Genomic DNA, 57053 nt, shown 5'->3' on the forward strand with positions numbered 1-57053 from the left:
CGATCCGACGAGCCTGGCACACCCACCGCTGGGACAACCGCCCGCGCAGCCCCCGCATCCGATAGCCCGGCTCAACGCCTACTGGCGGACGCTCTAAGTCGGTGTGTTGTGCTCACGCTGCCATCCGGGCGCCGTGACCGAACCGGCGTTGACGGGAATGCACCCGCCCGTGTTCCTCAGATCGGCCGCTCCAAGCCCTTGACCTGCGGTGATCAGTCTTCGATGACACACTCAGTCACAACAGGCACCTCGTCAACTAGCTCGCCGGGATGCGTCAAAAATCGAACACGTGATGCAATACCTGTATGCTTTGCTCTGCTATCCCTGAGGACTTGGTCGCCGCGCAGTGTGCATGGGAGCGGACCTATCGGAGCCTTGCCGATCCGGCCAATCGTCAGCGGACGACAACCCTCCGCCGCCGCCTGCTGGAGCTGTCGATCAAGGTGTGGTGGCATCCCTACTGGCAGCATGCCGGGACCGGGCAGCGTGCAGAGCTGCGCGCCTGGGCCCGAGAGCTGGAACCAAGGCCCCGGTAGGTGAGCACCCCGCACGGTGACCAGCGAGCGATCGGATCACCCCCGGCCGCCATAACGCTCACGCTGCCGGACGGACAGACCGTGCGGGTCCGGCTCCACGCACGCCGGGAGGTCCCCGGCCCCCATCCATGGCGTTACCTTGTAGGCGTCCCCTCCTGGATCGCGCGGCGAGACGGGGTGGAGGCGGCCGAGTACACCGTCTGGGTGACCGACCGGCAGCTGACACCCATCGAAGGAGTGGATCTTTCCGGCGTGCCGACCCGGCGTCTGCCCGGCCCTCCGCCACCGCCGGCCCCCGGCTGGGTGGTCCGCCCGGCGCCCGAGCGCCGGGGCCGGACGGTCGTGCACGACGCCGCATGCCGCCGTGCCTCGGGCGGCGGAACGGAACTGGGCACGCGGGAGGCCGTGGATGCCCTGATGCGGGACGGCGCTCGGGCCTGCACCGAGTGTGACGCGGCGGCGGTGCTGGTTCCGGCACTGGAACTCGGCCAAGGGCACGGGTAGCGCTGCGATGGCCGCTACCCTCTGCATGCTAGGGAGATCCCGGAGCCCGCCGGCCCGCCGTACCTCGTCCCGGCCTAGGCGATCCACAGCGCACGGCTACACCCTCGACGAAGCAGTTCCGGCCTGCGTGCACCCGGACAAGATCCACCTGGAGCCCGTCAGGATCGCGCCGCCTCCGACGCCACCGCCGGGCCGAGAGGCGGGACGGGTACGTCCCCAGGATTGGCGAGGAGTCCGGCGTGCCCGCGTCTCATGTCGGCAAGACCGGTCATGAAACGTCGGTCCGCCAGAACGCGCCGCAGTGGACGACAAAGCCCCCGGATTCCAGGCTGTGGAATCCGGGGGCTCGGAGTCGTGGAGAGGTATGGAGGGCGGGTCAGCTCTCGGTGGAGTCGCCGTCGGCGTGACCGTCCGTGCGGCTTCGGCGTGTCAGGAGGAGAGCGCCTCCGCCTGCTGCGATAAGCACGGCCGTGCCGCCGATCAGCCATGGTGTGGCGTCGGCTCCGGTGTGGGCGAGGGAGCCCGTCGGCGCCTTCGGCGTGGAGTTCCCTACCGGGGTCGCGGCCACGGACGAGGAGTCAACATCCGGCGTGTGAATGCCCGAGACATGCGGCGTGGCCCCTCCGGTACCGCTGCTCGGCTTGCCGGGACTGGACGGGGAGTGGGTGGGCTTGTGCGTCGGCTTGTCTGAGGGGTCGGGCTGCGGGTTGGTAGCGGTCTTGGCGTTGGTGACGGTCACGGTGACCGGTGCGCCGGGGCCCGCGGTGAACGTCTTCGTCGGCTTGTAGAGGTCGTAGCCGGCGGGGGCCTTGATCTCCTTGACCCAGAACTGCGTCCTGCGGCTCGACACGGGCAGTTCGCCGGAGGCCGTGCCCTTGGCTCCCGTGGTCAGGGTCAGCAGCGTGGAGGTGCCGGTGCCGATGTTCACGGTCGCGCCTGGCAGGAGCTTTCCGGTCTTGTCGTCTTTGGCCCGCAGGAGGACCTTGGCGGCCTTGAACGGGTCGGTGATCGCCAGCCGGGTGGCGTTGCCCGGGGTGACTATGACGTCCTGGTCGGCGACGACCTCGTGGAGCGGGCTGCCGGTAGCCGTCTGCTTGAGCCGGTAGACGCCCGGCGCGAGGTCGGGGAAAGTCAACTTCCCCTGGGCATCGCTCTGTCCGCGTCCGGCTTCCTGACCGGCAGAGTCGAGCAGCAGGAACACGGCGCCGGGGAGGACGTCTCCGGCCGTGTCCTTCGCGGTGATCTCGACGCTGCCCGCGTCCGGGGCCGGTGTTTCGGCAGGGGCGGCCGAGGCCAAGGGGGTCGGTTCGGAGGGCTCGGCGCTGGCGGTCGGCACCCAGGTCAGGGTGCCGGCCGCCGCGACGGCGACGGCAGCAGCGGATCGAACGAGTCGTGCGTGCACGAGGAAGAGGGCTCCTTGGGGCAGGGGACGGGACGGTCATCGGGTGTGGCCAGAGGCCGGGGCGGGAGGTGGCGGGGCGACGGGTGTGTTGCTGTTCGGTTGCTTGCCTGTCGGGGTGGCAACGTAGAGGGCGCGGCGGGTCTGGGTCGGGATGTCCTGGACGGTGCGCTGCAGCGGTTCGGTGGAGATGAGCGAGGCGGTGAACGCCGCGACGAGCGTGGTGGGCGTATCTACCGAGAAGCGTGCCGTCCAGTGCGGCTCGTCGGGGAATCCGCCCCAGGCCCGCCAGGCCACCCCCTTGGTGTCGGTGGCGTACTGGTGGCGCAGGCCACCGAGTCCTTCCGGGGTGAAGAAGGTCTGTGCCCCGTCGGTCTTGACCTCGTGGCGCCAGCCGCGGGCGAGCAGCGGCGCGTACACCTGGTACTCAGCAGTCCCCTTGTCGAACAGCCAGTCCCGGTCGGAGTGCCGGTGTTCGAGATAGAGGTCGAGCAGCTCGCTGTGGACGTCGTGCAGAATTTCGGCGGGGGTGGTGGCGTCGAAAGTGACCCACCAGGCCGGCGGGGTGAACGGCGCCCGATGGGCATTGATGGTCCACGTGCCCTTGCAGGGCTTGTCGGGCTGGGGGTCGAAGGTGGTCTGCAGGCGTAGGCACGGGCTGAATGCGGCGGCCGTGCCTGCTTCGGTCTGGGCGAACGACCAGCCCTCCTCGAAGGGGAAGTCCCACACCGGGCGGGGGTCAACGGCGCCGGGGCCGGCGAGGTGACGCGGCAGGACCTGCACGCTCTGAACCGGGTCGAGGTTCTCAAGGGGATGAGTGAGCACGGGCCGGGGCTCCTACAAGAAGGGTGGGGAGGTTGGAAGGGCGCAGTTCAGCGAGTGCGAGCGCCGCGAGCAGCTGGCGGGACGGGATTCGTGTGGGCACTCTTGCTCGCCACGCGCCTCGGCGCGGAAGCCGTCCAGGCTCCCGGGAACCAGACGGTGGCGTACCTCTCGATCGCGTCGCGCAGACCCGTGAAGTCGGCCCCCTCCCATGAGGGCTGCCCCGGCTCAGCGAGCGTGATATTGAAGGTGTGGGGCATGTTTCGACTGCGCAGGGGCCCCTGCGCGCTGCGAAACGTTCCGTGATCAGCGAAGCTGAGCGCCACCGCGTCGATCGTGCCCCGGTCGACGTGCATCACGGTCATGCGCAGGCCGCCGTATGCGTTCCTGTACTGCGTGTCGGTGAAGCCGATCTGCAGTCGCAGGGGTGAGTCGGCAATGGGCGTGGCGTAGTACGTAGTGCCTACCGTGATGCCGCTGGGGAAGGGGAGGCGGAGTTCGGCGAAGAACTCGGGGGCGTGCAAGGACAAGAGGATCCTCCGGTGAACGGGGCGGGTCTACCGGCGCGGGCCGGGCAGGGCCGGTCGGCTGGTGGTGGTCCAGCGCGGGACGCTGGCGGGGGGCAACGCGGCCGGACGGCGGGATGCGACGGCTCGCTGGACGTCGAGCGGTGTGGGGGCCGGCGGACCGGGCGGGAGGATCGGGGTGAGCTGGGCCATTCCCTTGATGTAGCTGAAGGTCGCCTTGCGCCATCGGGGCAGGGGAGCCGGGTCGGCAATGCACTCCGTGACAGCTGTGAGCAGGGCGACGGGGGTGTCGGTGCTGGCCGTGGCGTACCAGACGGGCTGGTCCAGGGACTTACCCGCCCACAACTGCCAGCGAGCATCGCGCGTGGTCAGTTCGGCTTCCGGATCGAGGTCGCCTGTGGTGAACTCCATGCCGGCGTGCTCGTCCGGGGCCTGGACCGTGAAGACGCCCCAGCGTGGCCGGTCGATCTCCCAGCCGTGCTTCAGGAGCGGGACGACCGCGAGGAAGGGGTCGTGCTCGTCGTTGTCGGAGACCGGCCGCGCGAGGTAGGCGTCCGGTCCCTGTTCGTACATTGTCGCGAGGACGGTGGTGAACGCGGTCACGAATTCGGTGGGGACGCGGTCGTTGAAGCAGACGCCCCACGCGGGCGGTCCGAAGGAGTCCTTGTAGGCGTTGATGCGCCAGAGGCCGTCGTCATCGCCTTCGGGCAGGTAGCCCAGGCGTACGCGCCGGTCGGGCGCGCTCACGAACACGTTGGAGTCCTCGTCGTACCGCAGTTCCCAGCCGAGGTCGAGCAGCGGGGCGAGCGCAGGGTCGCCGGTTCCGGTGGTGGAGGCGAGGTGGCGGGGCCAGACGTAGACGTCGCCGTCGATCTCGTGGTGCGGATCGGGCCGCGGCGTCATCGGTCCGCCCTCGTGGTCACGGTGATCTCGTCGGCGGCGGTGTCGAGGCGTTCGGTGACCTCGGCGGTGGTGCGGCCTGTGACGATGTAGAACCCTGCACGGGCGGTAAACAGGTCGCCGTCGGGGGGCAGGACGAGCTGGTCGCCGATCTCGCGGATCCACTGCACCTGCCGCAGCCAGGGGGTGTGGGCGGCGAAGGGCTGGTTGATGTGCCGTGCGGTGAGAGTGCCGGAGGCATCCGGGTAAAGCATGCGGATGCCCGCGGCTCCGCTGCGGGTCGGGACGAGGTCGGGCGCTCGGCCGCAGGCGAGGTCGGCGGCAGCCCTGGGCAGGTCGATGCCGGTGGCGAGGCGGACGAGGTGGCCGATCATGTCGCCGCCGATGCGCGCGTTGACCTCGATCAGCCGGGGCCGTCCGTCCACGAGGCGCAGTTCGACGTGCTGCACGCCGTCGGTGATGCCCAGGGCCGTGACCGCAGCAGCGGCGGCCGGGGCGACCTGGGCCAGGAGCGGGTCGTCGGCATCGACGGTGTGCCCGGTCTCGTCGAAGTACGGGGCGGGCCCCAGGTGCTTGCGGGTCACGGCGACCGCTGTGGTCACGCCGCGGTGGGTGACGCATTCGACCGAGACTTCCGGCCCGTCGAGGTACTCCTCGACCAGGACGCCGGTGTCGTCGGGGCTGCGGTTCGCGCCGGCCGAGGCGAACGCGAACGCGGCGGGCAGTTCTTCGGGCTGGTCGACGCGGATCACTCCGATGCTGCCCGCGGACGCGGCGGGCTTGATGACCGCGGGCAGGCCGAGGGTCATCGTCGCCAGGGCAGCCTCCAGCAGGTTCTGTGCCCTCATCGAGGCGGCCGAGGGCACGCCGTGGCGGGCGAACAGGGTGCGGGCGGTGGCCTTGTTGCGGCAGGCCCGTATCACCTCGACGGGCGTCGCGGACAGGCCGACTGTGCGGGCGAGACGGGCGGTGGGGACGAGGTGCCACTCGTCCCAGGTGACCACGCCGGCAAGGTCGTAGCGCTCGGCCAACGTCCGGCCGCCGGCGAGCAGCGCTGCGGGGTCGCTCAGATCGACGATGGCGTGGTCAACGATGAACGGCTTCTCCCACGACGGCTCGGTGCCGGTGAGCAGGACGACGTCGTACGCGGCGGCAACCTGCTCCAGGCAGTAGCCGCGATAGGTCTCGTCGCCGGGAGAAACGACGAGCACGAGGGGAGAATGCAAGGAATCGACTCCAGGAGCGGGCTAATGGTGAGGTGGCGGCAGGCCGCTGCGGTTCGGGGCCGACCGGGGTGGTGGGGGCTGTCGGTGTTCGCAGGCCGTTGCATTCGCCTTGGCGGATGGTCCGCTGGAATCGGTACGCGGCCGGGCTGAGGTTGGCAGTCGTGCGGCGACGCGGAGCGACTGCCTCTCCCCAGGGGTGCTTGTAACGTTGGCGGTCCCCCCCTCACGGCAGAGGGAGGAGGCGCAGTTCACGGGCGGCGCCGGAGGCGGGCTTCCAGCACGGAGGCCCATTCCGGGGGCGCGGCGAGCAACATGCGGGAGTAGAGGGCGGTGTAGTTGTTGTTGAGACCCTTCACTCCTTGCGGGTGGCGCCGGCGGAGGGTTTCGAAGAGGCTCTTCGTCCCGACCCGTTCCGCGCCGGCCGACGGTGGCTGGACTATGAGCTGCTCCAACGTGGCGTATATCCAGGAGTGTTGGGCGTAGAGAGTGCCGAACTGCTCGCTGATCGTCGGGGCGTTCCGGTGCGGTTGTGCGAGCATGGGCAGGGCGTCGCGTGTGATGGCAGACACGAGCGGTGAAGGCTCCTCTCGTACGAGGGTCAGGCGGGAGCTGGCAGGCTGCGCAGCCTGGTGAAGGCGGCGGTGAGGCCGAGGGCCTGCAGCAGGGCGGCGGCGGCGATGGCGTGCCCGAGCTGGGCCGGGGGTACGGCCGCGACAAGCAGCCCTGCGGCGGGGAACGGAGCCGTGAGCAACAAGATCGTCACCGACAGCGTGCTGCCGAACACGTTGGGGGGTATCAGGTGTGATCTCAAGGTGCGCAGGACGACCGTGAGTCCGCCCTCGCCGGCCATCAGGACGGCGATCAGAAGGAGATAGTGGCGGTAGGTGTCGGCGTGGGCGACGGCGAAGGTTGCGGCGACTGCGACAGCGGCGGCGGTGGCGCCGACAGGCCACAGGCCCCAGTGGTCGATCGCCCGGCGCGCTGCGATGACGGCGAGGAGGGAGGCGAGGGCCGAGGCGGACCAGATGAGTCCGGCGTCCGCGCTGGAGCGCCCCAGCTCGCTGACGACGATCACGGGCATGGCCGCCTGGAGGAGGCCGATGGCGGTGTTGGAGACGACCAGGCCGCCGACCATCCAGGCAAGGGATGGTATCGACCGCAGTGTCGTCCAGCCCGCCCGTAGCCCGCTCTTGCCTGCGGGCTGGCCCGGTCTGGTCCGCCAGCGGGGTCCGAGGCCAGCGGCGAGAAGGGATGCGCCTGCGAGCGTGCAGAGCATCATGGCCGGTCCGCCGTTTTCCAGCAGCAGGCCGGAGACCAGGGGCCCGGAGAGCATGGCGGTCTGGTCGATGCCCAGCAGCACGGACTGCACCCGGTGCGCACGAACTCCGGCCGCCCGGCTCGCCTCGCCGCCGACGGTCTCGGCCGCGACGTAGCTGAATTCGGTGAGGAAGCCGGTCAACGGGGCGAGCGTCATCACTGTCACAACCGCCGGGACCCCGGCGTCAGGAACCGCGAGCAGGAGCGCGGCTGTGAGGACAACCAGCGCCCGCAGACTGCATGCGGCGCGGAAGACGCGGGCGGTTCCGTGGCGGTCGACGACGGTGCCGGCCACTGTGAACGCGCCCAGCCGCGGAATCCATTCCAGCGCGAAGGCAATCCCGGTAAGGGCCGCCGATCCGGTGGTCGCCAGGACCAGGAGAGGGATGCCGTAGGTGGTCATCGCGAATGCGGCGCCGTCGGCCGTGCGGGGCAGATAGACACCGCGCAGTAGTGTCGGGGTGGTTCGGCGGGCGTGCCGGGCTGCACGCGCCGTCACGCGGCGGCGAGCTGGGCGGCCTGCGGGTTGGCGTTCAACCACTGCTCCAGCAGGTCGCGCGGCCGGGCAAGGTCCTTGAGGGACGTCGCACCTGACGGAGATTCGGCTGTTGGCACCTGAGCCAGCAGAGCGAGCGTCTGCTGGACACGGGTGGCGAAGTCACAGACGGGCGCAGGATAGGCATGGTGGCGGGCCCAGCGGGCATTCGCGTCGTAGATGTCGGCCACCTCGGAGCCCGAGGTGGTCAGGTCGAGGCCGGCACCGGGTCGCACACGGACCAGTCCAAGGTCATGCGCAAGGACCACGGTCTCGCGCAGAGAAGCCAGGGCGAGATCGGCAAGTGTGCGCGCCACGCCGCTTGTCGGGATGGGCCCGTTGTCGTCGATCTCCGTGATCAGACGGATCAGAGCCCGCGAGGACAACACTGTGCAGGCGTCCTGCACGTTCGCTGCTGACAGCGGGGCGCTCATCGGCGCGGCCCTCCCGCCGAAAGTGCCGCCGCGGTTCGGGCCGGTGCGACATGGGAGAACAAGTCGCGGTGCCGCCACGGCGCAGGCACTGTGGACGGGGCCGCCTGGCGGGGCTTGTTGCTGACCCACCCTTTCAAAGGGGACGCGGTATCACGTCGTCCCCAGACTGGATGCCCGACGGCGTGTGCGAGAGATTGTCCGGCAGACCACGCGGACAGGGCTGCGAAGACTGAGCCGAGATCGTCGCCGGCAACGGCCAGGCGGTAGGGCTGTCCGGTGCCATCGGTCTCGACCAGGCCATCGGCCACCAGTGTCCTCAGCGGCGGATAGATGTTGGTCCAGTCGTTGCCGGGCATGACGGCTCGGGCCAAAACCCGACCGCTGGCTTCCCCTCGGGACTTCAGCACCCACAGGATCGCTGCGGCGTGCCGCCGGGTGAGGAGCGTGAGGCTGTCCTCAACCTGCTCGATCGCGCGCAGCGGCCGGTCCGCCTTCTCCAGATGCTCCTCTGCCCAGGTGGCAATCACCGGCAGTATGGGCAGCAGCGCGGCACCGCGGTCGGTGTGTCCGTAGGTGACGTGCCGGGGGCTGTGCTGGGTGCGCTGGATGAGGCCGGCATCGCACAGCGACATCAGCTTGGGGGCGAGCTGGCCGTTCTGTAGCCAGGGCAACTTATCGGTGATCGCGGAGTATCGCAGCGGTCTGCCGGACACAGTAAGCAAGATCCGCACGTGCCATCGCGGGGTGATCATGGCGAGAGCCTCGGTGACCCGAGCAATGTCGGCGTCGGTGTTGGGAGGCAGACCAGTGATGGCCAAGGGAGGACTCCTGGGTCGGTGAGGGCGAAGGTCGCGGAGGTCATCGGCTTCGAGCAGCGCTCGCAACCGGGACGGGAGGGGCCGGCACGGCGGGCTCAGAGGGCACGTCCGGCGTGGAGTCCGTGGACAGTTGGGGCGCGGGGACGCGTGCGAGGCTCTGGAGAACGGCGGCGACCGCTTTGGCTTGGACGTCTCGGACGGCGACCGCTTCGGCGAGCCGGCGGGCGCAGTCGAGAACGTGCGAGGCTTCGTGTCGGCCGATCTGCCGCTCGGGATATGCGAACTGGACGAGGCGTTCGCGGTGGAAGGCGATGCTCCGCTCGGCGTGGGCGAGGTCCTCGTGCATGCCGAGCAGGGCGGAGAGCATGCCTGGGGGCTGGTCCTGGGCACGGGATTCAAGGTCGGCCAGGGGTGCGGCGTACAGGTCCTCGATCCGCCCGGCTATCTCCGTGGCGGTGAATTCGGGCAATCGGGGGCTTTCACGTTCGGCGGGCCGTCGCCGCCCCGCCACCGGAGCGTGCCGGGGCGGCGACGGCCGGGGGCAGAGTGGTGATGGCCGTATGCTGTGCCCGCTGGACGGCTCGGGGCTGCCGGCCGGGAGGCGGCATGGTGCGCACAAGATCGTCGAGCGCCGTGCGGTAGCCGTCGCGGGCAGCGAGCGCCGCGTCCAGCCACTGCGCGTCGAAGCGCAAGTTCTCCGCCGACAGCTCGCCCATATCGCGGTCGGGCGACATGGCATCGCGTACGCGGTCGCGGACACGAGCGACCTGTTCCTCGGCCAGGGCGAGGAACGAGCGCAGCTCCAGAGCGCGGGTCACCGCCCGAGAGGCTTCGGTGCCGGTCGCCGTCCGGTAGAGATCTGCGACGGGGGCGCCGAAAGCATCCTGCAACCGGCTGTCGGCGCTGCTGGGTTTGATCTCGGCGATCATCGCCGCGCCGCCTTCCCCGTTCGTGGTGGCGCCTGAGCGGTGGTTGCCATGTGCGGTGCAGTGGTGTGCACGGCCGGACGCTTGCGGGCGCCGCGTTTGAGACGGGCGGACCGTTCGGCGGCGGGATCCTTCTTGCCTTGAACGTCCGGGTCGAGAAGCCACCTCACGACGAGCGCCCGCCCATCCCGTGCGGCGACCGCCTGATTGACGCGGTGGGCGAGATCCATCGTTGGATCGTCGACCTCGCTGGGCTGTGTCTCCAGTGCGGCAAGGAGGGCGTCCTCCGCACGGTCGAGTCCCGCTTGAGACTCGGTCAGCAGGCCGTGCCACTTGACGACGTCGGTGGCATCGGCGTTGGCGGACGGGGCGGCGGAGACCGCGGCCTTCAGCTGATCCATGCCCATAGCGAAGCGTGCTTCGATCTGTTCGGTGAGCACGGCCACGACATCCTCGGTGCCGTCGACTATTTCGTCGGACAAAAGAACTCCTTTGCAAGACAGAGTGGTCCGGTGGTTCACAAGGGGAGATTCGGCGGACGAGCGACCAGCGCGGCTCCGCCACAGGCGGGTTGCCGCCAAGTTGTGTTCAGCCGGGGGACGTTCGGGTATCGCGGTAGCGGTGGGTGTCGGACGCCCACGCCAATGACGCAGCAACTGTCCTGAGCATCGCGACGGATTGCGCGATGCAGGTTGAGCCCATGCGGAATAGCCCTCCTTGCATGAAATGCAGATACGCGACAGACGTCGGGGCTGTCGTCCCGGCGGCCGTATTAAGAGTCCGGAGATTCGCCGGTTTGGCCAACCGGCGATCGTCGGCTATGTTTCGCCCGCCATTCGGCCTCGGCGTTCAACGCGGTCGGCCAGGAAGGCGCGGAGCAGCTGCCTTTGGCAAGAGATCTTGGCGGGTGGATGACGTGGCCGGCCGGACTGGCGGGAGGGGGCCGGCCGTGCCGCTGAGCCGGCCGTAGCACCATTGGAGGGCTTCTTGGGCCGTGGCGAAGCCGCCCTCGCGCAGGGTGCGGGTCCACGCGGCGGTGTCGACCTCTTCTACCAAGACGCGGAACGGCGAGGGGGCTCGCTCGTCGAGTGCCCGTAGGGCCACCACGGTGACGGTGTCGTCCGGGTCGTCGCGGGTGTACGAGTAGCCCATCGCGAAGTGGTCGCCGTCGCCTGCGAGGCGAACTTCCAGTGCGCGCGTCACCTCATCCGCCGGCTGGGGACCCAGCTCGGTGTTGATTCCGATGGCGTCGGCGGGACAGCCGCGGTGTATCAGCCAGGACTGCGCCATGGCCGGCAGCGGCAGCGGGCTCTGCTCAAAGGCGAACGTCCGCTTCTTCTGGTTTCGGTGAAGGTGTACGGCGACGTATTGGGGGTCGCCTGGCAGGCCGTAGGTGGCGGTGCGGTCGAACAGGACGTAGTAGCTATCGCCGTCGGCGGTGTGGTGTTCGGCCAGCGGGACGAGCATGTCCTCGCGCACCGCGACCTGGCGGTAGAAGTCGAGGTAGATCTGTTCGTCGGCATCGTATTCGTCCAGCCCGAAATCGACATCGGTCTTGGGTTCCTGGTCGGAGGACGACGCGGTTGGGGTCAACAGTTGGCTTTCGGTGAGAGATCAGCGTCGGTGTGCTGGCATGGATGGCCATGCCCCGGGCCGGGCTGTCGCCTTCGGCACTGAGGTCGCGGCGGTTCGGCGGGCAGCGGCCAGTGCGGCGCGTCCGGCGGTGGTCAGGGTGAGCGGTTGGCCGGCGTGCAGGGGGTGGCGGGTGTCCCGGTAGACCAGGCCGGCGCCTTCCAGCCGCTGGAGGTCGGTGTAGGGCATGCGCACGCCGGAGGCGGCGGTAACAGCCAGTCGGCCGGTCAGCAGACGCTCGTAGAGTTTGGCTCCGCCCGCAATGACGAGCAGCGCCGCCTGGTCGGCATCCGATATCGGTTCTTCTCCGGGGGCCGGTGCCGCGGCAGCGGCTGCCTCGATGGGTTCCAGAGTGGCGAGGAGTCGACGCGTGGCGGTGTCGCGTGCGGCGGCGGCCTCGTCCAGGTGTCTCACGGTGCGGTCGATGCGGTCGAACCAAGCCGTGTCGACGGGGAATTCACCGCTGGTGAGACGGTGCAGGAGGGTGCGGTAGAAGGTCACGCTGGTCTCGGCCCGTGTCAGCTCGCGGTGCTCGTCGACCAGCCGGGCGTCGGACGCGTCGAGGACGCCGCGGTCCTGATGGGCCCAAAGGGTGTCGATGTCGTGGCCGGTGACGGTCTCCAGACGCTGGTCGAGCGCAGTGACCGCACGCCGGGCTGGCGCCGCGGGTTCATGAGGCATGGACGGACTCGACTGTCAGTCAGAGGGGACGGGGGCGCGAGGGGCTCTGCGAAGGCCGAGGCGGGCTCGGTATCGCGGAGGGCAGGGGTACTGGCCTCGGTGTCGCGCCGTGGGCTGTGAGCTGCGGTGAGCGGGAGCGGGCCGCGTGCGTGCGCGCAGGGAGCGGCCTGCGGGTCATCCCCAGGCGGCGACCGACTTCGTCGTAGACGTCGTTGTCGGCGCGCGGCCGGATCGCGATGACGTGGATGTCCTGCCGGTGGGCGGACGTGTCGGGCGCCGGACGCAGGCCGTAGACGACGCGCCAGTCTTTCCGGGAGTCCACGAACAGCTTGCGGTAGCCCTCCAGGTCGCCCGTGAGCCGGAGCCCGAAACGCTCGGCGTTCACGACTTCCTGCAGATAGGAGAGGGTGATGTCGCGGATGTGGCTGGGGGCCTGGAGGAGATCTGTCAGCGCGCGGGGGTCGAAGCTCAGGCCGAAGGCCGGTCGCTGCCGCCCGCCGTTCACGCGGTCAGCCCGTAGGGCTCACCGGACCCGGATGCCCGCGGATCCGTCGCCGTCGTCGCCCTATCCGTCCGGGTCGAGACCTGTGGACCGGCAAGGACCCGGTGGGCAGGACGGTCGGGCGAGGTCATGCAGGCTGAGAGCGGACCAGCGGGCGCACGGATCGCAGCCATGGCATGTGTGAGGAAATCCCGGTGCCACACGAACATGCCGGACAGGCCGGCCTCGGGGTCCGTGTGCTGCTTGTATGCGAGCCACAGGGCGTGGAGCCACGCCACGACGTCGTCGTGCTGCTGCCACCGACGGCACCAGGGTGTCGATGTGGTGACCTCGGCCCCGTAGACGGGCAGGAGGAAGTCGTCGACCCAGTCCGTCAATGCGTCCAGCTCGTCTTCGCGTTCCTCCCCGTGCAGCTCCAGGATCGGGCGCGGCTCCGAGGGGGCGGCCGGCGGCGGTCCGCCGAGCCCTGGCATCCCGAATGCCGCGAACGGCGAGACTCGGCCGGGGTTCGGCGGGGACGCCAGATGGTCGAGCTGCTGTGCCTGCTGCGCGGACTGTTCGATCAGTCGTCGGACGCTGGCCTCAATCCCTTCCAATTGGGGATCCGGAATGCGGATCGGCTCCAGCTCCCCGCCAGTCGGCGGCTCTTCGAGATCAGACATGGGATGGGCCTCCTGGAGGGTATGAGAATGGCAGAGCAGGCGGGCAGGGCGAGGAGGGCGGCAGGAGATGTCTCACCGGCGCCCTTACTGGACGGGAAAGGGGCGGAGTGTCGTTGCGGTGTCAGACAGCCAGAACGAGGTCGTCCTGCGGGATGGTTTGGCGGATCGTCTCCGCAAGGCGGTCAGCCGCCACGGACGCGTAGTGTTCGGTCTTCTCCACGCCGATGAAGTCCCTGCCTTCCAGTACAGCGGCGACGCCGGTTGAGCCGGATCCGGCGCAGAAGTCGAGCACAGTGCCGCCTTCGGGGCAGATCTTCACAAGCTCGCGCATGACTGAGACAGGCTTCTGCGTGATGTGCCGGCGCTTGGATCCCGATGGCTGCGAAGCCGAATACATGCCCGGCAGATAGACCGGGTTCCTGGAAGCGTCGATCGGCCCCTTCGACGCCCAGACGATGAACTCGCAATTCTGCGTAAAGCGGCCCTTCTGAGGTCTGGCCTGCGGTTTGTGCCAGGCCAGCACACCGCGCCACAGCCAGCCCGCCGCCTGGATTGCGTCCGTGGTCGTGGGAAGCTGTCGCCAGTCGGTGAAGAGGAGCCCGGTGCCGCCGGTCTTCGTCAGCCGGTGGGCTTCGGTCATGATCTGCGTGAGCCAGAACTCGTAGGATCGTTGGTCCATGTTCTCACCGGTGAAGTCAGGCAGTTGGTGATTGGCCACGGCGGAGGTGTACTTCTGCTTCGCCGAGCGGGTGGTGCGCTCCTTCGCGGTCCTGCCGCCTGAGTTGTACGGCGGGTCGGTGATCACGCTGTCGACGCATCCGTCCGGAAGACCGGTCAGGATGCTGAGGGCATCGCCTTGGTGTAGGGAAAAAGGCAAAGAGAACCCCGATTCGGGTGGGGGAAGTGGGGAGAGAGGTTCCCGTCTCGCGAACGCATGTCCCCGTGAGCAGGATTCGGGTATGCAGAAGCCCGGGGCTGCGGGGAGGGCGAGGGGAAGTCTTAAAACTGTAGGCGCGAATTCGCCGACGACCAAGAAGTGCCGGGCTGAGGTGCCGGATTCCGGCACCTCAGGCCATTTATTTGGTCAACCGCCAATCTGGGCCTACTGTTTTGGAACTGCCCGGCACCCACACTGCCGCCGGCTCCCCCACCACCTTGTGCCGCGCAGGTCTCCCGGCCGCGGCGCATCTGGCTTATCTGCGGCCCCGGGCCAGGCGAGCGGCATCACGCCCGGCTCCAGGCAGCACACCCCCAATCGCCCGCCCCGGCCGCCGTGTCCCTATCGACACGCCACGTGCACACGTTCCGCCGGACGCCTCACCCAAGGACTCCTGCATGACATCTCGTCATCCGCCCCTGCCCGCACGTCGTGCCCGGCGGACGGGCCGCACCGCTTGAAGGCGCTCGCCGCCGGCATCGGCGTCGCCTTCCTCTCCCCCGTCCTCCTCGGCGGCATCGCCATGGTGATCAACGGCTCCAGCGACGCCGCTACCAGTCCCAGTGGCCAGTGCCTTCCCGGCCTGGACGCTGACAAAGTCACCAGGCAGGTCACCAAGTTCCTGGACGGCGCGGACGCCTCCGGCGTCCGTATCGAGGGCTTGGACCTGCCCGGAGAACAGGTACCGCACGCCCAGACCATCGTCACCACCGGTATCAGCCTGCAGATACCCCGGCGCGGGCAGGTCGTCGCGCTGGCCACGGCCATGCAGGAGAGCCGACTGCGCAACCTGAATTACGGCGACCGAGACTCGCTGGGCCTGTTCCAGCAGCGCCCCAGCAAGGGCTGGGGCACCGCCGAGCAGATCCGCGACCCCGTGTACGCGAGCGAGCGGTTCTACAAGGCGTTGCTATCGGTCAACGGCTGGCAGCAGATGACCGTCACCCAGGCCGCGCAGGCGGTGCAGCGCTCCGGCCGCCCGGACGCCTACGCTCAGTGGGAACCGCTCGCGACCGCGCTGCAGCGGGCCGTCGCCACGACCATCCCGGGCAGCAGCAGTAATGACGTCGGCCCGGATGCGGAGACATCGCGCCGTGTATCCGGCTGCGGCACAGCTGACGACGGCTCGTCGTTCGGGCCTATCCCCGAGGGTACGGTCCCGAAGGGATACACGATCCCCAAGGGCACCGACCCGCAGGCCCACAAGGCGATCACATGGGCCATGATGCAGCTCGGGACGATGTACCAGTGGGGCGGCTCCTGCACCAACCCCCGCGGCGCCGACCCCATGGGCCGCTGCGACTGCTCCAGCCTCATGCAGCAGGCGTACAAACACGCCGACATCGCCCTCAGCCGCGTCACCCAGACCCAGGTCCGGGACGGCAGAGCTGTCTCGCCGAAGGCCCTGGCGCCCGGTGACCTGATCTTCAGCCGGGGCAGCGCCGCGGCGCCCGACCACGTCGCGATGTATATCGGCGAGGGCCTGGTCATCGAGGCTCCACGGACCAACAAACGCATCCGGATCGTGCCCATCCGGAGCATAGACGTCCTTGCCGCGCGCCGGGTCGTCTGACGCCGGCCGCCTTCCCACACCGCTCGCCCGCCGCTTGCCCTGCCTGTCTTCCCGTCTTCCGGGCCTTACTGGCCTGCGCACGCAAAGGAGCCCGCCGTACCCGTGTCACCATTCGCCGACCGCATCGTCCAGCTCGCCTACGACCCGGGCATCGCGCCCAAGAGCGGCGGCCTGCCGGGCCTGTCCGTCCTCAAAAGCGTCGTCGCCTCGATCAATCTTTTTTGCCTCATCGCGGTCGTCGGCGCACTGGCCATCAGCCTCGCCGTTTGGGCCTGGGGCCACCACACCGGCGGTCACCAGGCCGAGGCCACCGGCAAGAAGGGGGCAACCGTCGCCGCCGGTGCCGCCCTCGGACTCGGCGCGGCCAATGCGATCGTCACCTTTTTCTCGGCACTGGGGTCTCAGGTCCAGTGACGCCGAAGCACTCCTTCCTTAGCGGCATCCTCCGACCGTCAAGCCGCCGCATCACCTTGATGGTGATCGGACTTGCCTGTCTGCTGGCCGTCACCGCGGCCACCGCCTTGGTCACCAGCCGGAGCGAGCAGCCCGCCGCCCCCTCCAGCCCTCCCGCGTCGACACACAGCACCACCAGCGACGCCAAAGAGCCCGTCGCCGAGGGCGGCCCGGTCCGCCGCCCTCCCTTGATCTCCGACCCGCTCGCCTTCGCACGGGTCGCCGCGGAGATGCTCTGGTCCTACGACACCCGCAGCACCAGCCACGAGCAGCAACTCGTCGGTATGAAGGCGTGGATGACGCAGGAGAGCGAATACAGCGACTGGGCCTCGATCTCCGCGCAGGTGCCCGACCCGATCCTGTGGGGGCGGATGGCCGACCAGCAGCAGCACGCCACCGCCGCCATCACGGAGGCGCACTACCCGGCCGCGTTCAAGCAGGCCCTCGCCGACGAACCTGCCGCGATCACGGAGGCATACATCTACGCCGTGACGGTCACCGGCACACAGACCATCTCCTGGGCCAAGGGCGGCAGCGGCGTGGAGGACCGCTCGGTGACCCTGGCTGTGCAGTGCCGGCCCTCTCACGACTGTTCACTCGTCGCCATCGCCCCGCGCGTCGCGCCCTGACGAAAGGACGTTGTTCCCCATGGGGTTTTGTGACCTTCCCCTCGCGGACAAGCTGTGTGCGGTCGGGGACGCGGTCGACTTCGCCAGCGACCCCGGCAAGGCGATCGGTGACTGGATGGCAAAATCAGCCGGTGAACTCGCCGCCACCTCCGCCGATCTCGCTGCCAAGGCGATCGACTCCACCACCCATGTCGACTTGAACGCTGCCTGGTTCCGCGACAATTACGAGACGATTCTCCCCATCGGGCTGATCGTGCTCGTGGCCACCTTCTGCGCCCAGCTCGTCCGCGCCGCGATCAAACGCGACGGGCAAGCGCTGGCTCAGGCGGTCACCGGCACCGTGGCCGGCGTGATCTTCGCGTTCTCCGCCATCGCCCTGACCACCGTGGCGATCGAGGTGGTCGACGCGCTGTCGGCTGGGCTCCTCACCGCATCGGGTCTGTCGGTCGAGACAGCGGTACGCCGCATCGTCAAGGTCGGCCAACTCGCCGCCCTGTCGGGTCTGGGCTGGCTGGTGATGGTGGGCGCCTGCCTCGGCATCGCCATCGGCGCGGTCCTGTTCTGGTGCGTGATGATGGTCCGCAAGGTCGGCATCCTGGTCATGGTCACCCTGGCACCTTTCGCCGGGGCAGGCGGCGGCTGGGAAGCCGCCCGTCGCTGGCGCCGGGGCTGGATCGAGGCGACAGCAACCCTGGTTGTCTCGAAGTTGTTGATGACGATCGTCCTGGTTCTGGGCATTGCCGCGATGGGCGACACCCAGTCGAAGGACGGGATCGCCGCACTCGCCGACGTCCTGGCGGGCATCGTAATTCTGGCCTTGGTGCTGATGTGCCCCTACGCCACCTTCCGTTTCGTCCACTGGGCGGCGGAAGGGTCCGACGGCGAATCCCTCCACCGCGCCGGCGGCGCCGGCGCTCAGCTCGCCAAGCAGCACGCTGAGCGGGCGGGCCGGAAGACCGCCGCGATGGCCGCCACCGCCGGAACCGGCGGCGCCGCCGCAGCTGCCGGAGCCGCCCCGCAGGGGCCCGACTCGATCCCCAGCGCCACCGGGTTCCCCGGCGACATCGCGTCTGCCCCGTCCGGCGGTGACCAGGACGGCCCGCGGGCTGGCGGTTCGGGTGTCTCGCCTGGCGGTGACTCCGCCACGTCCGGCCTGGAGAAGGCCGTCCAGCCTCCGCCGACCAGCGTCACCGACGACACCACCGGCCAGATGGGCGGCAGCCCGGCAGCGAGCCGGCCCGGACACGGCGCTGCCGGCCAAACAGGTGGATGGCAGTCCACCCCGCCGACAACGGCACCGCCGCCGCAGGGCGCTCCGCCGTCCACCGGGATACAGACCCCCGGCATGAACGGGCCGGCCTCACCGCCGCCGTCTCCGACCGGACTCTGACCGCCTGTCCGATCCCCGGGACGGGAGACCTCCACATCTCCCGCCCCGGCTCCCCGCGCCCCAGGACCACCACTTGTCCGATCTCGCCCCTGTCACGGTGCGGTTCCCTCACCGATCCCGCCGCGGCATCCTCCTCGGCCTCACCCTGGCCCAACTCGTCCTTGTCTCCTCGGCCCTGGCACTCTTGCTGGCAACGGTCGTTTCCACCGGGCTCCTCGGCGCCATCGCTCTGAGCCCGCTCTGGGCCGCGGTCGCAGCCCTTGTCGCGATCCGCCGGCACGGCCGCTCCCTGATCGACTGGGCGCCGATCGCCGCCCGCTACGCGCACCGCCAATACACCGGACAAACCCTGTGGCTCGCCCGCCCCGTCACCCGTCCGCGCCAGGACGGCATCCTCCACCTGCCGGGCACCGCCGCCTCCCTCAAAGTCGTCACCCCCGGCGACTCCACGAACGGCGCCGCCGCCGTCCACGACCCGCACCAGCAGACCCTCACCGCCATCGCCCACGTCTCCAGCAGGGCCTTCGTCCTGCTCGACCCGGCCACGCAGACCCACAACGTGAACGGCTGGGGTCGTGCCCTGGCAGGCACCGCTCGCACCGAGCATGTCGCCACCGTGCAGGTCCTGGAACGAACTGTCCCGGACTCCGGGGACACCCTGGCCCGGCACTGGGCCCAGCACGGCAGCCCGGAAACCCCGGTTGCCGGCCAGGTCTACTCCGAACTCGTCTCCGCCGCCGGCCCCGCCGCCGCCCCACACGAGACGTACATCGCGATCTCCCTCGACCTCAAGGCCGCCCGGCGCCTGATATCCCAGGCAGGCGGCGGGCTGCCCGGAGCGTTCACCGTCATGGAACAGACCACGGCCAGCATCGCCCAGGCGGCCAGGAACGCAGGACTGATGATCACCGGTTGGCTGAGTGCCCGGGAGATCGCCGCCGTCATCCGCACCGCCTACGACCCCAAAGCCCTCTCAACACTGCAGCAATGGTCCGATACCGGCAGCGCGGAAGCCGACCCGGCCGCCGCAGGCCCCGTGGTCCAGATCGAAGCGTCCGATCGTGTCACCACCGACAGCGCACAGCACGCGACCTACTGGGTGGAGAACTGGCCGAGGACCGACATGGGTGCCGCGTTCCTGCACGGCCTGATGTTCACGGCAGGGGTCCGCCGGAGCCTCTCCCTTATATATGCGCCCCAACGGCTTGAGTCGGCGCTGCGCGACGTCCAGCGCCGCAAGGCTGCCATCGTCGCGGACGCCAGCGAGCGCGCCCGGCGCGGCCAGGTCGACTCCGAAGAGGACTCCGTCGAATACGCCGACGTCAAAGCACGCGAGCGACAGCTCATTGCTGGGCATGCCGACGTCGCACTCACCGGGCTGGTCACCGTCACCGCCGAGAACGCTCGCCAACTCGACGCCGCCTGCGCGCAAATCGAGACCGCAGCCGTCACCGCTGGCGTCGACCTGCGCCGCCTCACCTTCCAACAGCCCGAAGCCTTCACCGTCGCCGCGCTCCCCCTCGCCCGCACCACCCTGTGACAGGGACCATCATGAACTCACATCCCGCGCCCGACGCGCACCCCTACCTCCGCGCCGCCACCGCTGGAATCCGCCACCATGCCCGGAGCCTGCCCGCCCAAGACAGGTCCAGCGACCGCGTCCACCTTGACGTGCTGCACGCCCACCTGACCGGACTGCACCAGTTCCTCGACCAGCTCGCCGAAGCCACCCGGCCCCCTCACCCCGCAGCCGGGCGCCGCCTCTCCGCCGCACACGTCCGGCTGTATCAGGCCGCCACCGACATCCACGCTGCCTTCCACCTCCTGCCGACCGTCTCGACCAACGACACCGCATGCCACCCCGAGCAGCTCCCCGAGGGACCGCCGTTCCTCACGATCTGCCAGCGCCACCTCGCCGCCGGACACATCGTGCGCCGCAAGACCACCCCCACCGATCTCAGGAGCCCGACGCACACCACCGCATGCGCGCGATGACCGCCACCCGCCGAAACCAGGGCCTCCGATGAACCACCGGCTCGCCCGCACAAGACGTCACGCCTCCGCGTCCCCCCTGTTCACCCCACACGGCGCCAACCGGGCCACCCGCAAGGCCGCCCGTCGCCGAATCGCCGAAGCCGATGCCAAAGCCAGGGCCGCAACCGCCCACCCGGCGGCCACCTCACCAACCGAGCACGAGACACCCCCGCCTCTCTACCCACCCAGCGGACGACCCGGACCCGGCTCCGCCCGCGGACGCCGCCTCAAACTCCCCGCCCACCGCATGACCACCGCCATCGCGGCCGGCGCGTACCCCTTCCTGGCCGAGGGCGGGCTCGGCGCGGCAGGCATCTACATCGGCCGCGACGTCCACGCCGAGGCGTCCTTTTGTTTCGATCCGTTCGCGCTCTACGGCAAGATCGAAGGCTTCACCAACCCGAACCTCTTGTTGGCCGGGGTGATCGGGCAGGGCAAGTCGGCGCTCGCCAAGAGCTTTGCGCTGCGGTCCATCGCGTTCGGCTACCGCGTGTACGTCCCGTGCGACCCCAAGGGCGAATGGACAGCCGTGGCACAAGCGTTGGGCGGCACCTCCATCGCCCTCGGCCCGGGACTGCCCGGCAAGCTCAACCCGCTGGACGCCGCGCCGCGGCCCAACAGCGTCTCCGAGGCCGACTGGGCGGGCGAGATCCGAAAGCGCCGTCTGCTGCTGCTCGGTTCCTTGGCCCGCACCGTGCTTGGGCGGGACCTGCTGCCGATGGAGCACACCGGCCTCGACGTCGCCCTGGACGCCATCGTCGCCCGCGCCGCCACGAGCGGTCGCACCCCGCTGCTCGGCGACATCGCCGCCACCCTCAACAATCCGGATGAACTCGACACCGCCGGCGGCCTGATGTCCGGCCGCCTCGGCGACGCCTCCCGCGATCTCGCCCACGCCATGCGCCGCCTCGTCCACGGCGACCTCGCCGGCATGTTCGACGCCCCCAGCACCGTGGCCTTCGACCCCACCTCGCCCATGCTGACCATCGACCTGTCACGCCTGGGCGGATCCGGCGACGACACCGCCCTCGTCCTCGCCATGACCTGCGCCTCCGCGTGGATGGAATCCGCCCTGTCCGACCCGACCGGCGGCCGTCGCTGGATCGTCTACGACGAGGCATGGCGCCTGATGCGCCACCCCGGCCTGCTCGCGAGGATGCAGTCCCAGTGGAAGCTGAGCCGCGGCCTGGGCATCGCCAACCTGATGGTCATCCACCGGCTGTCCGACCTGCTCACCGCAGGAGATGCCGGATCCCGCGGCCGGGCGCTCGCAGAGGGCCTGCTCGCCGACTGCTCCACCCGGATCATCTACCGCCAGGAGACCGACCAACTCCACGCTGCCGCAGCGCTGCTGGGGCTCACGTCGGTGGAAACCGACGCGATCTCCCACCTCAACCGTGGCCGAGGGCTCTGGAAGGTCGCGGGGCGCAGCTTCATCGTGCAGCACCTCCTGCACCCCCACGAGCTGGCGCTCTTCGACACCGACGCCCGCATGCACTGAGCCCAAGATTTCCAACCGCACCGGCAGCCACCTGCGACTTTCCAGCCCTCACCACCGGGAACCCATGCCCCCAGCCCGCACCGACCTGAACGACTTCGCCACCGAGCTGGCCTTCCGCCTGCCGGGTATCTGGAACAGCGACTACCACCACCACGCCGCCTACAAAGACCAGTTCCCCCTCGCCGAACAGCTCTGGGATCTCGGTCATGTCGACTGGGTGGTCAGCGAGTTCGTCCTCACCCACGACGCCGTACGGCAGCGTGCCGGAACCGGCGCGAATGACGCTCTACGCACACGAATTCCCGTACCACCCGCACCAGCCGGCCTTCCTCCTGCGCGCCGTGTACGGCGAGGACGGCCGCGCTCTGCGGATTCAGGCGGTCGCCCGCCGACTTGCCGAGCAGGGCATCGGGGTGACCGGTGCCACGCCGCACCGATCACGACCGCCGTGCTGCCGCCATCGCGGCCCACGGCCGACCGCAGCGATCAAGGCTGGCCGCGCCTTCGCCCGGATGGCGTTCTTCGTCACCGCCGGGGAGGTGCACACTGCGCTACCTCGGTACTCCCTCGGGGCCTGACATACGGGCCGCGATGAGCGCTGGGCGCATCGGCTGTATGACCACCCCCGCGCAAGGCAGCCGCATCCCCGAGGGCGCCCTGTATGCCTGCGACAACTCCAGGTTCGGCAGCGACGGCAAGGGCCTCTATTGGCCAGGCGCTGAAGCATGGTTCGCCTGGCTGTCGCGGACCATCGACAGGTACGGGCCGGATCGCTGTCTGTGGGCGCTCGCGCCGGACGAGCCGTTCGACGCCGCCGGCACCCTCACCGAGTCGCTGCCGTGGCTGATCCGCATTCGAGAGCTGGGTGTTCCCGCGGCCTTCGCGGCACAGGACGGCTGCGATCAACCCGGACTGCTGCCCTGGGACAGCTTCGACGTCCTCTTCCTGGCCGGATCGACCGAGTGGAAGCTCGGCCCAGTGGCCGAACGGCTGGCCCGCGAGGCAAAGACTCGCGGCAAGGGCGTGCACATGGGCCGTGTCAACTCCCAAACTCGTCTGAGGATCGCCGAGTGGTTCGGCTGCGACAGCGCCGACGGCACCTACTTCGCCTACGGACCCGACAAGAACCTTCCCAGGCTCCTCAAATGGCTCGCCGAACTCGACGGCAACCCCTCCCTCCTCGGCGGCACACACCAGCTCGGCGCTCACGACGCGGTGTCGAGCACCTCACCCCCGCTCCAAGCCCCCCGCCGCCGCACACCACCAGGTCAAGCGACTGCCACGAAAGCACAGGTGTCCCCGCTCGCGGGAGGACACGCTCCTGCCGTTCCGACAGCCGGACGTCCAGGCGCCCGAACGCGCTGACCGCGCCGTCACCCGCCTCACACGATCAGGAGTCCATCTGCCCTTCCACTACGACCAGGTCGGCCAACTGCACTCGCTGGCCGAGCGCATCCACAACGCGGCCGACGAGCTGCCGCTCACCGACTCGGCGCACTCCGGCGTCGACAACCTCGATGACCTCGACGACAGCGCTCGCAACATCGCCGGACTGATCACCCACCTCACCACCGCGGCAGCCTTCGCCGCGCGCACCGTGCACCGCGGTCGCGACCCTGAATCCGAGGTCACCCGACGCACGGTCACCCAGCTCACGCGCACGGTGGACGCCCTGGGGCACGCCCTGGCCGACCTCGGTGGAGCCGTCGCCCACGCCGGTGCCCTCCACCAACTCGGTTCGCTCCCCGGCTCCCCGCAGCGCACCACGGCCATCGAGTCCGAGCGCTCCCAGCTGTACGCCCGGATCGACAGCACGCGCCGTCAGCTGAACCAGACCGGCGGCCGGCTCCACCGGGAGGCCGATCGGCTCACCGCTCCGCCGACGCCGAACCGCAGCCCCCGCGCGACCAGCGCCACCCCCGTCACCCCGCCCAGCCCGGCTACCTCCCGCACCCGCTGATCCCCTCTTGCCCAAGACCCTGGAGCACACCCATCCGCACCGCCCGCGCCCTTCCCCTGCTCGTCTGCGCCGCGCTGCTCACCGGAGCCACCACCGCCTGCCGCAGCGACGACGCCCCAACCGCGAAGAAGAACCCCACCCCACCCGCCGCGCCGAAGCCGGTGCCCGCGCTCAGCGACGCGCAGGCCCGCGCCGTCATCACCAACTACTCGAAGATCAACAACGCGGCCAACGCGCGGCGTGACCGGACCCTGCTCGACACCGTCGAGGACGGTCCGATGTACGCGATGTCCGTCTCCGACTACACGGAGACCGAGGGCCTGCCGAAGGCCGACCGCAAAGTCTACAAGCCGTGGTCGTACGACATCTCCAGCGCCAAGCTGTACATCCCGCGCTTCACCACCGGCCAGGACCGCTGGTTCGCCGCCGCGCTCTCCGGCAAGAAGGGCAAGGATCCGAGCCGCATCGCCGTCTTCGCCGAGCAGCCGAAGGACAAGCGGTGGGAGCTGGTCTCCGTCGTCGACCTCGATGGCACGACACTGCCGGACATCGCCCTCGACAAGGACGGCTACGCCGCCACGGTCAAGGCCACCGGCAACAAGCAGCTCGCAGCCGACGCCGACGTGCTGCGCACCGCGGTGATCGACAACTTCGCGACCGGCGGGACGACCACCGGCACCAAGGTCTTCGAACCGACCAGGTCCAGCCAGCAGCAGATCAAGGTCCACGACGAAACGACCCGCAAGTTCGGGAAGTTGGGCACCACCGTCTTCGCCGCAGGCACCAACCGCTTCAAGGACGCCTACGCGCTGAAGACCAGCGACGGCGGCGCACTGGTGCTGTTCGCCCACACGCACACGCAGACCGACACCGTCGCGCAATCCGGGCTCCAGATCAACCCCGACAAGGACGACAACGCCTGGCTGCACGGCATCCCCCGCACGTCGGTGACGTACACGTTCGTCTGCGCCGACGCCGCCACCGTGCCCGCGAAGGCCGCCCCGTCCCGCCTGATCGGCTACACATGCGCCCGCACCGACGCCTCCGGCCCGCCCGTCGGCTCCGCGCCGACGGACCGCGCGTAGCCCGGCGGAGGTGAACCATGTCCCTGCCGCACCCCGACTTCGCGCTGTACGACAACGTCGGCCGCACCACCGAGCAGATCACCGCCCAACGGGAGGCCCGGCCGACCGCCGACGACCTGCACCGCTGGGCCGCCCATGACGCAAGGGAGTTCGCCCCCTCACTCCCCACCGAGGACGCCGGCCAGAGCATCAGCGACTGGACTCGCCATCTCTACCGGGCCCGAACGGCCGCCGAGGTGCACACCGTCGCGCAGGAAGTCCTCGGTGACGGCCACGGCGGTCTCGGCGAGCTGCACCTGTTCTTGGAGACCGCGGCCGAGTGGTGCGAGCACAACCAGGAACCGGCCATCGCCGCCCGCTACCGCCAGCACGCCGAGGAACTGTCCGCACTCGGTGACCAGCTCGCCTACCTGGGCGAGGACCACCTGGCCAGCACCTACCGGCACACGGACCGGCCAGCACCCGGGCAGCCCATGCCCGCCGTCGCGATGACGCCAGCGGCACCGACTGCGTCCATACGCCGTCCCGCCCGCTGACCCCACCCACGACAGGAAGCCCTCTGTCCACTCGCTCTGTCATCGCCCGCCCCACCGGCACCGGCTACGCCGGCACGTACGTCCACTGGGACGGCTACCCCAGCCATCACCTGCCCCTGCTGCTCGCCGCACACCAGCATCGCTTTGCCGGGGACACCGACGCCCTGGCCACGTATCTCGTCGACGAGGCGCCGGAGGGCTGGTCCATCCTCGGCACCGACCTCCTGGACGGCGCACCCGAGGCGCTGCGCGAGCACCTGGCCGTCGTACGCGACGGACCCGGCCGACGGTACCCGGCCCACCCGACCTTGCCCCCGCTGCTCTACACCCAGCGAACAGCATCCAGCCTGATCTGGGGCTACGTCCTCCACCCGCTGGGCATCGAAGTGATCAGCGCGCCCGGCACGGCACGCGGTCCGATCGTCGCCTGGGGCACCGACCCCCGCACGCGGTTCCGCGACACCGCCAGCCTGTGGGCGTCCGACCGGCCGATCCCGGCCACCACCCCGCCCAAGACCACCGCGCGCACTGCGACGCCCGGCCCCACGCCGTCGCCCATCACGGCAGCACCGCCGCGTCCCCGCGCGCACTAACCGCCCATTTCAGGAGACTGACCTGTCTACCCGCTCTGTTATCGCCCGCCCCACCACCGACGGATATGCCGGCATGTACGTCCACTTCGACGGCTATCCCGACAGCAAACTCCCCCTCCTTCTCTCCGCCTACCAGTACCGGTTCGCCGGTGACCTGGAGGCCATGGCCCGGTACTTGATCGACGACGTGCAGCACGGCTGGGACGAGCTGGGCACCGACCTCCTCGACGGCGCACCCGCCGCCCTACGGCGCTCCCTGACCAAGGGCGATGAGTGGCCCAGCCGTCAGATGACCGACGTGGTCTCGGCGGACGGCACACCGGCCGAGCGTGAACTGATCACGCAGGACGGCATCGACGGACTGGAGTGGGCGTACGTCCTGCACCCGCACGGCATCGAAGTGATCGCCCTGCAGGAGTACGACCGCGGCCCCGTCGTCCCATGGGACACCGACCCGCGCAGTCGCATCAACGCCAATCCCGCTGCCTGGCCTCCGAGTTCCCGGGCCCCTGTCGTCGCACCCCGCACCACGCGGCGCCCATCGACCACCGCGTCCGCCACGCAGCCGGCACCCCGCAAGACCGCCCGCCGCTAGCCCCGGTACCCCGCACTGTCCCCAACTGCCGCCCGCCCGGAGATCCCCCTCACCCCGCACCCGAAGATCACCGTGGTTATCGTGTCCGCACCCTCGTCCTGCCGCGCCCGGTCGGTGCAGCCTGCGCCCGCAACTTCGCCCTCGAAGAAGTGCGCACCGAGTTCGTCAACTGAGCCGAAAACGATGGCGAGTTCGTCGACTGGGCCATGTCGCTGCGCTCGCGCACCCTGGAGGAGACCGGGGTGGGATGGTGCGCCGGATACAGCCAGGATCTTCACCCGGACGGGACCACGACCCTATGGCGGCGGGCCGCCACGAGGCCGGGGAAGTGTGGCAGTACTGGAAGGACCCCGCTAGCACCATTCCGCGCGGCCCGACCACCCTCCTCACCCTCAGCGACCTGGTGCGCCCGCGGCTCCTATGGGCGGGCTCGTCCCGGGCGAGGGCTGCTGCGCTCTCGCGGTCACCTGCCTCGCTCCGGGCATCGTGCTGCCCGTGCCGGTCTACCGGTACCGCAAGCACGCCGGGCAGATGACAGCGCAGGACTCGTTCGACCAGCTGGAGGTGAGGGCGCGCGGGCCTTTGCCCATCGTTTTGGTGTCAGCCTGCGCGCTGCGTCCTCGCCGCCACGTGATGCCGCCTCCACCGCCGCGGCCGGGACGTGACCCGCCGTGGCGAGCGTGTCGAGCAGGCCGCGGCCTGGACGATCCCCGAGCTGCTTAGGTGTCGAGGAGTGCGGGGACGAAAATGTCCTGGCTGGTGAGCAGGCGCTTGGAGAGGCCCTGCTCGTGGTGGTAGCGCAGGAACGTGTCGACGGCCTTGCGGTTTGCTCCGACGCCGTAGGGCCACCAGTCCTCGCCCAGCAGGCGCCGGTTGTCATCGAACAGCTTGCTGAACCAGGGGGTGACGAGGCTCATGTGCTGCTTGGCGGCGTCGTCCAGGTACCTGCGTTCTGCGAGATCCTTGGCCGCGCCGAACGCGCGGTAGACCGCCTGCAGAAGGTCGGTCCGGCCGCTCAGTTCCCTGCGGACCGCGACGATGTGCATCGGCGGGAAGATCCCGGTGCGCCGGTAGTAGTCGCGCTCCACGGCCTCGTAGTCGGGAAAGAGCCGGGCGATCGCCGTCGAACCGTTCAGTACGGCCAGAGGGACGTCGACCGAGATAAGCGCGTCGATCTCGCCGGATTCGAGCATGGCGCCCAAGGTCTGACGGTCCGCGGCGTGGCGCACATCCACCCCGGCCGGCACCGGCTGCGGGATCCAGTCGAACGCGGGAATGGGGTGATTGGTGCCGCCGATGACCCAGCGGCACTGATCAGGGGTCACGCCGTACTCGTCGGACAGGATGCCCTTGGGCCAGATCCCGGCATCGTGGCCGTAGAGCGCGAACTCTCCGATCGTCTTGCCCGCGAGGTCCTGCGGCCTTTCGATTCCGGCCGATGTGTTGACGTAGATCGCCGAGTGCCGGAAGTTACGGTTCGGGAAGATCGGCAGCGCCATGAAGGGCGCGTCATCGACATCGAAGGTACGCAGCAGGTAGGTCAGGCCGAATTCCGCCAGGTCGTAGCGGCCTTCGAGCATGCGGCAGAAGATGTCGGTGACCAGCGGTGCCGTCTCAAATGTGGTGTCCATGCCGTCGACGGTGACGCGGCCATCGACCAGCGCCGCGGTGTGTTCATAGGCGTAGACGCCGATGTCCAGTGGTGCGCTCATCAAGAAGCCCTCACTTCCGTGAATGACCTTTCACTTTTTACGATGGACCTGTCAGCCTCACCCTGTCAAGATGAATGATCATTCACGTTGAAGGGGGCCGACCGTGCCGCGCATCACCGTCGAGCGTCGCGAAGCCAAGCGCGCACAGATCGTGGCAGCGGCGCGCCGCTGCTTCTCGCGCGACGGTTTCCACCAGACCTCGATGCCCGACATCGCCCGGGAAGCCGGCGTCTCAGCCGGGGCTCCCTACCGGTACTTCGCAAGCAAAGAGGAGATCATCCTCGCTATCGCCGCAGACGCGTTCCGGCTGATTTTCGACCCGGTCCGGCAGTTGGCCGCGGTCACCGACGCCGCCTCCGTCGCCGACTTGGCGGCCGCCTCACTCGACGCGCTGAGCACCGACACCGTCGTCGACTCCACGGGACGCACGGTGCTGGTCGAGGAACTGCTGCGCTGCGCCGTGCAGACCTGGTCGGAGATGCTGCGCAACGACGCTGTGCACGCCCGCGCCGTCGAGGGCTTCGAGGAGGTGCGCCGCAGCATCGCCGACGCGCTACACCGTGGTCAGGCGGCCGGCGCCGTCCCGCTCGCCGTGGAGCCGGAGCGCGCCGCTCGGGTGGTAATGGGCCTGCTACACGGGTTCCTGCTGCAACGCGTGGCCTTCTGCCTGACCGACTCGGCTGGATTCAACGACGACATCCGCATGCTGTTCGAGGGCACCGGGTAACCGGATGCCCCTGAAACGACAGTACAGATGCGAGAGCACGGATACCGCCGACCGTCCTCCGACGAATCCGAACCCACAAGCGACAGCGACTTGAGGGATGGTCACCGAAGATGCAAGGTCGAGTTGACCAACCGCGGTGCCGTCCGCGCAGCCTGACCTTTCACCTCGCAGGCCACACCCGCCGGGCCGTGCAGCCTCCAACGGGACCAGACAACCATCAGGCACGTCCCGTTGCCTCCGCCTCCTGCGGCGTGGCCATCACCCGCCGAACCAGCGCGCGGCCCCGAGCCCAAGCGCGCCCCGACGACCCGCTGAGCCCCGTCCGTCTGGACGACGTCGCCATCGGGCTCGATGCACCAGGACCAGCTGCGGGGCGGTGAGGCCCGCCCTGGAGCATGTCGGCAGTCATTTCCCATCGTTCGTGGTCCAGCCACGCACCGTTGATGTGCTGAAAGCTCCGGGCCAGCCTCGCCTTCGCCCAACACCCCACCGCTTTCCGCCACCACCGATAGGAGATCCGCCTTGCCCGAAACACCAGCAGAGCCGTTCATGACGATCCGGCACACCATCACCGGCGAGATCACCACCACCAGCTACAACGCCGCCGCCCGGCGGATCCTGCTCCAGTCCGGCTTCGAAGAGACGCCCGGCTGCGCCTGCCGAGCGACGGAACCCGGTACGGAGCGGACGCACGGGCCAGCTCGGCAGCCAGCGAGCTGCTCGTCGCCGGCCATCCCGTGCACCTGGACCGAGCCCCCGGCCGGCCGGTGAGCGCCGACGGTACACCCCGGTTGGCCCGGTCGCCGATGTCGGCACAGTCCGTGATCCGCTCCAAAAGCGGCCAGCCTCTCCAGCACATCGCCAACCCCGCCCGCACCCACACCTGTTGAAGGGCCCTCTCTTTGACCACACCCGTAACGCCTACCAGTCCAGCGCGCACCAAGGGCGGCGAACTACGGGCCAAGGTGGCCCGACTGCTGGCCGACCGGCCGGCCGATAGGCTCACCATCGGGGACATGGCCAGGCAGCTGGGCCACTCCCACGGCGCCGTCCGCAACGCCGCCCTCACCCTGGTGCGACGCGGCGAGGCCGACCAAGGCGGAATGGGACAACCGGAGTTCCGCGCGAACGCGAAAACCGCCGCAGCAGCGCAGACCGCTGTGATCAGCCCACCGGGCACCCACTCTCCCCGCGCCCAGGCGGCCACGGCCCGCACCACCATTCCCGCAGCAGCCACGCCCAGGCAGACCGGCCCGATCCGCCGCGCGGGAGGCCAGGTCTACCACCCCCGGGAGCTGGCCGATCTGCCCGACGTCGAGGCGCTAAATCGCCTGCGCGACGCCGACGTGCCGGTGCTGCTCTACGGCCCTCCGGGCACCGGCAAGACGAGTCTGGTCGAGGCGGCGTTTTCGGACCTGCTCACCGTCGCCGGTGACGGCGACACCACGGTCGGCGACTTGATCGGCGAGTACACACAGGACGACGCGGGAGGCTACGTCTTCCAGTACGGTCCGCTGGTCACCGCGATGACCGAGGGCCGCGCCCTGCTGATCGACGATGCCACCTTGATCTCACCGAAGGTCCTGGCGGCGCTGTATCCCGCGATGGACGGGCGCAGGCAGATCCAGGTCAAGGCCCACAAGGGCGAGACCATCAAGGCCGAGCCGGGCTTCTACGTGGTGGCGGGCCACAATCCCGGCGTCCACGGGGCGGTTTTGACGGAAGCGCTCGCGAGTCGGTTCAGCGTGCAGATCCAGATCGGCACGGACTATGACCTCGCCCTGGCGCTGAGGATCGATGCCCGGGTGGTCCGGGTCGCCCGACACCTCGCCCGCCAAGTCGACCTCGGCGAGCTGGGCTGGGCCCCCCAACTGCGGGAACTGCTCAGCTACCAGAAAACCGAGGCCGTCCTCGGCACCAAAGCCGCGCTCGCGAACCTGGTCGGCATCGCCCCTCTGGAGGACCGCGACGCCGTCGCCGCTGCCGTCATCAAGGCTGCCGGCGTCAAGGAGATCGCGCCCCTCACACTCGGCAAGCAGCTTCCCGCCTCGGCCGTCCGGCAGCCCCCGGGCAGCACCGGCTCCGCGCACCGGAGCCGCTCGCGATGAGCGCCCACCACCACGTCCAGTCCCCCGCCACCACCCGGGACGACGACGCCGACCTCGCGCGATGGGACGACGACGGCGCCCCGCCCGCGCAACCCCGTTCCTCCCCGGACGCGTGGCTGCGCGTGGGAGCCGAACTCGGCGACCGGCTGGTCGCCCTCTCCGGCCGCCAGGACCTCCTCGTCACCTGCCGCCCCGGCACGCGCAGCCGCGCGCCGGCCGCGTTCTTCCCCACTCTGGGCGAGATCGAGGTCGACGCCCGTTTGTTCGCCCCGCTTAAGCCCCACGAGATCCATCCGCGGATCGTGGGCGACGAGGAGCGCTATCCCGACGCCTGGGGAGTCGTCGTCCACGAGGCCGCCCACGCGGCCCACTCCATCTGGACGGAGCCAGCCGGAGCGAACCCCCGTGTCGTCGAGGCCGCGCTCCTGCTGGAGGAGAGCCGTGTCGAAGGCGCACACCTGATCACACGGCCCACGGACCGCACGTACCTGCGCACCAGTGCCCGAACCATGGTCATGCCCGACATCGCCCACCCCACCCTCCAGGGCATCGAGCACGCCGCCGCCGTGGCGGCCCTGGTCCTCGGCCGCCGTGACGTCGGCATCCTGGACGCAGGCGAGACCCGGGCCGTCGCCGATCTGTGCGAAAAGGTGCTGGGCGCAACCCTGCTGGCCACACTCACCCGCATCTGGACCGCAGCCCACCAGTGCGCCGACCACGACGCCACGACCATGCTCGCGCACGCTCAAAAATGGTGCGACGCTCTGGACACCGCAGCCCCCGCCCTGCCCGTGCCGGAGAACCTCACCGATCTGCTGTCCGGCGCCGTGGGGGTCGTCATGGACAGCACGGCAGCCACCGACGCCGCCGACCTCGCGGCACAGGCCGCAGCGACCAACGCCATGGCCGCGCAGTCCAAAACGCAGGCTCAGGACCGCGCCCAGCGGGCCGGCCAGCGACGCCAAGCCGCCGCCACCGCCAAGTCCGTCTTCAACGCCCGTGGCACCACCGTCAACCCCGACGGCACACCGGCGCCCTACGGCAACCCGGTCACCGGCACCCGCAGGCCCACCGCCACCGAGCAGAGTGCCGCCGCGCGCCTCAGCCGCGCCCTGCGTGCCGCCGCCTACCGCGAGCGGACCGAGGAACGGACCACCAGCCCCACCCCGCCCGGCCGCCTCAACATGGGCCGTGCCCTCGCCCGCGACGCCCAGCGCGCGGCCGGGTCGGTCCCCACCGCGGAACCGTTCACCCACACCCGCCGCCGCAGCTCGCCCACCCCACCGCTGCGTGTGGGGATCGCTGTCGACGTCTCCGGCTCCATGCGGGCCGCCTGCGCGCCCGTCGCGTCCGCGGCCTGGATCGTGGCACGCGCAGCAGCCCTGACCGACCCCGACTCCCTGACCGCCACCATCGCCTACGACACGCATCTGACTGCATTGACCCGACCCACCCACCGGGCACCGGACCGCGTGACAATGATCGGTGCCAACGGCAGCAGTCACAACCTCGCCAACGCCCTGGACGCGCTCGACCACGGCCTCGACCTCAGCCGCCCCGGCACCGGCCGCCTCCTCGTGATCGTCACCGACGCCATCTACACCCCCGACGAAACCGCTCAAGCCGTCACCCGCGTCAAGCAGCTCACGACCGCCGGCTGCGCCGTACTCCAACTCACCCTCACCACGAAGTCCCACCACTTGCCGGGGACCACCGTGCTGCACCTGCCCCAGCCCTCCAGCGCTCCCGCCGCCATCGCCACGGCGGCCACAGACGCCCTCCGCAGGACACGCTGAGACGACGCAGAAGACAGAAAGCAGGACCAACCACGTGGCAGTACGCACGACCTGGAAGATCATCCACAGCTGTGGACACGAAGTGACCCACGACCTGTCCAACCGCCCCGCCGACCGGCGCGCCGGATTCGCCCGCTGGCTCGAAGGCCGCGACTGCACCGACTGCTGGAAGGCCGCCCGCGACTCCGACACGGAATCCAAAGAAGCCTGGCTCGCCGCCAAGCGCGCCGAGGAGCAGCAGGCCGCCGCCGAGTGGGCCGAGCAGTTCGACATGCCGCCGCTCGAAGGACCCGAGCGTTCCCTCGACTGGGGCGCCCGCTCCCGCCACCAACTCGTCACCACCGCGTACAGCGTGCTGGTGAGCGAGGGCACCTGGGACGAGGCCGACTGGGCCGTCCTGGAAGACAAGATCCGCACCGTCACCCGTGCCGGGTGGTGGATAGACCAGCGGGACGCCGAGGGCGCTGACCTGCTCGAACTCCTCGACGCGGCCAGTGAAGCGGATCGCGGGACGGAGAATCCGTTCCGCTGACGACGGGGCAACATAGCCGGAGAACGGCGGTTAGGCAAACCGGCGTTCCTCCGGACTATTGATGCTCCCACCCCGTCACCATCGCGTGGAAGGAACCGCGTGCCCCCTCCGTCCTGGGAACATCAACCCACCCCCCTCACCCCCGATCCGCTCACTCCCACCCGGGACATCACCCACGCCCATTTCCAGGCCGGTGACACCGTCGTCGTACTGAAGGGGGTAGCCGACGGTGAACTATGGGGTGACGCGATGCGGGTCATCACCCCGTCCTGGCACACCCTGACCGAAGAGGACGGGTGGCGGCTGCGGGATACGACCGGCGGCGCCCAGTCCTACGTCACGGCCCATCCCCGCTACCTCGTGCACCTCTCCCGCCGCTGCCCGGACTGCCTGATCTACCTGAGGGCCATGGAGGACACCCTCCTCGCGCGGTTCGCCGAGCACGACGAGCTGATCGACTGCGGCTGGTACTTCACCACCGCCGAGGGCCAGCTCGTACACACCGCCGACGTCCGGAGCGGCCGGTGATCCCCCGCCTGCACGAGCGCACCCACACGCCGCACGACCCGCTTGAAGATGCGCTGGGACGGACCCGTGTCACCGAACGAGGGTCTGACAGAGCACACGAACGTCGCCCACTGGCCCGCCCTGGATTACTTCACCCTGGACGACGAGCAGAAGACCTGGACGTCCGTCCAGTGGGCCGAGCACCTCGAAGACCCCTACCTGGAGCATCCGTTCGCCACCAGCCCCGACGACGACCGGCGGGCGATCCTCCACCTCGACGTCCGCCTGCACCCGGACGACCGGGGCCTCACCCGACCGGAGTGGGCCGAGGTGGCACACCGGCTTGCGCGGGCCGCCGGCATCGAGATCCCCGGCAAGGAAAGCGGCTGCCGGTGGATCGCCGTCCAGGCCCAGCCCAGCCGCCTCGACCTGATTGCCAACCTGATCCATCTCGACGGTGCCTGGCACACTCCTCCCGCGGACAAACTGCGCCGCCTGGCACATGAGGCGCGTCGCATCGAACAGGATCTCGACCTGATTCCCGTCCGATCCGACTCCCCTGCGCGGCCTGCCGTGCGCGCCGCACTCACGGCGTCGGCCCAGCTCGCAACCATCCTCACGCACTTGGCCGACGAGCGGGCCGGCCCGCTGGCCGCGGTGCGCGGACTCGCCGAGCACACCTCGCACCGGATCGCCCGCCAGCCGGGGGCCGTCAGCACCGATGCGGCACACCGCCTGGAGCTGATCGCCCTCCGCCTCCACGCCATCCAGCAGGACCTGGACACCACGGCAACCCGCCTGGTCCAGCCCCGTGCCGTTCCGGTCCCGGCCGCAGCCCGGCACAGCGCCCACCGATCGCCGTAGGAGAAACTCTCCTTGCCCCGCACCGACCGCTCCCTGGACATCCGCCGCGACCCGCACTCCGGCGAACTCCTCGCCCGCGGCGGCGGCCCCAAGGCACACAGCGTCCTCCAGCGCACGGGCTTCGTCGCCGTCGTCCGCGTCCACGAGACGTACCACCGTGTCCCCACCGGCCTGGCCGAGAACGCCGAGTCCCGTCTCGCCACCGACGCCGTCGCCCGCCTGCGAGCAGCCGGATACCACGTGGACTGCGACGCGGACTTCGACACCGACTCGCGTCCGGCCAGCTACCTGCCTCTGGGCACCTCTGTCGCCCACGTCGCCGAGCGCCTTCGTGAGGCCACCACCACGGACGAGGCGGCCGAGGCACTGACTGAGCTGACCGCCGCCCACGACGGCGTCCTCGCCGCGCTGGAGAACATCCTCACCGCCGCCGCCGACTTCCACGACGGGCTCGGCCAGGCCGCCGACCCCTACATCGCGCGCCGACTGCGCTACCTCGCCGACGAGCACCTGCGCGTCATCCGGACCGACCTCTCCGAGACCCGCAACCAGCTCGCCGACCGGCATGCCCCGCACCCCGGCCGCAGCACCTGCACTGAGGAAGTCCCACCCACCGAGCACGAGCGCTCCGCCGTGTGCGCCTGCCCGCCACCACCGCGCACTCTCCCGGCCACACCGCCCCCCTTGGTCGCCGGACTGCGCCGCTGACTCCCACCCCGCCCAAGGACACCATGCCTGACCACTTCTACACCTCCGAGCACCTCGCCTCGTACGCCGACATCCTCGCCGGCGAACTCCCCGACGGCTGGACCAGTACCCACCTGCCGGCCGACGCCAAGGACGATCTCGCCGAACTCACCGACCGCGTCTGGGACCTGGACCTGGTCGCTGCCTCCCTCACCGAGCACCCTCCGCTGCAGGCCGCCGTCCTGCACCGACCGGACGGCGCGCAGCTCGTCCTTCTGGACCGGCACGACGAGCGCGAGGGCTTCCTCATCGCCGCCATCGCCCCTCGGGCCCTGCCCGACGAGGCGTACCGCGCCGTCCCCGAGCCCAATGGCGTCGCCCTGGCCGATGACCCGTTCGTGGGCGCCGAGCAGATCGCCGGCGACCTGCTCACCCGCTACGACAGCGCCCTCGCCCAGGTCCGCCACAACGCACTGGGCGGCATTCAGACCTCCCAGCCCGACCGGGTCGTCCTGACCTGGCAGCCGGACGGCAGCATCGCCACCGTCCCCGCCGACGACCGCGCCAGTACCGTCCTCACCTCCCACGGCTTCATCCAGGACCCGCAGAGCGGTATCCACCGCCTGAGTGGTGACGACACTCAGGCCCAGGCCCGCGCCCTGCGCGAGATCGGCCCGCGCCTCGACGCACTCGGCATCGGCACCGCTCTGCAACACCCCGCGGGCCAAACCGCGCCCACCGCCGCGCCCGCTTCCGTGCCGCCCGTCCCGGCGGGTCCCCGTACGCCGGCCACCCCGTCCCGGTGAAGCAGACAGAGCCCGGCTTCTGGTTGCTGACGTACGTCACCAACGCCAAGGACCCCGTCGCCGATCTCATCGTGGCCATCGCCGGCACCGACCGCACCTCCCCGCCGGGCCGACGCCCGCCCGGAGGCCGTCCTCGCCGAGACACAGCGCGTCGAACGACGCCACCACCACTGACCGTCCACCGACCCGGAGGAGCATGTCCCACCCCACCCCGTACGCGGTGAGGCTGACCGACGAGATCACCCGTCGGCTCGGCCAGCTCGCCGACCACCTCTCTCAGCTTCCCCCGTCGCAGGCCGCACACGTCATCGCCCGCGTGCTCGACCCAGACAACGGAGTCCTCGGCAGCATCACCCACCTCGTCGCCACCGGCAGCGTGTTCGCCAAAGACCAGGCGGAGCGCGGCGCTCTCCCCGCAGAGGTGTGGCTTGCCCTGGGCCGGGCCGCGAACGAACTCGACGACATCACCCTCGACCTGGACGAACACAAAGACACCCTCCAGCGCCTCGGCGCCCAGCCCGCCGCTAGCGCGGCGAAGGCCCCGGCACCCGCACCGCTCGTCGTACGGCGCCGCCGGTGAAGAAGCAGCAGCGGCAGGGCTGGGGGCCGGGCGAGCAAGCCCAACAGCACTACCTCATCGAGCCTCGCGCCCTCGCAGGCGGCGGCGACGTGCGCCACATCGGCGAATTCCTGCGCGCCTCCGGCTGGCGGGACCATTCCAAGCCGGCGGGCCCTCTCTCCATGGAGAGTCCGGACCGCACCTTCCGTATCGCCTACGACCCGTACCTCCTACCGGGCGGGTGGACGATCCACGGCGTCGCGAACGGGAACGAGGACGAATGGTGGGCACACCTGGGCCGGCAGACACCGGTGGAAATCGTCGCCGGCGTCACCGACGCCCTCACCCGCCCCCGTTCCGCACACGCCCCCAACGTGTGGGCGCCGCTCCAGGAGCAGCACTGGCGCACGCCGCCCAACGCCGAACATCACACCGCCATCAGCGCTGACGGCAGCACCTGGATGCAATACCACCAGACCCCCGACGGCGCGGCAATGTGGTGGTCCGGTGCGCAGGACGGTCAAGGCAACGGCTGGACCGCCCAGTTCTCAGCCAGCACCCCGATGCACCTCGTGCAAGCCTTCTCAACCGCTCTCGCCAGCACAGAGCCCGTGATGCGCCCGCTCGGCCGCGTCCCACCCAGCACACGGATCCGCTCCACGTCCGTCTCCGTCCTGCCCTCTCAACTCAGTGCCTGGCAACAGGCCCGGCTCAACGCCGCCCGCGCCGCCTCCTGGGCCCGCAACACCGCCCGAAGCACCGGGCCCCGCACCTCAGCCCGTCCTCACGCCCATACGGGCGGGACCCGAACCCGCCACTGACCGCCCGAGGAGCCCCTTGCCCGCACTCACCCCGGACATCATCCGCACCGTGACCAAGACCTTGTCCCGCCGCGCCGACCACCCGCGCGCCCGGTATGAGCGTGCCCCCGGCAGTCAACCGGGGTGCAGCTAATGCGGGTGAGCAAACAGCAGCTCACCGCCTTCGCTGACAAACTCGCATGCCAGATCCCCTTCGACACCAGCCCCCGCCACCTCGCCGGCCCCGGCGACGCCCGCCATGTCACCCATGGCCTCGCGACAGCCGGATGGATCTGTACCTCCGACCCGCTCAGCGCAGAAATCATCCTCCGCAGCCCAGACCACCGGCTCACCCTCCAGTTCGACCCGCAGTCCGCCACCTCCGCGTGGTGGCGGCTGCGGGCCGAGACCACCGACAGCGAACGAGGCTGGTACGCCGAGTTCGGCGAACTGGTCCCAGCCGAGATCCTCTGCCACGCCACCGACGCCCTCGTCACCCCGCCGCCGTCCAAACAACAAGCCCCGTGGGAGGTATTGGGCTCGGCCGGCTGGCTGCTCGACGAAGCGAACAGGGCTGCCCGTTCGCCGGATGCGATGTGTCACATCGAACAGGGTCGCGACCGGGACGTGATGTCCTGGCGCATCGAAACCCTCCCCTCGGGCCACCCCTACTCGGACGGACCCCGGATCTGGCACGCCTGGTTCGACACGCGCACACCCTCCTGCCTAGTGACCGCATTCATCACCGGGCTCGTTGATACCGCCCCCCTCCAGCGCGGCATGTACGAACGACTTGGCCACTACAGCACCGTGCAGGAGCGGAGCCCGCTCTCACCTGAGCAGGTAGCCGCAGCACACACCGCCCGAGTCGACAGAATCCGCGTACAGGCTCGCGCCGCCCGCCGCCAGCAACCGTCCAGTGCCGCAGCGGCTCCGACGACAACCGGCGCAGCACGTCCTGCCGCTTCGCTCACTCCAGTCCGAGGCCGATGACACCCCCCGGCCTCGCCACCCGAACCAGTCCCGCCCCGGGCCCCTTCCCCCGAAAGACCCTTGAGCCCTGCCGCATCGCCCCCGAACGAGATCCACACCCTGCACCTGCAACGACTCGCCGCCTACCCCAACGACAGCGAGAGAGTCCTCGCCGACTGGGACGCACACGCCGACGAATACGCCGCCCCGCAAGGGTGGCCGCCCGACGACGACGGCCACCGTGCCGAACGCCGTGCCGCGAAAACAGACGAAGCGTTCGAGAACGTCCGCGCCGATGCCCTGCATCTCCTCGCCACGGCCGAGACCCAACTCGCAGGACTGCCCGACCGTTTGATGGAAGACCGCTGGGTCTGGCAAATCAGCGTACTGTGCAGGGCCCTCAATACCCTCAACGCCCCGCACGCCGAATGGCGTCAGACCCGCGATTGTCTGCCCATCGGTGCCCGCCCCGGCACGGACGCATTCAACACCACGCTCACCGAGTACCAGGCGGAAGCGTGGAGCTGCTCGGCGACTAGGCCGCCTATGGACACGCTGTCCTTGAGATCAACACAGTGGCCCGGCATTCCCCTTCAGTCTTGGCCCCGCCACCGAGCGCCGCCCCAGCGACGTCGGCGAACCCAGTGACCCCAGTACGGAGACGACCATGCCCCAGCCGCACGAGACCGTCGAGGTCGACTTCACTACCCCGCGCCACCTCGCCGATGGGCCGACCCCGCCTGGATCGCCGTCCCCCTCCCCCGCGCCTGCGGATGGAGTTACGGCGACAACCCGTCCGCTCCCTCGCTGCCCGGCACGCCACCACGGCGCCGGTCCCGATCCCCTCGCGGCAGGCGTCACCTAGGCCCGGCCGCAGCCGCTGACCCTCACCTCCCCGCCCGGAAGCACGTAGTCCTTGCCCCCTTCCTCCTCCAGCAGCAACACCGACGGATACGACCTCGTCCTGCGCCTCCTGTTCGGCGTGCTCGCCGTCGTCGTCCCCCTGTCCCACCTGGCCTGGCTGTCCGGCAACATCACCGCCTACCTCACCGGCACCAGCTGGGCCCCGTACCAGCCGACCAAGGCCCTACTCCATCCCGAGCAGGTCTGGCCCGCCGCGGGAGAAACGTCCCTGCTGATCGGCGCCCGCATCGTCCCCGTTTTCCTGTTCCTCGCCCTCGGAACGGGGGTGGGCGTCCTGTGGGCCTGGCACAAGAACCGGAACGGCGGCCGGAATCGGAAGATGAAGGTCACCGACATGGCCAAGGCCCGGGACATCGAGCCGCTGATGGCCAAGGCGGTCACCGACAAGGCCCGCTCCCTGCGCCCCAGCCTGAAGGACACCAAGCACATCGACGTGAAGGACACCGGCATCCTTCTCGGCAATCTCCAGGGCAGCCGCCACGAGGTACGCATGGGGTTCGAGGACGTCGCCGTCGCGATCATGGCGCCCCGGTCCGGCAAGACCACCTCGCTCGCCATCCCCTCCATGCTCGGCGCACCCGGCCCGGTCCTGCTGACGTCGAACAAGGCCGCCGGTGACGCCTTCACCACCGCCTACGAGGCAAGGGCCCAGGCGGGGGCGGTGTGGACCATGGACCCGCAGCAGATCGCGCACGCCGCCCGCGATATGTGGTGGAACCCCCTCGCCAGCGCGAACACCCTGGACGGGGCGAACCGGCTCGCCGGACACTTCCTCGCCGCGAGCGTCGATGCGTCCCAGCAGGGCGATTTCTGGTCGAAGGCCGGCAGCAACATCCTGTCCCAACTGCTGCTGGCCGCCGCGCTCGACGAGCGGCCGATCACCGACGTCATGGCCTGGCTCGCCTTCCCCGCCGACCGCACGCCGCTCGACGTCCTGCGCGACCACGACTTCCCCGCCGTCGCCGCCCAACTCAAGGGCACCGTCGAGGGGCCGCCCGAGACCCGGGACGGCATCTACGAGACCGCCCGGCAGTACGCCTCCGCCCTCCTGAACGCGGAGATCGCCGCGTGGGTCACCCCACAGAAGGACGCCGAGGAGTTCCGCCCAGAGCAGTTCGTCACCTCCAGCGACACGCTGTTCCTGCTCAGCAAGGACGGCGGCGGCGGAGCCTCGGCACTGATCGCCGCGTGCGCGGACTCAGTGATGCGCGCCGCGACCGCGCAGGCCGAACGCGCAGGCGGGCGCCTGGATCCGCCCATGCTGGCGATCCTCGACGAGGCCGCCAACGTGTGCAAGATCAGCGACTTGCCGGACCTGTACTCACACCTCGGCAGCCGCGGGATCATCCCGATCACCATCCTCCAGTCCTATCGCCAGGGCCAGAAGGTGTGGGGGGACGCGGGCATGGACGCGATGTGGAGCGCTTCCACCGTCAAGGTAATCGGCTCCGGAATCGATGACCCGGACTTCGCGGACAAGCTCTCCCGCCTGGTAGGCGACCACGACGTGCAGACCACGTCGACCTCGTACTCCGAGTCCGGCAAGAGCACGTCGGTGTCGATGCGGCAGGAGCGGATCCTGCCCGCCGACGCGATCCGCGCCCTGCCCAAGGGCACCGCGCTCTGCTTCGCCACCGGCATGCGCGCGGCCATGCTTGATCTACGGCCGTGGTACCGGGAGCCCGGCGCGGAGGAACTGTCCGCCGCGTCCACCCGCGCGTCGCAGGCGATCACCGCCCGCGCGGTTGCGAAGCACACGCCCACGCAGTCCGACTTCGGGAAGGCCGCGTGAGCAACACCCCGCTGCACCTGGTGCCGGTCCGCTCGCGCCAGGCGAAGGAGTTCGTGCGGACCTGGCACCGCCACCACCCGCCGCCCGCCGGGCAGATCTTCGCCGTCGGCGCCGCCGACGAGACCGGCGTCCTGCGCGCGGTCGCGATCGTCGGCCGGCCCGTGGCACGCCACCTCGACGACGGCGCCACCCTCGAAGTCACCCGGACGGCCAGCGACGGCACGCGTAACGCCAACTCGCTGCTCTACGGGGCATCGTGGCGCGCGGCGAAGGCACTCGGATACCGGCGACTGATCACGTTCACGCAGGAAAGCGAGAGCGGCGCCTCTCTGCGTGGCGCGGGCTGGCACCTGATCGCCCGCCGTCCACCGCGGGCCGGATGGCACACCGTTTCCCGGCCCCGGACCGGCAACGGCAATGACCACGTCGCTCGCTTCCTGTGGCAAGCCCCTGACCGTACGCCGGCAGTCCCCAGCACCGTTCCCCCAGCACGCCCGACCGGACCGGAGTAGCCCTGCACATGGTCGACTTGACCGCACACACCCGCCTGCTCGGCGAGGTTTCGCCCTCCCTGAAAGAGCTGTCCGCCGAGGCCAGACGTATCCGAGAGGGTGAGATCGCCAAGCCCGTCCGCGAGATCGCACCCCTCAGTCTCCGGGTGCACGAGCTGGCCGTGCAGTGCACCCGGCAAGTCCACGACCTGTCGGTCAGCCGGTATTCCGCGATGGAGGGCGGCGCCGAATCCTTGGCGCACCTTGCCGGCGCCTGCGCACAGATCTCGCTCTCCGCCACCCTGTGCAACCTCGCCATCCATCACCGCACCGAGATCTACCTGTACGAGGACGCCGATCCCACCCCCGCAACCAGCGCCGATCAACTTCGCCGCGCTGAGGACGAGATGCAGCGCGCCGCCACCACCTATCGAGCCGTGGCACAGCAGTTTTCCCGCCGCCTCGCATCCTTCACGACGCGCCCTGAGTTCCTGCACCGCAGTCCCACCCAGGCCAACGCGAAGGCGACGACCCCTGCAGCCCGGCAGCGAACCTGACAGCACCCCCGAGCCGGACAAGCGCGGGACCTCACGCCTGGAGAAGACCTGCACACCTACGAACCCCACGACATCGAAGACATGACCACACGAGATGCCGTGGACGCCGTGACCGCGGACGTACGCGACCACCACATCACCCTGGACGAAACCGGCCTGTTCAACGCCATGCGGCACATCGGCCTGCTGTGCCACCTCACCGCGCGCGTGGCCGCCGACGCCGAGTATCAGCTCGCACCGAACATCGCCGACCTCCCGCCCGCCAGGACCCTCGGCGCGAGCGCCCACCACCTTGGTCAGGCCATCGCCCACTACACCCAGGCGCTCGCCCAGCTCATCACCCTCACCACCGCAAGGCAGGACACGCTCCAACCGCAGCCCGACGCACTCGGCCACCACAGCAGCCTGCGGGTCCACCTCGATGATGCCGGCCGGGCGATGGCCGCCGCCCGCGCCGCGCTGGAAGCACAGCAGCACCACCCTGCCGCGAGCGCACCCGCCCCGGCCCACCGGCACGACTCGTCGGCGGTCCGGCGACGAGCATGACGACACCGCCCTACCGATGAGGGCCTCCTGAAATAGTGAACGCCGCCGAGCCGCTCGTCGCGGAGCAGCGCCGCCAAGGCGTCATCCGCCCAGGGAGTTTGTCCGCTCTCTCCCTCGCGCAGGAGGCTGCGCTGCACTCCGTCACACGGGGCCAGGTGACGATCTCCGGCGGAAAGTCGGTCGTGGGTCGGGCAGATATCCGCGTCGCTATCGGTACCGTCCACGCGCTGGAGTCCCGCGGTCTCGTGGCCCGCGAGGACTGCGTGCTCTGGCTCCACCGCGCGCGTCCATCTCACCGCTGACAGTAGCCACGCCCTGGCCGCCGACTTCCACCGGTCACGAGCCGCTGCCCGACCCGCCACCAGCCCGAGCGCTACGGCGACAGGCGCAGCTAGCCGCTGATCTCGCCCCGCTGACCCACCCAACGGCGCTGACCTGGTCCCGTGGAACTCCTCGCCCGCAGATCGCTCACCGGAACCACCGGCATCTCGCGGGAGGAGAGAACAACCGCACCCCCTCTGGCCAACGGGAGCGAAAGCCGCCGGCCAGCAGAGCGACGTGAGTCCCCGTCGTCCGCCGAGTGACGGCCTGAACCTCCCACGCACGCGACCGCGTCGACTGCGCCGGCGAACCCCTCACCGAAGGCAGTCACCACCGCGTGCACACCCCCACATTGACTTCGCCTGCCGCTAGCGCGCCAACCGCAAGGACCTAACCATCACCAATTCCGAAACTCCCGCCTTCCGATGCATCTCTCTCGGCGCGGGAGTTCAATCCAGCACTCTCCTTGCCCTGTCAGCCGAGGGCATTCTCCCCAAGGTCGACTACGCGATTTTCGCTGACACCGGATGGGAACCCAGGGCAGTTTATGGCCACCTTGACCGACTGGAAGAGGAGATAGCCGCACCCGCGGGAATACCTGTACTTCGCGTATCGGCCGGAAACATCCGCCACGATGCCCTGGACCCAAATCACCGGTTCGCCTCCATGCCGCTCCACATTCTCAATCTGGACGGGCGACCTGGAATGACCCGACGCCAGTGCACCGGCGAATATAAGGTAAAGCCGATAAAGCAGAAGGTTCGCGAACTGCTCGGGCATCCCTATCCCGCACGCATCCCGAAGGGGGTGTTCGTCGAACAGTGGATAGGTATCTCGACCGATGAATTCCACCGCGCGAAAGACGCGGACGTCAAGTACATGCGCAACCGGCATCCCCTTCTGGACATGTCCTGGAGCAGGGCCGACTGCATGCGTTACCTGACCTCGCTCGGTCTCGCCGATACGCCGAAGTCGAGTTGCCTGGGGTGCCCGTTCCACGGAAATGTGCAGTGGAGGCATATCAGGGACACCTCTCCGTCCGAGTGGGCGGACGTCGTCGAATTCGACGCGGCCATCCGCCAGGGCAATGCCCGTGCCAATGCGTCGGGCCGCCGACTGCTCGGTGAGGCGTTCCTGCACCGCTCCCGCGTGCCGCTGAGCCAGGCGCCGATCGACCACGTCACCGCCGCCGAGCGGTCAGCCCTGCGGATCAGCGCGGACGAGGCCGATGTCTTGGAGGACGGCGTCGAGGACGGCTGCTCGCCCTGGGCGTGCCGCGGCGACGCCGACGCGCTGACGCAGGACGACTTCGGACTGGCCACGTGATACTCGACCTCTTCGCGGGGCCGGGGGGCTGGAGCAGGGCACTGCACGTCCTCGGCGTGCGCGACGTCGGGCTGGAATGGGACCAGTGGGCGTGCAAGACCCGTGCCTGGGCTGGGCAGTTGACCATCCGAACCGACGTGGCGATGTATCCGACCTGGCCGTTCGTCGGCCGTACCCGCGGTGTGATCGCCTCGCCGCCGTGCCAGGCGTGGAGCATGGCCGGCAAGCGCCTGGGCCTGCTCGACCAGCCGCTGGTGCACGCGGCCGTCGAGGACCTGGCCGCCGGTCGCGACACCCGCGCACGCCTTCTCGCCGCCTGCCGCGACGAGCGCTCTCTGCTCGCCGCCGAGCCGATGCGCTACCTGTACGCGCTGAACGCGGCCGGCGAGCCCGACTGGGTCGCCATGGAGGAAGTACCGGATGTCCTGCCCCTGTGGAAGCAGTACGCGGCCGTCCTGCGCGGGTGGGGGTTCTCGGTCTGGTACGGGATTCTCAACGCGGCCGACTTCGGTGTCCCGCAGACCAGGAAGCGAGCAATCCTCCTGGCGTCCCGCATCCGGACGGCACAGCCTCCCGCGCCCACGCACGCCCAACTCGCGGAGCCCGATTCGCTGTTCGGTCCGGGCCGCGCCCGCTGGGTCAGCATGGCCGAAGCTCTGGGATGGGGAGCGACCGACCGCCCCGTCCCCACCGTCTGCGCGGGCGGCGGCCCCGGCGGCGGGCCCGAGCCGTTCCCTTCGGGCTCCCGCAAGACGCTGTCCGACGCCCGTGATCGCGGCACCTGGATGCCCCGGCCGGACGGGGCGGTCCTGCAGTCCCTTCACAAAGGCGCCGGGCGGGCCGCCCGGCACGGCACCGGTGCCGGTGCCGCCGACCCTCCGGCGGCGACGTTCACCGCCGAGGCCCGCCGCTGGTCCTGGTCCCTGCGCAGCAACAACCAGGCCAACGCCACCGTCCGTCCGCTGTCCGAACCGGCCGACACCTTGTTCTTCGGGCACCGCGCGAACGAGTGCACGTGGATCGCCGAGCCCACTGCGCCTTTGGCCGAGGACGCCGACGCGCCGGCCGTTCCCGAGCCCATCCGTATCACCGCCCGCGAGGCCGGCCTCCTGCAGACCTTCCCAGCCGACTACCCCTGGGCCGGCAACAAGGGCCAGAAGTTCTCCCAGATCGGCAACGCCGTGCCACCGCTCCTCGCCGGCCACCTCCTCGCCCCGCACCTCGGCATCGCCCTCGACCCCGAAGACTTCACCCTCGCCGCCTGATGCCCCACACCCCCGATCCCGACGAAGACGACCTCGACACCATCGCACCGCCCCAGCCGGTGTTCCACGTCGAGCAGGCCCTCCTCGGGGCCCTCCTGCTCGACCCGCACCGTGTCGAGGACGTAACCGGCATCGCCGCCGACACTTTCTCCACCTCCGCGCACACCGCGCTGTACGCCGCGATCACCACCCTGCCGCGCCCCGACCCCGCCGCACACGCGAAGAACACCCAGTGGCTCGACCGCGTACTCGCCGAGGCTCGCAAGCAGGCGCGCGGGCTGACCACCTCCTATCTGCACACCCTCGTCCAGGTCTGCCCCTGGCCCAGCCACGCCCCCGCCTATGCCCGGATGGTCGAGGCGGAGCACGCCCGCCGCCGCCTGCAGACGGCCGCCGAACGGCTCATCCACACCATCCACGACGTCTCCCTCCCGCACCCCGTCCACACGGTGCTCGCCGAGGCCGACGCACTCGCCTCAGTCGTGGACGACATCGCCCACCGCTTCCCACCCCGGGCGGGCGTGTTGCCCCACACCACGGCACCGCCGCCGCCAGCCGCGCCCGACCGCGCAGAGGCCGTCGAGGAGGAGCAACTCCTCCTCGCCACCGCCGCGGCCTACCCTGCCGACGTCGACTCCGTCCGGTGGCTGCTCCCCGACGACCTCACCCTGCCGTTGCACACCGGCCTGTGGCAGTGCATCACAGCCCTGACCCGCCGCAACGAGCCCGTCGACCCCGTCACGGTCCTGTGGGAAGCCCAGCAACGCGGTCTCCTGGACGGAAGTGAACCGGGCGAGGTCCTGCGCACGCTGGCCGAACCCGCCGGTTCCGTCGAGCACTGGGGTGAGCGGGCATTGCAGCGCTCCCTCCTCGCTACGGCCGAGCACACCGGCCGACGCATCAGGACGTACGCCGGCGATCCGGCGAATACCCCGTTCCAACTCGTCGTCGGCGCCCGCCGCGCCCTCGCCGACATCTCCGCCGTCCGCACCCGCTGGCAGCACGCCACCGAAGTCTCCCCGCCACAGCGGCGGCAGCCCGCGCCCACCACCCGCGCCGGACCCCCGACCACCAGGGCCGCGCACGCCACCCGGTCCACACCAGCAACCCGGTAGACCCCGAGTGCCGGTGGCCGGGCCCGAAGGCCCGGCCACCGGCAGAACAGATGAGACCCCCACGTGACTCCCGCCATTGACGCCCACGTCCGCCTCGACACCCACCCCACTCACCCAAGCGCGGTGCAGGCGGTCCTGACCGGCAGCCAGGCCCACGTCGCCCTCATGGCTCTGGAGGCCGCCGACTGGAGCGTCGCCGCCACCAACGTCCTGGTCCTGGCGCGCATCGATCACGAGGAGCCCTACTGGGCCGACGACGCAGCTAAGCGCCTGACCGCCGAAGGCATCACCGTCGAGATCACCCCTCGGCTCCAGGAGGCCATCGACGAGGAATGGACCTGGCCGAACTACCCGATGCCCGGGTGCACCCGCAAAGAAATCCGAGAGATCTCCAACCAGGCCCAGAGGATCCACGACGACATCCGCAACGGCCGCCTCCTCATCCACGCCCACGCCCGTGACGGCCACACCACCATCGCGGTCGGCACCTACCTCCACCCGGGCGGCAAGTCCGTGCACCTGCACGGCGAGGACCACCTGCGCCAGGTCGCCGACACCTTCGTCTCACCCGCGCAGGCGCTGATGGCCTTCGAGAAGTTCCACGCGGCCCAGATGCGCCCCGGGCCGGCTCCCATGACCGATGCCGAACGCGCCGCCATCGCAGCGCGCTCCGTCTTCGACGTCACCACGGCCAAGTCCGAACCTCCCCGCCCGGAACCAGAGACCGTCCCCGTCTACCTGGCCGCCCCCGGCGACCACGACGCGCTCCTCGACAGCTTCCTCGACGCGCACAGAGAGTTCGAGAAGTGGCGGACCTGGTCGGATGACACGACCCACGCCATCCACGAGTCGCAGACCCTGCGCATCGAGCGCGTCCACGAAACCCCCGCCCGCGAAGTCACATGGACCGTGGCCGCCTACGAGACACCCGTCTCCGAGCGCATGTGGGTCCTCACCGCAACCGGCACCACCCCCGCCCCGGTGTTGCAGGATCTCCTGATCCACCTCGCCGACGGCGATGGCTGGGACTCGGTCACCGGTGCCCCGGCAGACGAGAGGATGGTCACCGCAGCCACTCGGCCGCTCACGGAGGCTGGGTGGAAGCACACCTTGACCGGGTTCGGGATCCGTTGGGCTTCCCCCGACGGGAAGGCAGGCGTTCAGTTTGACCCACTGACCGCGCAGCACCCGCAGAACCCAGCCGCTTGGACCATCTGGGCCGGCACCGGTCCCGACCGGCCAACCTGGGCCATCACCGCGTCCCCGAACACCCCCAGTTCGCTGCTTGCAGGTCTCGCAGAAACCCTCACCCAGGAGACCGGCACACGCCAGGTCCAGCCGGGCCGCGAGCCCACGACCCGCCTGACCGCCAGTGTGACAACGGCTCCGACGGTCGCCGCCAGCCGTTCACGCTGATCATCCGCCCGCACGAGCGGAGCAACATAGCGCGGGATCGCCGGTTGGCCAAACCGGCGATCCCGCGGACCATGGATAGTCCACCGCCACCCACTGCCCGGACGTCGAAAGGAACCGCCAACGACCGCAGACACGACTCGAAGCGCAGCCCGCCAGGTGAAATGCGGCAGTATCCGCTCACGCTGCGGCGTAGCTCGCCCGGAACAGAACCTGCGCCCGCTCCACGTCCCTCGGCGTACGGAGCTGGACCTCCAGGTCGCCCGTCCCGTGATGACCGAGACCCGATACGTCCCGGGTGAAGCCCGGAACGAGATCGACCTCCTTCGGGTTGACCTTCAGGTAGACCAACAGCTTGCTCCGCTGCGGCGGGCACAGGCAGGCAAAATTCCGCAGCCGCTGATACGCCCGGTACGTCTTGCGCTCCACGCGGTTCACGCCGTCCCCGAGCCCGAGCAGGACCTCGTCGACTGCGCCCGCCAACTCCGCCATCGCCGCGCCCTTGCCGTCGGCCGCTGCCTGGGCAAAGGACTGGCGCCGTGCCCGGCGAGCCACCTGGCCGCCGCTCACGGAGGCCACGGTCTCAACGCCGAGCAGATCGCTGCCGAAGAGTCGGTAGCGGACAAGGTCGATCGAGCGCCTGTGCTCGCGCACGGCGTGCACGTCGTAGCGGGTGAAGTCGCCGGCGACGCAGATCAGGCGCGGGCCACTCCACAGGACCTGGGACGCGGCCGTCACCCCGAACCGGTCGCGGACCAGGTGCTCGAACTCGGCACGGTGGTCCATCAACCAGGCCAGGTAGAACAGACCCTGGTTGATCACGCCGGCATCCGTGCCGCGCTTGTACTCGACGATGACCGGCGAGCCGTTCTCGTCCAGCCCGAGCGAATCGATCCTGCCTCCATGCACCGGACCCGTGCTGTACTCACTCGCCAGGAATCGGACGCCCAGCAGCGTCTGCATGTGCGCCTCGACGAGACCCTGCACGTCGGCCTCGATCTCAGCAAGACGCGGCATGACCTCGGTCATGCCGCTATTCGTCGTGTCCGTACGGAACAGCTTCAGGCCCGACACCCCCTCCTCGGCTCGGAATTCACCAACGCCGACGAGGTACGGGATTATTTCCGCGAGAGACTTCGGGGGCATGAAGATAGTGTCAGACCCTAGTACCGCCCAATCGGGGAGCAGTCACGTCCCCCGATCACCGGGAGTTCACGATTCCCCCATGCGTCCCCCAAAACATCTGACGATGCGTCAATGTACTACAATAGCGCAGGTCAGAAGGGCTTACAGAATGACAGGGTGTGTGTCTTCTAAGCACCTGCTACACAAGGCATCCCGCACCTCTTCCCCACTGGCCTGCAACATGCCTCCGGGGCCGCGCTGGCGGATGAGCACACGAAGGGCTGGCAGCCAATGCGATGCTGTCGGTGTTGCCCGCCGGCCGGAAGATGGCCGTGGGCGCAAGTGAGCAGGTGGACCAGGACGGCGAACAGCACGAGGACGGCCGCCGCTCCCCCATGCGCCGAGGCGGTCGACAGGGCGCCCGAACTTCACCCTACAGGTACGGGCTGTAGTTGAACTAAAGAGGTCGTCTCAGTTGGAGGCGAAAAGGAGCGGAGCCGAAAGCGGGGCCAAAGCGCCCTTCGTGGATCGTTGGATCGGTTTGTGTCGAGAGCCTCGTGTGAACGATCATCAGGCGGTGAACACAGACTACTGGGTGGTGCTCGCGGACACGGAGCGGGAACAGTGGGGCTACGTGCCTCGCAAGACTCTCGGACCGCTGAGCTTCGGCGCCAAGCGCCATGAGGCCGTCACGGCCATGGCGGAACATGGATTTTCAGCTGCTGAGAGCGAGATTGAGCGCTGGAACCCCCAGCGTGCCCAGTGGCGGGTCGAGTTCCGCAGGGCTGAGTCGGACAATCGGCGACCCGCGGTGAAGTGTTACTTCGTCGAAGGCGTGGGCTTGACGTGCGTGCTCGTTGATGGATTGCGTGGCCCCCAAGTCACATTCCACGGGGTCCGTCTTATAGGCCGTGTGCCGTCTGAGCTGGACGCGGAGATGGAGGCTCATGCCCTGGAGCGGGGCTTGGGCATTTGGTATTGCCTCGGGGGCGATCTCAGCTGGCCTGGCTTCGAGTTCGATCGAGGCGCACAGCGCGCTGGCGATGCGGTGGTGAGTTGGGCGTCGTTCTTCAACACGGCGGGAATCGCGGGCACCTCTTGGGACATCACTCCGGCTGAGGTCTGGCACCACGAATAGGCCCCTCGGGCTTCGGCCGCGACGAACAAACCTATGCGGCGAGTCGGCGGCTACAGACGAAGACGTCGGCAAGACCGACATGCGAGGAAGCTTGGCTTCGTTTTCATAGCACCGGTGCCGGTTTCGACATCCGTTGCGCCAAGGCATCTCAGCAGCCTCGGCCGAGGATGGAGGATCGTGAGGTGGCAGGCATCTTGGGTAAGCGGTGCCTTGGTGGGCTCCGAGGCTCGTTGCTCTGGCACGGACATAGTGAGCAGTTGGTGCCGGATGGACTGTGGGAGCTCTTCCAAGAGGTGGCGCCAGAGGCGCCGATGCGCGCCCAAGGAGGCAGTCGGCGGCGGTGTAACGATCGGGCAGTCCTGGCAGCGATTCTCTTCGTCGCCACGTCAGGCTGCACTTGGCGGCAGTTGCCACCGGTCTTCGGTGCCTCCCGGCAAATGGTCCACCGGCGTTTCGCTGGATGGTTCAAGGCCCGGGTGTGGGCGAAGTTGCACCGGGTGGTGCTGGATAGGTTCGGTGCGAACGGCAAGCTGGACTGGACCCGGTGCGCGATCGACTCGGCAAGTGCTCGGGCGGTAAAGGGCGACCCTCTGACCGGACCGACGCGTTGCCCCGTAAATGATCGCCGAGTGGCTGGGCATCACGAGCCCGGTGCCCGGATAGCCGCCGTCGGCGGTGGTCGTGGTTGTGCCAACGGCGGTCTTCGCGCCGGACTCTTCCCATGCCTTGCAGTCGTTGCGGTTGCCGGGCAGGGGCCGGCCGACCACCACGATGAGGCGGGTGTCGGCGTCGATGACGACCTGGTGGTTGGTGGAGTACCGGTAGTTCTTCGACTGCTCGGCGACGGTGTGATCGCGGGTGGGGACCAAGGTCCCGTCCACGATCAGCACGGTGTCCTTCGCGAACCGTTTGCGAGGCTGGAGGGCGAGCATAGGCCCGAGGTGATCAATTATCCGGTCCGCTGCCGACTTGGAAACCCCGAACAACGGGGCCAGTTGGCGCATGGTCAGGTTCCTGCGCCAGTAGGCCGCGACCAGCAGGGCCCGGTCCTCCAGGGCCAGGCTCCACGGTCGGCCCCTGCGGACTGCGTCCGCACCCTCGCGCCGCAGAACCGTCACCAGCTTGCCGAACTGCCGCGGGCTCAGCCCGGTGAACGGGGCTATCCAGAACAGCTCCGACGCCGTGAGAACACCAGCCACATCGAGATCATCTCGCCCGTGATCGAGAGGGAATCAGATGCGGACGCTCAACCGCAGGTTAAGCAGATGGCGCAGACGAGCAGAGGCACCACGAAGGGTTCCAAGCCTCCTCACCTCGTCCACCTCAAGTTCCAGCCGGTCGGCGAGAGCGAGTACGGCGGCGTAGGGCCGTTCGCCCTGCTCGAGCTTCGCTGCAACGGCTTCGAGGACAGCTCGAAGAGCGCCGGGATTCGCGCCGGGATGTTCTGCCAGCAGGCGAAGAAGCTTGTTGTCGTTCCAGACGCTGTCTCGGGCCGTGCTCAGTTCCTGGAGGGCTTCGGAAGGGTTGTGGGGATTAGCCGCCAGGGCTTGCCAGACGAAAGGGTACGGACATTGCGCGAGACGATGCAGGACAAAGCTGTCTCTCTCGCCATGCGCCAGTGCAAGGTAGTCGGCAGGCGTGGGCACGAGGATGGCCTCTCAAGGTGGTCCAAACCGTCATCCTGCCACTGCACCTTCGCTACAGAAGACCCCGGGCCGGTCATGCGCGACCATCACTTACGGGACAGCCCTGAGTCCGACCGATCGCGGCAAGCTCGGGGCAAAGATTCACGTCATCTGTGACCGCAACGGTCTGCCGATCTCACTGGGCGTCTCCGGTGCCAACCTGCACGACAGCCAGGCCCTCATCTCCCTGATGAGGGCCATTCCGCCGATCCGCTCTCGCTACAGACCGAGACGTCGCCGCCCGGCCAAACTGCACGCAGACAAGGGATACGACTTCGACCATTTACGAGCGTGGCTCCGCCGCCACCAGATCACCCCTCGCATGGCCCCTCGAGACGCCGAACCTTCCAACCGCCTGGGCCGACATCGCGTAGGGCGAACCCCGCAATGGGTCTCACGGAGGTCAGGTCCGCTGCCAGCCCTCGGTGACTGGGGGAAGTCCGGCGTAGGCGCGCAGGGCGTTCTGGGAGTCTGGCAGGCCGCGGTCGTGGAGTTGTCCGGCAACCGCTCGACCGACCCAGGGGTGCTCCAGGTTTGCCAGAGCATGCACCAACTGCGCTTGCGCGGCGGGCAGGTCGGCATAGCAGGGCAGAGGGCTCTGTAGCGGTGCCGGGAAGAGCCTATCCAGGGCGGCTCTGGTTCGGCGTCCGTTCCGGTCCCGCTCGATGCGGGGCAGGCAGGCGGCGAGCGCGGCCTGCGGAACGCCCGTGGCGAGGGTGCGCAGAGTGGTCTCGATGTGGCCGTGGAAGTCGCCCTCGTTGTAGTCGGTGGCGGGTGTGGGCGCGGGGTTGACTGCCGCGACGGCGAGTTCGGCGGTGGCGCGGTCGAGTAGCCCAGCGTCGAGTGTCCCGTCGCAGCTGCTGGCGATCCGGATGAGTGCGGTGGCGGCGGCCCACCGCACCAGGCCGTCTCCATCTTCCAGATACGGGGCGAGGTCGCCGGCCCGCGGCAAGGTGCCGACAAGTCCTGCGGCGACCAGGGCGGTGGCCGTCACGACGGAATCGTGGTCGCGTTCGGCGAGATCGAACAGGCGCGGAAGCGTGCCGGCGGATGCCTCGGGGAACCAGGCGAGCAGGTAGGCGGTCCGGATCCGGATCCGGGGTTCGTCGTCGTCGAGCAGGGCCAGCAGCAGGGGAAGTTCGGCCAGGACCGCGTCGTACGAGCGGAGCGCCGCGTCCCGCGCGTCGACAGGCATGCCGGCCGCCACCGCCGCCCGGGCCTGAAGCAGTTGCTCGCGTCGCTGTTCATCCTTCTCGACGGCAAGCTGCTCGTCGTACCAGGGCAAAATCGCATCCGGGGTGAACTGAGCGGCGACCGCGCGCCAGGCGACGATGTTGATCCCGGTGGCGACGTCGTACTCGTCGTGCCAGTCGACCGCCAGACGGGTCAGCATCCACATCAGCTCCTCGCGGAGAGGCCGGGGACCGGCCACAGCGAGCCGGGCAAGGAAGGGCACCACGAACGGGGATGCCTGATACCGAGAGCCCTGGTGAAAGATGCCGTTGAACAGGCCGCCGAGCGCCTTCTGCCGTACCTTGTCGTCTTCGCCGCACAGGGCGCGCAAGCGGTCGGGTACCTCCGCTCCGGCTTCCAGGTTCGCCCAGTCCACCTCATCCAGCCCGGCCAGCAATCCGTCGTACTTATCGATCATGGCGGCAGGATGACACGGCCGTCTGACATCGGCGGACTACCACTGTCGCTCGCATGCCGCTGACGTCTTGAACTGCTGCGATGCAGCCCTCACCCCGTCGCAGGTACAGCAACGGTGTGGTCGATGTCGACGCCGGTCGACGGTGTAGTGAGACCTTCCCGTCGTAGGGGCTGGTCCAAGTGCCGGTTACGGCCCGGCGCCCCTGGTCCTGAACGGTGTCCCGGCCCTCGCGGGCGAGGACGACCTCACGGTCTTCCGCTCAGATCACGGGGCGCCGAGAAATCCAGATCTTGGATGCTGTGCCTGTCAGGTTCCGGACGCGACCTTGACCCGGCAGATCAATGAGAACCGGGCGTCACTCGACTACGCCGACGCCCCTGCGCGTGAACTACGGCCTGCCCTCAATCAGTTCCGCATGGCGAAGGGGCCCACCGACTTCGTCGGCGGACCCTCGCGAGAGATCACCGCTGCAGCGCAGCGTCCTCAAAGGTCCACGGATGCAGGAGCCGTACAGCCCCAAGGATGCCGAAGACCCGATTGCCGGTCATGAAATGCGTAGAAGGCTAATTCAATGGCAGCGGAGCCGGTCCTGCGGGGACGGTTCCTGCGATGCGGAAGTTGTCGGCGTGGTGAAGTGTGAAGTACTCCCAGCCGGCGGCCGTGTCCGAGCGGGCGCGCAATAGGCCCGCGTCTTCTCCGGTGTAGTTGGCTTCAGTGACGACGTACTTGTCGTTCGCCGCCGACTTCAGAGAATACTTTTGATTTTCTTCGGACACTAGCGTGAAGGTGTACAGCTCCCATCCGTGGGGATCGCCAGTGCGGGCGCGCAGCATTCCCTCGTAGTTTCCGGTTTGGTTGACCTCGGTAGTGACGAAGAGGTTATTGGCTGCGGATCGGAGTGCCACCTTCGTCCCGCTGTCGGGGGTGTGCAGCGTAAATTGCTGCCAGCCGCCGACAGTGTCGCTGCGGGCACGCAGCTTGCCTTCATGCGTGCCGGAGGCGTTCAGTTCAGCGGTCACGTACTTGCTGTTCGCCTGGGCATTGAGGGACCAGCGGGCGACTTGGGTGCCGATCCAGTCGGTGATGTCGTCGAGGCGGGTCTCGGTGGCATCCTGGCGTGTTTCCTCTGAGCCGAGGCATCCGCCCTGCCAGGAACGGCTGCTGATGGCGACGAGTTCGTCACCACTGGTTCCGGCGCGAAGCGCCGGGCCGCCTGTGTCACCCATGCAAACCGCGGCATCGGCCTGGCCAACGATGTTCAGTTCCGCGCCGCTCGTGCCGGTAACAGTAAAGGTGCCTGAATGCAGCAGGTTGGGTATCCACGTGTACTTGGTCCGGCCGTATCCGGCGACGGTCAGTTCCTCGCCGTTGGCGGGAGCCTTGGGGCTGAGGGCCACGGGTGTGATGTCGTACACGGGTGAAGAGAGCTTGGCCAGCACCAGATCCCGGTCGGTCCGGGGGACCAGTTCCACGATGTCGCGGACCTGGCCGGCCGTGGTGCTGAGATTGGTGCGTCCGATGGTGGCCTTGGTGGGCAGAGAAGGCGCACCTGCGGCGACGGACGGCGGCCGGGTTGAGCCGTCGGCGAAGCAGCTCGCGGCGGTGACGATCCACTGCTGCTCGATGAGTGCTCCTGAGCAGACTCTGTTCGTCTGGCCTATTTCGATCTTCGCGACGAAAGGCGTCTCCCCGTTATTGGCCGGGTCACCCACTGTTGCCTGGGCCGGAAAGGCAACGAGCGTTGACGTCGCCACCAGCACGCCGGCGAGCCAGGCTGCGTATCGCGCTGTTGTACTCATTGTTCTCCCTGGAAGTCAGATTCGACGCGCCGAAGCAACCGCCCTTTCAGGGGCGGCTGTTGGTGAGGCGGGGCGTGTGGTGCTACTGCTGGAGTCAGCTGGCGATGCGGAGCTCGATGAGCATCGTGGGATCGCCGCTTGCGCCGGCCTCGCCGTAGCCGGTGAAATCGTTGGCGGGAGCGTTGATGACGGTGATTGTGCCGTCATCCTTCTTGATGGTGGTCTTCACCGGGTCGGCAGAAGTCCAAATACCGTACGCCTGGGGGATCTCCAGCGTGAGGAAGGCGGGCTTGGCCGTGACGTCAAAGCAGAAGTCTTTCTGCCCGTGACGGCTCATGACCATGATGTCCTCGCTGACGCCGCAGGTAGTAAGCAGCAGATGACCGTCACCTCGCTTGAGGACCGCCCCCGTCTCTGCTGCGATCTTTTCCGCACCCGGATAGCTGAAGTCCTCGATTGCGTAAGGCATTTCACCTTCGACAGCCAGGTTGGCATCAGCACGGCTTTCGGCGTGCGCAACGCCGAACGTTGTTGCTGCACCAGCAAGTACGGTCGCCAGAGCGGACATTAGGGCCTTGTGTACACGGGATATGGGCATGGTGAGCCTTTCCATACAAGCGACGGGTGGTAACGACCCATCAGCGCACGGCAAGTGAAGCACGGTCAAGATTCCGACCACAGGGCTGCCTCTGTGATTCACGTCACCGAAACTTCCGGAGTTCTCTCGCAATTAGCGGTCATGTCGGCCGGAGTTAACCAGTTCGACTCAGACCCCACGGTCAGCCTGCAACCCCTTGACCTGCACGTTCCAGTTCCTGAAAGATCATCGGGCACGTCTTCGGGCCTGCAGCGAGGGCTGCCCGGATGGTGTGTTCCATCAAGCGGTACCAGCCCGGCCAGGACACTGCATGGATTCCGCCTGCCCCCGTAATACGCGCAAAGTCAGTATCTACATATGCGCCTTACGTGTGGCGCTCATGCGGCGTGACCGGCTGGACCGCCTTCCACATTGAAGGGGTCGTCGAATGAAACGGCGTATAACCTCCCGGGCGCCAAGTCCGGGCGTACTGAAGAGATTCAGAGCACGACGACAGGCTCTGGGGATACTGCTGTCCGCGGGCATGCTGT

General features: G+C 69.2%; 62 protein-coding genes and 4 pseudogenes (1 of these 66 running past the window's edge). 41 read left to right on the top strand and 25 right to left on the bottom strand.

All coding sequences use genetic code 11. The features are described from left to right. Positions 1 to 740: 740 nt before the first annotated feature. Complete coding sequence (locus ACIQNU_RS42135; RefSeq protein WP_401377542.1) at positions 741 to 1040, top strand: DUF6233 domain-containing protein; 300 nt, start codon at positions 741 to 743, stop codon at positions 1038 to 1040. A gap of 376 nt (positions 1041 to 1416) precedes the next feature. Here the strand turns inward: ACIQNU_RS42135 and ACIQNU_RS42140 are convergent, their stop codons facing one another. From ACIQNU_RS42140 to ACIQNU_RS42220, 17 genes are all read right to left on the bottom strand, one after another. Then, complete coding sequence (locus ACIQNU_RS42140; RefSeq protein ID WP_401377545.1) at positions 1417 to 2442, bottom strand: SpaA isopeptide-forming pilin-related protein; 1026 nt, start codon at positions 2440 to 2442, stop codon at positions 1417 to 1419. A gap of 36 nt (positions 2443 to 2478) precedes the next feature. After that, positions 2479 to 3264, bottom strand: coding sequence for a DUF317 domain-containing protein (locus ACIQNU_RS42145; RefSeq protein ID WP_401377547.1), 786 nt, complete (start codon positions 3262 to 3264; stop codon positions 2479 to 2481). Positions 3265 to 3311: 47 nt separating this feature from the next. Next, positions 3312 to 3785: a hypothetical protein gene (locus ACIQNU_RS42150; protein ID WP_401377550.1), complete on the bottom strand. Its 474-nt coding sequence runs from the start codon at positions 3783 to 3785 to the stop codon at positions 3312 to 3314. Between the two features lie 33 nt (positions 3786 to 3818). After that, positions 3819 to 4691 carry a DUF317 domain-containing protein gene (locus tag ACIQNU_RS42155; protein WP_401377553.1) on the bottom strand — a complete coding sequence of 291 codons (873 nt, stop codon included), beginning with the start codon at positions 4689 to 4691 and terminating at the stop codon, positions 3819 to 3821. Continuing rightward, positions 4688 to 5899 carry an ATP-grasp domain-containing protein gene (locus ACIQNU_RS42160; protein WP_401377556.1) on the bottom strand — a complete coding sequence of 404 codons (1212 nt, stop codon included), beginning with the start codon at positions 5897 to 5899 and terminating at the stop codon, positions 4688 to 4690. Before ACIQNU_RS42160 ends, ACIQNU_RS42155 begins: the two co-directional genes overlap by 4 nt. Before the next feature lie 263 nt (positions 5900 to 6162). After that, positions 6163 to 6483: a hypothetical protein gene (locus ACIQNU_RS42165; RefSeq protein WP_401377559.1), complete on the bottom strand. Its 321-nt coding sequence runs from the start codon at positions 6481 to 6483 to the stop codon at positions 6163 to 6165. Positions 6484 to 6512: 29 nt separating this feature from the next. Continuing rightward, positions 6513 to 7634 (bottom strand): MFS transporter, encoded by a 1122-nt coding sequence (locus ACIQNU_RS42170; protein WP_401377693.1) that lies wholly within the window; start codon positions 7632 to 7634, stop codon positions 6513 to 6515. Between the two features lie 92 nt (positions 7635 to 7726). Continuing rightward, positions 7727 to 8200: a hypothetical protein gene (locus ACIQNU_RS42175; RefSeq protein ID WP_401377561.1), complete on the bottom strand. Its 474-nt coding sequence runs from the start codon at positions 8198 to 8200 to the stop codon at positions 7727 to 7729. After that, on the bottom strand, positions 8197 to 9018 hold the full coding sequence (locus ACIQNU_RS42180; protein ID WP_401377564.1) for a winged helix-turn-helix transcriptional regulator: 822 nt from the start codon (positions 9016 to 9018) through the stop codon (positions 8197 to 8199). Before ACIQNU_RS42180 ends, ACIQNU_RS42175 begins: the two co-directional genes overlap by 4 nt. A gap of 40 nt (positions 9019 to 9058) precedes the next feature. Further along, a complete protein-coding gene (locus ACIQNU_RS42185; protein WP_401377567.1) occupies positions 9059 to 9487 on the bottom strand; it encodes a hypothetical protein in 429 nt (142 codons plus the stop codon). Positions 9488 to 9497: 10 nt separating this feature from the next. Continuing rightward, the gene (locus tag ACIQNU_RS42190) at positions 9498 to 9947 is read right to left on the bottom strand and encodes a hypothetical protein (protein WP_401377570.1); all 450 of its coding nucleotides are present in this window, start codon (positions 9945 to 9947) and stop codon (positions 9498 to 9500) included. Continuing rightward, complete coding sequence (locus ACIQNU_RS42195; RefSeq protein WP_401377572.1) at positions 9944 to 10426, bottom strand: hypothetical protein; 483 nt, start codon at positions 10424 to 10426, stop codon at positions 9944 to 9946. Before ACIQNU_RS42195 ends, ACIQNU_RS42190 begins: the two co-directional genes overlap by 4 nt. A 367-nt stretch (positions 10427 to 10793) precedes the next feature. Further along, positions 10794 to 11537: a hypothetical protein gene (locus tag ACIQNU_RS42200; protein WP_401377575.1), complete on the bottom strand. Its 744-nt coding sequence runs from the start codon at positions 11535 to 11537 to the stop codon at positions 10794 to 10796. A 21-nt stretch (positions 11538 to 11558) separates the two neighbouring features. Further along, entirely contained in the window at positions 11559 to 12257 is a 699-nt protein-coding gene (locus ACIQNU_RS42205) for a hypothetical protein (protein ID WP_401377577.1), read from the bottom strand. 19 nt (positions 12258 to 12276) lie between these two features. Next, positions 12277 to 12762 carry a hypothetical protein gene (locus ACIQNU_RS42210; protein WP_401377580.1) on the bottom strand — a complete coding sequence of 162 codons (486 nt, stop codon included), beginning with the start codon at positions 12760 to 12762 and terminating at the stop codon, positions 12277 to 12279. After that, entirely contained in the window at positions 12759 to 13322 is a 564-nt protein-coding gene (locus ACIQNU_RS42215) for a DUF4913 domain-containing protein (RefSeq protein WP_401377696.1), read from the bottom strand. Before ACIQNU_RS42215 ends, ACIQNU_RS42210 begins: the two co-directional genes overlap by 4 nt. Positions 13323 to 13542: 220 nt before the next feature. Beyond that, positions 13543 to 14298, bottom strand: a complete 756-nt coding sequence (locus tag ACIQNU_RS42220) for a DNA-methyltransferase (RefSeq protein ID WP_401377582.1) — start codon at positions 14296 to 14298, stop codon at positions 13543 to 13545. A 517-nt stretch (positions 14299 to 14815) separates the two neighbouring features. Between ACIQNU_RS42220 and ACIQNU_RS42225 the strand changes: the two genes are divergently transcribed. The 9 genes from ACIQNU_RS42225 to ACIQNU_RS42265 all read left to right on the top strand — a co-directional run bounded on the left by ACIQNU_RS42225 (position 14816) and on the right by ACIQNU_RS42265 (position 23303). Next, positions 14816 to 15931, top strand: coding sequence for a C40 family peptidase (locus ACIQNU_RS42225; RefSeq protein ID WP_401377585.1), 1116 nt, complete (start codon positions 14816 to 14818; stop codon positions 15929 to 15931). A gap of 102 nt (positions 15932 to 16033) precedes the next feature. Further along, positions 16034 to 16345 carry a DUF6112 family protein gene (locus ACIQNU_RS42230; RefSeq protein WP_401377588.1) on the top strand — a complete coding sequence of 104 codons (312 nt, stop codon included), beginning with the start codon at positions 16034 to 16036 and terminating at the stop codon, positions 16343 to 16345. Positions 16346 to 16404: 59 nt separating this feature from the next. Beyond that, positions 16405 to 17013, top strand: coding sequence for a hypothetical protein (locus ACIQNU_RS42235; RefSeq protein WP_401377591.1), 609 nt, complete (start codon positions 16405 to 16407; stop codon positions 17011 to 17013). 19 nt (positions 17014 to 17032) lie between these two features. Then, on the top strand, positions 17033 to 18403 hold the full coding sequence (locus ACIQNU_RS42240) for a proline-rich domain-containing protein (RefSeq protein ID WP_401377594.1): 1371 nt from the start codon (positions 17033 to 17035) through the stop codon (positions 18401 to 18403). Between the two features lie 73 nt (positions 18404 to 18476). After that, positions 18477 to 19943: an SCO6880 family protein gene (locus tag ACIQNU_RS42245; RefSeq protein ID WP_401377597.1), complete on the top strand. Its 1467-nt coding sequence runs from the start codon at positions 18477 to 18479 to the stop codon at positions 19941 to 19943. A gap of 11 nt (positions 19944 to 19954) precedes the next feature. Then, a complete protein-coding gene (locus ACIQNU_RS42250) occupies positions 19955 to 20398 on the top strand; it encodes a DUF6238 family protein (RefSeq protein WP_401377600.1) in 444 nt (147 codons plus the stop codon). Between the two features lie 28 nt (positions 20399 to 20426). Continuing rightward, the gene (locus ACIQNU_RS42255) at positions 20427 to 21938 is read left to right on the top strand and encodes an ATP-binding protein (protein WP_401377602.1); all 1512 of its coding nucleotides are present in this window, start codon (positions 20427 to 20429) and stop codon (positions 21936 to 21938) included. Between the two features lie 278 nt (positions 21939 to 22216). Then, positions 22217 to 22516, top strand: a complete 300-nt coding sequence (locus ACIQNU_RS42260; RefSeq protein WP_401377605.1) for a hypothetical protein — start codon at positions 22217 to 22219, stop codon at positions 22514 to 22516. 13 nt (positions 22517 to 22529) lie between these two features. Continuing rightward, positions 22530 to 23303 carry a hypothetical protein gene (locus ACIQNU_RS42265; RefSeq protein ID WP_401377608.1) on the top strand — a complete coding sequence of 258 codons (774 nt, stop codon included), beginning with the start codon at positions 22530 to 22532 and terminating at the stop codon, positions 23301 to 23303. Between the two features lie 25 nt (positions 23304 to 23328). Here ACIQNU_RS42265 and ACIQNU_RS42270 read toward each other — a convergent pair whose 3' ends face one another. Further along, complete coding sequence (locus tag ACIQNU_RS42270) at positions 23329 to 23502, bottom strand: hypothetical protein (protein ID WP_401377610.1); 174 nt, start codon at positions 23500 to 23502, stop codon at positions 23329 to 23331. Positions 23503 to 23535: 33 nt separating this feature from the next. Here ACIQNU_RS42270 and ACIQNU_RS42275 point away from each other — a divergent pair, with 33 nt between their 5' ends. From ACIQNU_RS42275 to ACIQNU_RS42300, 6 genes and pseudogenes are all read left to right on the top strand, one after another. Continuing rightward, on the top strand, positions 23536 to 23898 hold the full coding sequence (locus ACIQNU_RS42275; protein ID WP_401377612.1) for a hypothetical protein: 363 nt from the start codon (positions 23536 to 23538) through the stop codon (positions 23896 to 23898). 161 nt (positions 23899 to 24059) lie between these two features. Further along, positions 24060 to 24983 (top strand): hypothetical protein, encoded by a 924-nt coding sequence (locus tag ACIQNU_RS42280; protein WP_401377615.1) that lies wholly within the window; start codon positions 24060 to 24062, stop codon positions 24981 to 24983. A gap of 17 nt (positions 24984 to 25000) precedes the next feature. Beyond that, entirely contained in the window at positions 25001 to 25519 is a 519-nt protein-coding gene (locus ACIQNU_RS42285) for a hypothetical protein (RefSeq protein ID WP_401377618.1), read from the top strand. A gap of 308 nt (positions 25520 to 25827) precedes the next feature. Next, a complete protein-coding gene (locus ACIQNU_RS42290; RefSeq protein ID WP_401377621.1) occupies positions 25828 to 26112 on the top strand; it encodes a hypothetical protein in 285 nt (94 codons plus the stop codon). A 73-nt stretch (positions 26113 to 26185) separates the two neighbouring features. After that, a complete protein-coding gene (locus tag ACIQNU_RS42295; RefSeq protein WP_401377624.1) occupies positions 26186 to 26707 on the top strand; it encodes a hypothetical protein in 522 nt (173 codons plus the stop codon). A gap of 80 nt (positions 26708 to 26787) precedes the next feature. After that, positions 26788 to 27372, top strand: a pseudogene (locus ACIQNU_RS42300) (glycosyltransferase); the annotation flags it as partial. Positions 27373 to 27426: 54 nt separating this feature from the next. On the opposite strand, the gene ACIQNU_RS42305 reads toward ACIQNU_RS42300, so the two are convergent. Next, complete coding sequence (locus ACIQNU_RS42305; RefSeq protein ID WP_401377626.1) at positions 27427 to 28419, bottom strand: 4,5-dihydroxyphthalate decarboxylase; 993 nt, start codon at positions 28417 to 28419, stop codon at positions 27427 to 27429. A gap of 103 nt (positions 28420 to 28522) precedes the next feature. Here ACIQNU_RS42305 and ACIQNU_RS42310 point away from each other — a divergent pair, with 103 nt between their 5' ends. The 21 genes from ACIQNU_RS42310 to ACIQNU_RS42410 all read left to right on the top strand — a co-directional run bounded on the left by ACIQNU_RS42310 (position 28523) and on the right by ACIQNU_RS42410 (position 48530). Next, a complete protein-coding gene (locus tag ACIQNU_RS42310) occupies positions 28523 to 29146 on the top strand; it encodes a TetR/AcrR family transcriptional regulator (protein WP_401377628.1) in 624 nt (207 codons plus the stop codon). A 549-nt stretch (positions 29147 to 29695) separates the two neighbouring features. Then, entirely contained in the window at positions 29696 to 29917 is a 222-nt protein-coding gene (locus ACIQNU_RS42315; protein ID WP_401377699.1) for a hypothetical protein, read from the top strand. 194 nt (positions 29918 to 30111) lie between these two features. Beyond that, complete coding sequence (locus ACIQNU_RS42320; protein ID WP_401377701.1) at positions 30112 to 31254, top strand: AAA family ATPase; 1143 nt, start codon at positions 30112 to 30114, stop codon at positions 31252 to 31254. Further along, positions 31251 to 33050, top strand: a complete 1800-nt coding sequence (locus ACIQNU_RS42325) for a hypothetical protein (RefSeq protein WP_401377630.1) — start codon at positions 31251 to 31253, stop codon at positions 33048 to 33050. The genes ACIQNU_RS42320 and ACIQNU_RS42325 overlap by 4 nt, the downstream gene beginning before the upstream one ends. A 34-nt stretch (positions 33051 to 33084) precedes the next feature. Beyond that, a complete protein-coding gene (locus ACIQNU_RS42330; RefSeq protein WP_401377631.1) occupies positions 33085 to 33582 on the top strand; it encodes a hypothetical protein in 498 nt (165 codons plus the stop codon). 99 nt (positions 33583 to 33681) lie between these two features. Next, positions 33682 to 34110 (top strand): hypothetical protein, encoded by a 429-nt coding sequence (locus tag ACIQNU_RS42335; RefSeq protein ID WP_401377633.1) that lies wholly within the window; start codon positions 33682 to 33684, stop codon positions 34108 to 34110. Positions 34111 to 34176: 66 nt separating this feature from the next. Beyond that, a complete protein-coding gene (locus tag ACIQNU_RS42340) occupies positions 34177 to 34953 on the top strand; it encodes a relaxase/mobilization nuclease (protein ID WP_401377636.1) in 777 nt (258 codons plus the stop codon). Positions 34954 to 34965: 12 nt separating this feature from the next. After that, positions 34966 to 35661, top strand: a complete 696-nt coding sequence (locus ACIQNU_RS42345) for a hypothetical protein (RefSeq protein ID WP_401377639.1) — start codon at positions 34966 to 34968, stop codon at positions 35659 to 35661. Between the two features lie 23 nt (positions 35662 to 35684). Further along, positions 35685 to 36446 (top strand): hypothetical protein, encoded by a 762-nt coding sequence (locus tag ACIQNU_RS42350; protein ID WP_401377641.1) that lies wholly within the window; start codon positions 35685 to 35687, stop codon positions 36444 to 36446. A 196-nt stretch (positions 36447 to 36642) separates the two neighbouring features. Further along, positions 36643 to 37026 (top strand): hypothetical protein, encoded by a 384-nt coding sequence (locus tag ACIQNU_RS42355; RefSeq protein WP_401377644.1) that lies wholly within the window; start codon positions 36643 to 36645, stop codon positions 37024 to 37026. Continuing rightward, on the top strand, positions 37023 to 37826 hold the full coding sequence (locus tag ACIQNU_RS42360; RefSeq protein WP_401377647.1) for a DUF317 domain-containing protein: 804 nt from the start codon (positions 37023 to 37025) through the stop codon (positions 37824 to 37826). Before ACIQNU_RS42355 ends, ACIQNU_RS42360 begins: the two co-directional genes overlap by 4 nt. 132 nt (positions 37827 to 37958) lie before the next feature. Next, positions 37959 to 38798 (top strand): DUF317 domain-containing protein, encoded by an 840-nt coding sequence (locus tag ACIQNU_RS42365; protein WP_401377650.1) that lies wholly within the window; start codon positions 37959 to 37961, stop codon positions 38796 to 38798. Between the two features lie 60 nt (positions 38799 to 38858). Further along, a complete protein-coding gene (locus tag ACIQNU_RS42370; RefSeq protein WP_401377652.1) occupies positions 38859 to 39425 on the top strand; it encodes a hypothetical protein in 567 nt (188 codons plus the stop codon). 268 nt (positions 39426 to 39693) lie between these two features. Further along, the gene (locus tag ACIQNU_RS42375) at positions 39694 to 41493 is read left to right on the top strand and encodes a type IV secretory system conjugative DNA transfer family protein (protein WP_401377655.1); all 1800 of its coding nucleotides are present in this window, start codon (positions 39694 to 39696) and stop codon (positions 41491 to 41493) included. Continuing rightward, entirely contained in the window at positions 41490 to 42005 is a 516-nt protein-coding gene (locus tag ACIQNU_RS42380) for an XF1762 family protein (protein ID WP_401377657.1), read from the top strand. Before ACIQNU_RS42375 ends, ACIQNU_RS42380 begins: the two co-directional genes overlap by 4 nt. A gap of 8 nt (positions 42006 to 42013) precedes the next feature. After that, positions 42014 to 42541: a hypothetical protein gene (locus ACIQNU_RS42385; protein ID WP_401377660.1), complete on the top strand. Its 528-nt coding sequence runs from the start codon at positions 42014 to 42016 to the stop codon at positions 42539 to 42541. An 81-nt stretch (positions 42542 to 42622) separates the two neighbouring features. Next, positions 42623 to 43087, top strand: coding sequence for a hypothetical protein (locus ACIQNU_RS42390; RefSeq protein WP_401377662.1), 465 nt, complete (start codon positions 42623 to 42625; stop codon positions 43085 to 43087). 750 nt (positions 43088 to 43837) lie between these two features. Further along, positions 43838 to 44734 carry a hypothetical protein gene (locus ACIQNU_RS42395; protein ID WP_401377703.1) on the top strand — a complete coding sequence of 299 codons (897 nt, stop codon included), beginning with the start codon at positions 43838 to 43840 and terminating at the stop codon, positions 44732 to 44734. Further along, positions 44731 to 45999 (top strand): DNA cytosine methyltransferase, encoded by a 1269-nt coding sequence (locus ACIQNU_RS42400; protein WP_401377665.1) that lies wholly within the window; start codon positions 44731 to 44733, stop codon positions 45997 to 45999. Before ACIQNU_RS42395 ends, ACIQNU_RS42400 begins: the two co-directional genes overlap by 4 nt. Continuing rightward, positions 45999 to 47114 carry a DnaB-like helicase N-terminal domain-containing protein gene (locus ACIQNU_RS42405; RefSeq protein ID WP_401377668.1) on the top strand — a complete coding sequence of 372 codons (1116 nt, stop codon included), beginning with the start codon at positions 45999 to 46001 and terminating at the stop codon, positions 47112 to 47114. Before ACIQNU_RS42400 ends, ACIQNU_RS42405 begins: the two co-directional genes overlap by 1 nt. Before the next feature lie 63 nt (positions 47115 to 47177). After that, positions 47178 to 48530 carry a DUF317 domain-containing protein gene (locus ACIQNU_RS42410; protein WP_401377671.1) on the top strand — a complete coding sequence of 451 codons (1353 nt, stop codon included), beginning with the start codon at positions 47178 to 47180 and terminating at the stop codon, positions 48528 to 48530. Between the two features lie 177 nt (positions 48531 to 48707). On the opposite strand, the gene ACIQNU_RS42415 is transcribed toward ACIQNU_RS42410, so the two are convergent. Beyond that, positions 48708 to 49601, bottom strand: a complete 894-nt coding sequence (locus ACIQNU_RS42415; protein WP_401377706.1) for a DUF5655 domain-containing protein — start codon at positions 49599 to 49601, stop codon at positions 48708 to 48710. 610 nt (positions 49602 to 50211) lie between these two features. Between ACIQNU_RS42415 and ACIQNU_RS42420 the strand changes: the two genes are divergently transcribed. Beyond that, a complete protein-coding gene (locus tag ACIQNU_RS42420; RefSeq protein WP_401377674.1) occupies positions 50212 to 50790 on the top strand; it encodes a hypothetical protein in 579 nt (192 codons plus the stop codon). A gap of 257 nt (positions 50791 to 51047) precedes the next feature. After that, positions 51048 to 51392: pseudogene (locus tag ACIQNU_RS42425) on the top strand (transposase); the annotation flags it as partial. A 33-nt stretch (positions 51393 to 51425) separates the two neighbouring features. Here ACIQNU_RS42425 and ACIQNU_RS42430 read toward each other — a convergent pair. Further along, positions 51426 to 51989 (bottom strand): annotated as a pseudogene (locus ACIQNU_RS42430) (transposase family protein); the annotation flags it as partial. 33 nt (positions 51990 to 52022) lie between these two features. Next, the gene (locus ACIQNU_RS42435) at positions 52023 to 52436 is read right to left on the bottom strand and encodes a hypothetical protein (RefSeq protein ID WP_401377677.1); all 414 of its coding nucleotides are present in this window, start codon (positions 52434 to 52436) and stop codon (positions 52023 to 52025) included. Between the two features lie 97 nt (positions 52437 to 52533). Between ACIQNU_RS42435 and ACIQNU_RS42440 the strand changes: the two are divergent. After that, positions 52534 to 52872 (top strand): annotated as a pseudogene (locus ACIQNU_RS42440) (transposase); the annotation flags it as partial. A 6-nt stretch (positions 52873 to 52878) separates the two neighbouring features. Here ACIQNU_RS42440 and ACIQNU_RS42445 read toward each other — a convergent pair. The 3 genes from ACIQNU_RS42445 to ACIQNU_RS42455 all read right to left on the bottom strand — a co-directional run bounded on the left by ACIQNU_RS42445 (position 52879) and on the right by ACIQNU_RS42455 (position 56493). Then, entirely contained in the window at positions 52879 to 54126 is a 1248-nt protein-coding gene (locus ACIQNU_RS42445; protein WP_401377679.1) for a HEAT repeat domain-containing protein, read from the bottom strand. Between the two features lie 563 nt (positions 54127 to 54689). Continuing rightward, entirely contained in the window at positions 54690 to 55925 is a 1236-nt protein-coding gene (locus ACIQNU_RS42450; protein WP_401377682.1) for a trypsin-like serine protease, read from the bottom strand. Between the two features lie 94 nt (positions 55926 to 56019). Beyond that, on the bottom strand, positions 56020 to 56493 hold the full coding sequence (locus ACIQNU_RS42455) for a hypothetical protein (RefSeq protein WP_401377685.1): 474 nt from the start codon (positions 56491 to 56493) through the stop codon (positions 56020 to 56022). A gap of 553 nt (positions 56494 to 57046) precedes the next feature. Between ACIQNU_RS42455 and ACIQNU_RS42460 the strand changes: the two genes are divergently transcribed. Then, positions 57047 to 57053: the 5' end (the start) of a polymorphic toxin-type HINT domain-containing protein gene (locus ACIQNU_RS42460; RefSeq protein WP_401377688.1), read on the top strand. 4049 nt of this gene lie beyond the right edge of the window; only the first 7 of its 4056 coding nucleotides appear in the window; it begins with the start codon at positions 57047 to 57049; its stop codon lies beyond the right edge, outside the window.

The sequence above is a fragment of the Streptomyces sp. NPDC091292 genome (assembly GCF_044757265.1).
GTDB lineage: Bacteria > Actinomycetota > Actinomycetes > Streptomycetales > Streptomycetaceae > Streptomyces.

Excerpts from the sequence above, each read along its gene's own strand:
- ACIQNU_RS42390 (WP_401377662.1), top strand. The coding sequence starts at position 42,623 with ATGACCACACGAGATGCCGTGGACGCCGTGACCGCGGACGTACGCGAC.
- ACIQNU_RS42205 (WP_401377577.1), bottom strand. The coding sequence starts at position 12,257 with ATGCCTCATGAACCCGCGGCGCCAGCCCGGCGTGCGGTCACTGCGCTC.
- ACIQNU_RS42305 (WP_401377626.1), bottom strand. The coding sequence starts at position 28,419 with ATGAGCGCACCACTGGACATCGGCGTCTACGCCTATGAACACACCGCG.
- ACIQNU_RS42285 (WP_401377618.1), top strand. The coding sequence starts at position 25,001 with ATGTCCCTGCCGCACCCCGACTTCGCGCTGTACGACAACGTCGGCCGC.
- ACIQNU_RS42240 (WP_401377594.1), top strand. The coding sequence starts at position 17,033 with ATGGGGTTTTGTGACCTTCCCCTCGCGGACAAGCTGTGTGCGGTCGGG.
- ACIQNU_RS42455 (WP_401377685.1), bottom strand. The coding sequence starts at position 56,493 with ATGTCCGCTCTGGCGACCGTACTTGCTGGTGCAGCAACAACGTTCGGC.
- ACIQNU_RS42325 (WP_401377630.1), top strand. The coding sequence starts at position 31,251 with ATGAGCGCCCACCACCACGTCCAGTCCCCCGCCACCACCCGGGACGAC.
- ACIQNU_RS42255 (WP_401377602.1), top strand. The coding sequence starts at position 20,427 with ATGAACCACCGGCTCGCCCGCACAAGACGTCACGCCTCCGCGTCCCCC.
- ACIQNU_RS42190 (WP_401377570.1), bottom strand. The coding sequence starts at position 9,947 with ATGATCGCCGAGATCAAACCCAGCAGCGCCGACAGCCGGTTGCAGGAT.
- ACIQNU_RS42250 (WP_401377600.1), top strand. The coding sequence starts at position 19,955 with ATGAACTCACATCCCGCGCCCGACGCGCACCCCTACCTCCGCGCCGCC.
- ACIQNU_RS42175 (WP_401377561.1), bottom strand. The coding sequence starts at position 8,200 with ATGAGCGCCCCGCTGTCAGCAGCGAACGTGCAGGACGCCTGCACAGTG.
- ACIQNU_RS42315 (WP_401377699.1), top strand. The coding sequence starts at position 29,696 with ATGACGATCCGGCACACCATCACCGGCGAGATCACCACCACCAGCTAC.
- ACIQNU_RS42170 (WP_401377693.1), bottom strand. The coding sequence starts at position 7,634 with ATGACCACCTACGGCATCCCTCTCCTGGTCCTGGCGACCACCGGATCG.
- ACIQNU_RS42265 (WP_401377608.1), top strand. The coding sequence starts at position 22,530 with ATGAGCGCTGGGCGCATCGGCTGTATGACCACCCCCGCGCAAGGCAGC.
- ACIQNU_RS42385 (WP_401377660.1), top strand. The coding sequence starts at position 42,014 with ATGGTCGACTTGACCGCACACACCCGCCTGCTCGGCGAGGTTTCGCCC.
- ACIQNU_RS42405 (WP_401377668.1), top strand. The coding sequence starts at position 45,999 with ATGCCCCACACCCCCGATCCCGACGAAGACGACCTCGACACCATCGCA.
- ACIQNU_RS42260 (WP_401377605.1), top strand. The coding sequence starts at position 22,217 with ATGACGCTCTACGCACACGAATTCCCGTACCACCCGCACCAGCCGGCC.
- ACIQNU_RS42350 (WP_401377641.1), top strand. The coding sequence starts at position 35,685 with ATGCCTGACCACTTCTACACCTCCGAGCACCTCGCCTCGTACGCCGAC.
- ACIQNU_RS42365 (WP_401377650.1), top strand. The coding sequence starts at position 37,959 with ATGCGGGTGAGCAAACAGCAGCTCACCGCCTTCGCTGACAAACTCGCA.
- ACIQNU_RS42355 (WP_401377644.1), top strand. The coding sequence starts at position 36,643 with ATGTCCCACCCCACCCCGTACGCGGTGAGGCTGACCGACGAGATCACC.
- ACIQNU_RS42450 (WP_401377682.1), bottom strand. The coding sequence starts at position 55,925 with ATGAGTACAACAGCGCGATACGCAGCCTGGCTCGCCGGCGTGCTGGTG.
- ACIQNU_RS42445 (WP_401377679.1), bottom strand. The coding sequence starts at position 54,126 with ATGATCGATAAGTACGACGGATTGCTGGCCGGGCTGGATGAGGTGGAC.
- ACIQNU_RS42235 (WP_401377591.1), top strand. The coding sequence starts at position 16,405 with ATGGTGATCGGACTTGCCTGTCTGCTGGCCGTCACCGCGGCCACCGCC.
- ACIQNU_RS42155 (WP_401377553.1), bottom strand. The coding sequence starts at position 4,691 with ATGACGCCGCGGCCCGATCCGCACCACGAGATCGACGGCGACGTCTAC.
- ACIQNU_RS42295 (WP_401377624.1), top strand. The coding sequence starts at position 26,186 with ATGTACGTCCACTTCGACGGCTATCCCGACAGCAAACTCCCCCTCCTT.